This is a genomic window from Shewanella surugensis (assembly GCF_023284005.1).
GTDB classification, from domain to species: Bacteria; Pseudomonadota; Gammaproteobacteria; order Enterobacterales; family Shewanellaceae; genus Shewanella; species Shewanella surugensis.
The window spans coordinates 1-57,671 of sequence record NZ_JAKIKS010000022.1 but is presented as its reverse complement, the minus strand read 5'-3'; the positions used below and the strand labels follow the sequence as shown (position 1 = coordinate 57,671).

56 protein-coding genes and 1 pseudogene are annotated in these 57,671 nt (G+C 41.6%); 22 read left to right on the top strand and 35 right to left on the bottom strand.

Features of this window, described 5'->3' with window-relative positions; translation table 11 throughout:
* Positions 1-238: 238 nt before the first annotated feature.
* The 17 genes from L2764_RS07800 to fliE all read right to left on the bottom strand — a co-directional run bounded on the left by L2764_RS07800 (position 239) and on the right by fliE (position 16,773).
* Positions 239-1,072, bottom strand: a complete 834-nt coding sequence (locus L2764_RS07800) for a methyltransferase domain-containing protein (protein WP_248939655.1) — start codon at positions 1,070-1,072, stop codon at positions 239-241.
* 91 nt (positions 1,073-1,163) lie between these two features.
* Positions 1,164-2,291 carry a cupin domain-containing protein gene (locus L2764_RS07795; RefSeq protein WP_248939654.1) on the bottom strand — a complete coding sequence of 376 codons (1,128 nt, stop codon included), beginning with the start codon at positions 2,289-2,291 and terminating at the stop codon, positions 1,164-1,166.
* 767 nt (positions 2,292-3,058) lie between these two features.
* Complete coding sequence (flhB, locus tag L2764_RS07790) at positions 3,059-4,192, bottom strand: flagellar biosynthesis protein FlhB (RefSeq protein WP_248939653.1); 1,134 nt, start codon at positions 4,190-4,192, stop codon at positions 3,059-3,061.
* Between the two features lie 60 nt (positions 4,193-4,252).
* Positions 4,253-5,050 carry a flagellar biosynthetic protein FliR gene (gene fliR / locus L2764_RS07785; protein ID WP_248939652.1) on the bottom strand — a complete coding sequence of 266 codons (798 nt, stop codon included), beginning with the start codon at positions 5,048-5,050 and terminating at the stop codon, positions 4,253-4,255.
* 113 nt (positions 5,051-5,163) lie between these two features.
* Positions 5,164-5,433, bottom strand: a complete 270-nt coding sequence (gene fliQ, locus L2764_RS07780; protein ID WP_248939651.1) for a flagellar biosynthesis protein FliQ — start codon at positions 5,431-5,433, stop codon at positions 5,164-5,166.
* 36 nt (positions 5,434-5,469) lie between these two features.
* Positions 5,470-6,204: a flagellar type III secretion system pore protein FliP gene (fliP, locus tag L2764_RS07775; protein ID WP_248939661.1), complete on the bottom strand. Its 735-nt coding sequence runs from the start codon at positions 6,202-6,204 to the stop codon at positions 5,470-5,472.
* Positions 6,205-6,321: 117 nt separating this feature from the next.
* A complete protein-coding gene (gene fliO / locus L2764_RS07770; RefSeq protein WP_376708390.1) occupies positions 6,322-6,828 on the bottom strand; it encodes a flagellar biosynthetic protein FliO in 507 nt (168 codons plus the stop codon).
* Between the two features lie 15 nt (positions 6,829-6,843).
* Positions 6,844-7,227, bottom strand: coding sequence for a flagellar motor switch protein FliN (gene fliN, locus L2764_RS07765; protein WP_248939650.1), 384 nt, complete (start codon positions 7,225-7,227; stop codon positions 6,844-6,846).
* Positions 7,228-7,328: 101 nt separating this feature from the next.
* Positions 7,329-8,354, bottom strand: coding sequence for a flagellar motor switch protein FliM (gene fliM / locus L2764_RS07760; protein WP_248939659.1), 1,026 nt, complete (start codon positions 8,352-8,354; stop codon positions 7,329-7,331).
* Between the two features lie 91 nt (positions 8,355-8,445).
* Positions 8,446-8,991 carry a flagellar basal body-associated FliL family protein gene (locus tag L2764_RS07755; protein ID WP_248939649.1) on the bottom strand — a complete coding sequence of 182 codons (546 nt, stop codon included), beginning with the start codon at positions 8,989-8,991 and terminating at the stop codon, positions 8,446-8,448.
* An 89-nt stretch (positions 8,992-9,080) separates the two neighbouring features.
* Entirely contained in the window at positions 9,081-10,484 is a 1,404-nt protein-coding gene (locus L2764_RS07750) for a flagellar hook-length control protein FliK (RefSeq protein WP_248939648.1), read from the bottom strand.
* Between the two features lie 206 nt (positions 10,485-10,690).
* On the bottom strand, positions 10,691-11,131 hold the full coding sequence (gene fliJ / locus L2764_RS07745) for a flagellar export protein FliJ (protein ID WP_248939647.1): 441 nt from the start codon (positions 11,129-11,131) through the stop codon (positions 10,691-10,693).
* Between the two features lie 72 nt (positions 11,132-11,203).
* A complete protein-coding gene (gene fliI / locus L2764_RS07740; RefSeq protein WP_248939658.1) occupies positions 11,204-12,538 on the bottom strand; it encodes a flagellar protein export ATPase FliI in 1,335 nt (444 codons plus the stop codon).
* Between the two features lie 7 nt (positions 12,539-12,545).
* Positions 12,546-13,454, bottom strand: a complete 909-nt coding sequence (locus tag L2764_RS07735) for a flagellar assembly protein FliH (protein WP_248939646.1) — start codon at positions 13,452-13,454, stop codon at positions 12,546-12,548.
* Positions 13,455-13,605: 151 nt separating this feature from the next.
* Positions 13,606-14,646, bottom strand: coding sequence for a flagellar motor switch protein FliG (gene fliG / locus L2764_RS07730; protein ID WP_248939645.1), 1,041 nt, complete (start codon positions 14,644-14,646; stop codon positions 13,606-13,608).
* Positions 14,639-16,333, bottom strand: coding sequence for a flagellar basal-body MS-ring/collar protein FliF (fliF, locus tag L2764_RS07725; RefSeq protein WP_248939657.1), 1,695 nt, complete (start codon positions 16,331-16,333; stop codon positions 14,639-14,641). Before fliF ends, fliG begins: the two co-directional genes overlap by 8 nt.
* Before the next feature lie 80 nt (positions 16,334-16,413).
* Positions 16,414-16,773 (bottom strand): flagellar hook-basal body complex protein FliE, encoded by a 360-nt coding sequence (fliE, locus tag L2764_RS07720; protein ID WP_248939644.1) that lies wholly within the window; start codon positions 16,771-16,773, stop codon positions 16,414-16,416.
* A gap of 317 nt (positions 16,774-17,090) precedes the next feature.
* Here fliE and L2764_RS07715 point away from each other — a divergent pair, with 317 nt between their 5' ends.
* Together L2764_RS07715 and L2764_RS07710 are read left to right on the top strand one after the other, a co-directional pair.
* Positions 17,091-17,534 carry a hypothetical protein gene (locus L2764_RS07715; RefSeq protein ID WP_248939643.1) on the top strand — a complete coding sequence of 148 codons (444 nt, stop codon included), beginning with the start codon at positions 17,091-17,093 and terminating at the stop codon, positions 17,532-17,534.
* Positions 17,525-18,298, top strand: coding sequence for a Zn-ribbon-containing protein (locus L2764_RS07710; RefSeq protein WP_248939642.1), 774 nt, complete (start codon positions 17,525-17,527; stop codon positions 18,296-18,298). Before L2764_RS07715 ends, L2764_RS07710 begins: the two co-directional genes overlap by 10 nt.
* Before the next feature lie 30 nt (positions 18,299-18,328).
* Here the strand turns inward: L2764_RS07710 and syd are convergent, their stop codons facing one another.
* Positions 18,329-18,997 carry a SecY-interacting protein gene (syd, locus tag L2764_RS07705; RefSeq protein WP_248939641.1) on the bottom strand — a complete coding sequence of 223 codons (669 nt, stop codon included), beginning with the start codon at positions 18,995-18,997 and terminating at the stop codon, positions 18,329-18,331.
* A 59-nt stretch (positions 18,998-19,056) separates the two neighbouring features.
* On the opposite strand from syd, the gene queF reads away from it, so the two are divergent.
* From queF to L2764_RS07675, 6 genes are all read left to right on the top strand, one after another.
* Positions 19,057-19,917, top strand: a complete 861-nt coding sequence (gene queF / locus L2764_RS07700) for an NADPH-dependent 7-cyano-7-deazaguanine reductase QueF (protein ID WP_248939640.1) — start codon at positions 19,057-19,059, stop codon at positions 19,915-19,917.
* 1,232 nt (positions 19,918-21,149) lie between these two features.
* Complete coding sequence (locus L2764_RS07695) at positions 21,150-21,863, top strand: thermostable hemolysin (RefSeq protein WP_248939639.1); 714 nt, start codon at positions 21,150-21,152, stop codon at positions 21,861-21,863.
* Positions 21,864-21,872: 9 nt separating this feature from the next.
* Positions 21,873-23,336 (top strand): AMP-binding protein, encoded by a 1,464-nt coding sequence (locus tag L2764_RS07690; protein ID WP_248939638.1) that lies wholly within the window; start codon positions 21,873-21,875, stop codon positions 23,334-23,336.
* Positions 23,337-23,378: 42 nt separating this feature from the next.
* Positions 23,379-24,047: an iron-containing redox enzyme family protein gene (locus tag L2764_RS07685; RefSeq protein ID WP_248939637.1), complete on the top strand. Its 669-nt coding sequence runs from the start codon at positions 23,379-23,381 to the stop codon at positions 24,045-24,047.
* Between the two features lie 26 nt (positions 24,048-24,073).
* Positions 24,074-24,859, top strand: coding sequence for an SDR family oxidoreductase (locus L2764_RS07680; protein ID WP_248939636.1), 786 nt, complete (start codon positions 24,074-24,076; stop codon positions 24,857-24,859).
* A gap of 21 nt (positions 24,860-24,880) precedes the next feature.
* Positions 24,881-25,546 carry a tetratricopeptide repeat protein gene (locus L2764_RS07675; protein ID WP_248939635.1) on the top strand — a complete coding sequence of 222 codons (666 nt, stop codon included), beginning with the start codon at positions 24,881-24,883 and terminating at the stop codon, positions 25,544-25,546.
* 72 nt (positions 25,547-25,618) lie between these two features.
* Here the strand turns inward: L2764_RS07675 and L2764_RS07670 are convergent, their stop codons facing one another.
* Together L2764_RS07670 and L2764_RS07665 are read right to left on the bottom strand one after the other, a co-directional pair.
* Positions 25,619-26,212 (bottom strand): CHRD domain-containing protein, encoded by a 594-nt coding sequence (locus tag L2764_RS07670; protein ID WP_248939634.1) that lies wholly within the window; start codon positions 26,210-26,212, stop codon positions 25,619-25,621.
* A 64-nt stretch (positions 26,213-26,276) separates the two neighbouring features.
* Complete coding sequence (locus L2764_RS07665) at positions 26,277-26,960, bottom strand: outer membrane protein (RefSeq protein WP_248939633.1); 684 nt, start codon at positions 26,958-26,960, stop codon at positions 26,277-26,279.
* Positions 26,961-27,460: 500 nt separating this feature from the next.
* Here L2764_RS07665 and L2764_RS07660 point away from each other — a divergent pair, with 500 nt between their 5' ends.
* Complete coding sequence (locus L2764_RS07660; protein ID WP_248939632.1) at positions 27,461-28,696, top strand: GEVED domain-containing protein; 1,236 nt, start codon at positions 27,461-27,463, stop codon at positions 28,694-28,696.
* A gap of 145 nt (positions 28,697-28,841) precedes the next feature.
* Here L2764_RS07660 and L2764_RS07655 read toward each other — a convergent pair whose 3' ends face one another.
* The 3 genes from L2764_RS07655 to L2764_RS07645 form a co-directional block, all read right to left on the bottom strand.
* Entirely contained in the window at positions 28,842-30,830 is a 1,989-nt protein-coding gene (locus tag L2764_RS07655; protein WP_248939631.1) for an RICIN domain-containing protein, read from the bottom strand.
* A 300-nt stretch (positions 30,831-31,130) separates the two neighbouring features.
* On the bottom strand, positions 31,131-31,535 hold the full coding sequence (locus tag L2764_RS07650; RefSeq protein ID WP_248939630.1) for a LysR substrate-binding domain-containing protein: 405 nt from the start codon (positions 31,533-31,535) through the stop codon (positions 31,131-31,133).
* Between the two features lie 155 nt (positions 31,536-31,690).
* Complete coding sequence (locus tag L2764_RS07645; protein ID WP_248939629.1) at positions 31,691-32,020, bottom strand: LysR family transcriptional regulator; 330 nt, start codon at positions 32,018-32,020, stop codon at positions 31,691-31,693.
* A gap of 164 nt (positions 32,021-32,184) precedes the next feature.
* Here L2764_RS07645 and L2764_RS27980 point away from each other — a divergent pair, with 164 nt between their 5' ends.
* Both L2764_RS27980 and L2764_RS07635 read left to right on the top strand, forming a co-directional pair.
* Entirely contained in the window at positions 32,185-32,391 is a 207-nt protein-coding gene (locus L2764_RS27980) for a DUF2798 domain-containing protein (RefSeq protein ID WP_446539677.1), read from the top strand.
* Positions 32,392-32,642: 251 nt separating this feature from the next.
* Positions 32,643-33,860, top strand: coding sequence for an MFS transporter (locus L2764_RS07635; protein ID WP_248939628.1), 1,218 nt, complete (start codon positions 32,643-32,645; stop codon positions 33,858-33,860).
* Between the two features lie 70 nt (positions 33,861-33,930).
* Here L2764_RS07635 and L2764_RS07630 read toward each other — a convergent pair whose 3' ends face one another.
* Both L2764_RS07630 and L2764_RS07625 read right to left on the bottom strand, forming a co-directional pair.
* Positions 33,931-34,551, bottom strand: a complete 621-nt coding sequence (locus L2764_RS07630; RefSeq protein WP_248939627.1) for a hypothetical protein — start codon at positions 34,549-34,551, stop codon at positions 33,931-33,933.
* 577 nt (positions 34,552-35,128) lie between these two features.
* On the bottom strand, positions 35,129-35,479 hold the full coding sequence (locus L2764_RS07625) for a rhodanese-like domain-containing protein (RefSeq protein WP_248939626.1): 351 nt from the start codon (positions 35,477-35,479) through the stop codon (positions 35,129-35,131).
* A 454-nt stretch (positions 35,480-35,933) separates the two neighbouring features.
* On the opposite strand from L2764_RS07625, the gene L2764_RS07620 reads away from it, so the two are divergent.
* Entirely contained in the window at positions 35,934-36,389 is a 456-nt protein-coding gene (locus L2764_RS07620) for a hypothetical protein (RefSeq protein WP_248939625.1), read from the top strand.
* A 46-nt stretch (positions 36,390-36,435) separates the two neighbouring features.
* On the opposite strand, the gene yqfB is transcribed toward L2764_RS07620, so the two are convergent.
* The gene (gene yqfB / locus L2764_RS07615) at positions 36,436-36,762 is read right to left on the bottom strand and encodes a N(4)-acetylcytidine aminohydrolase (protein WP_248939624.1); all 327 of its coding nucleotides are present in this window, start codon (positions 36,760-36,762) and stop codon (positions 36,436-36,438) included.
* A 215-nt stretch (positions 36,763-36,977) separates the two neighbouring features.
* Here yqfB and L2764_RS07610 point away from each other — a divergent pair, with 215 nt between their 5' ends.
* Entirely contained in the window at positions 36,978-37,187 is a 210-nt protein-coding gene (locus tag L2764_RS07610; protein WP_248939623.1) for a DUF2986 domain-containing protein, read from the top strand.
* A 111-nt stretch (positions 37,188-37,298) separates the two neighbouring features.
* On the opposite strand, the gene L2764_RS07605 is transcribed toward L2764_RS07610, so the two are convergent.
* Both L2764_RS07605 and L2764_RS07600 read right to left on the bottom strand, forming a co-directional pair.
* The gene (locus L2764_RS07605) at positions 37,299-38,819 is read right to left on the bottom strand and encodes an MATE family efflux transporter (protein WP_248939622.1); all 1,521 of its coding nucleotides are present in this window, start codon (positions 38,817-38,819) and stop codon (positions 37,299-37,301) included.
* 35 nt (positions 38,820-38,854) lie between these two features.
* Positions 38,855-39,688, bottom strand: coding sequence for an ion transporter (locus L2764_RS07600; protein ID WP_248939621.1), 834 nt, complete (start codon positions 39,686-39,688; stop codon positions 38,855-38,857).
* A 200-nt stretch (positions 39,689-39,888) separates the two neighbouring features.
* Between L2764_RS07600 and L2764_RS07595 the strand changes: the two genes are divergently transcribed.
* The 5 genes from L2764_RS07595 (at position 39,889) to L2764_RS07575 (ending at position 44,930) form a co-directional block, all read left to right on the top strand.
* The gene (locus L2764_RS07595; RefSeq protein WP_248939620.1) at positions 39,889-40,383 is read left to right on the top strand and encodes a L,D-transpeptidase family protein; all 495 of its coding nucleotides are present in this window, start codon (positions 39,889-39,891) and stop codon (positions 40,381-40,383) included.
* 17 nt (positions 40,384-40,400) lie between these two features.
* Entirely contained in the window at positions 40,401-40,982 is a 582-nt protein-coding gene (locus tag L2764_RS07590; RefSeq protein ID WP_248939619.1) for a VOC family protein, read from the top strand.
* A 372-nt stretch (positions 40,983-41,354) separates the two neighbouring features.
* Positions 41,355-42,290, top strand: a complete 936-nt coding sequence (locus L2764_RS07585) for a TAXI family TRAP transporter solute-binding subunit (protein ID WP_248939618.1) — start codon at positions 41,355-41,357, stop codon at positions 42,288-42,290.
* A 175-nt stretch (positions 42,291-42,465) separates the two neighbouring features.
* Positions 42,466-44,358: a TRAP transporter permease gene (locus tag L2764_RS07580; protein WP_248939617.1), complete on the top strand. Its 1,893-nt coding sequence runs from the start codon at positions 42,466-42,468 to the stop codon at positions 44,356-44,358.
* Positions 44,359-44,606: 248 nt separating this feature from the next.
* Complete coding sequence (locus L2764_RS07575; protein WP_248939616.1) at positions 44,607-44,930, top strand: hypothetical protein; 324 nt, start codon at positions 44,607-44,609, stop codon at positions 44,928-44,930.
* Positions 44,931-45,063: 133 nt separating this feature from the next.
* On the opposite strand, the gene lolE is transcribed toward L2764_RS07575, so the two are convergent.
* The 3 genes from lolE to L2764_RS07560 form a co-directional block, all read right to left on the bottom strand.
* Positions 45,064-46,320 carry a lipoprotein-releasing ABC transporter permease subunit LolE gene (gene lolE / locus L2764_RS07570; RefSeq protein WP_248939615.1) on the bottom strand — a complete coding sequence of 419 codons (1,257 nt, stop codon included), beginning with the start codon at positions 46,318-46,320 and terminating at the stop codon, positions 45,064-45,066.
* Complete coding sequence (gene lolD / locus L2764_RS07565) at positions 46,317-47,051, bottom strand: lipoprotein-releasing ABC transporter ATP-binding protein LolD (RefSeq protein ID WP_248939614.1); 735 nt, start codon at positions 47,049-47,051, stop codon at positions 46,317-46,319. The genes lolE and lolD overlap by 4 nt, the downstream gene beginning before the upstream one ends.
* Positions 47,052-47,116: 65 nt before the next feature.
* Positions 47,117-48,349, bottom strand: coding sequence for a lipoprotein-releasing ABC transporter permease subunit (locus tag L2764_RS07560; protein WP_248939613.1), 1,233 nt, complete (start codon positions 48,347-48,349; stop codon positions 47,117-47,119).
* Between the two features lie 93 nt (positions 48,350-48,442).
* Between L2764_RS07560 and L2764_RS07555 the strand changes: the two genes are divergently transcribed.
* The 3 genes from L2764_RS07555 (at position 48,443) to L2764_RS07545 (ending at position 53,938) form a co-directional block, all read left to right on the top strand.
* Positions 48,443-49,090: a hypothetical protein gene (locus L2764_RS07555; RefSeq protein ID WP_248939612.1), complete on the top strand. Its 648-nt coding sequence runs from the start codon at positions 48,443-48,445 to the stop codon at positions 49,088-49,090.
* A gap of 427 nt (positions 49,091-49,517) precedes the next feature.
* The gene (gene mfd, locus L2764_RS07550; protein ID WP_248939611.1) at positions 49,518-52,991 is read left to right on the top strand and encodes a transcription-repair coupling factor; all 3,474 of its coding nucleotides are present in this window, start codon (positions 49,518-49,520) and stop codon (positions 52,989-52,991) included.
* Positions 52,992-52,993: 2 nt separating this feature from the next.
* Entirely contained in the window at positions 52,994-53,938 is a 945-nt protein-coding gene (locus L2764_RS07545; protein WP_248939610.1) for a peptidoglycan binding protein CsiV, read from the top strand.
* Positions 53,939-54,430: 492 nt separating this feature from the next.
* On the opposite strand, the pseudogene L2764_RS07540 reads toward L2764_RS07545, so the two are convergent.
* A pseudogene (locus L2764_RS07540) lies at positions 54,431-54,634 on the bottom strand (transposase); the annotation flags it as partial.
* A gap of 252 nt (positions 54,635-54,886) precedes the next feature.
* On the opposite strand from L2764_RS07540, the gene L2764_RS07535 reads away from it, so the two are divergent.
* Positions 54,887-55,441 (top strand): hypothetical protein, encoded by a 555-nt coding sequence (locus L2764_RS07535; RefSeq protein WP_248939609.1) that lies wholly within the window; start codon positions 54,887-54,889, stop codon positions 55,439-55,441.
* Positions 55,442-55,549: 108 nt separating this feature from the next.
* On the opposite strand, the gene L2764_RS07530 is transcribed toward L2764_RS07535, so the two are convergent.
* The 3 genes from L2764_RS07530 to L2764_RS07520 form a co-directional block, all read right to left on the bottom strand.
* On the bottom strand, positions 55,550-56,083 hold the full coding sequence (locus L2764_RS07530; protein ID WP_248939608.1) for a transposase: 534 nt from the start codon (positions 56,081-56,083) through the stop codon (positions 55,550-55,552).
* Positions 56,068-56,457 carry a transposase zinc-binding domain-containing protein gene (locus L2764_RS07525; RefSeq protein WP_248939607.1) on the bottom strand — a complete coding sequence of 130 codons (390 nt, stop codon included), beginning with the start codon at positions 56,455-56,457 and terminating at the stop codon, positions 56,068-56,070. The genes L2764_RS07530 and L2764_RS07525 overlap by 16 nt, the downstream gene beginning before the upstream one ends.
* 447 nt (positions 56,458-56,904) lie before the next feature.
* The gene (locus L2764_RS07520) at positions 56,905-57,552 is read right to left on the bottom strand and encodes an SDR family NAD(P)-dependent oxidoreductase (protein ID WP_312018345.1); all 648 of its coding nucleotides are present in this window, start codon (positions 57,550-57,552) and stop codon (positions 56,905-56,907) included.
* Positions 57,553-57,671 lie beyond the last annotated feature (119 nt).

The window sequence follows — 57,671 nt, the reverse complement described above, 5'->3', positions numbered from 1 at the left end:
TTCAAAGGCCAAGCCATTTTGGGGAATAAACACGTTAGCTCTACCGATGATAAAGCGTACTTCTATGCACTGAAAACCCTCGTTCAGCAAACAGAGCATGAGATGATTTCAGCGGTAAAGTGTTTCCATTTTGATTAAGGTTGGGTCATTATATTCAAGGGATTAAGGAGGCAAAAAAGCAATCCTGAGTCATAAAGGCATTTTTGCAACAAGCCCCTTTAAGAACTGACTGATGACCTTAGCCTACTGTCGCAATAATAAACCGACGCTTAAAAGGAAATAAGGTGCGGCCATCACCACACTGCGGATACGCATGTAACAGACGCTGCCGATAGGCACGCAGGAACAGCTTGGTTTCAACACGATTCAAATTGGCAACAATGGGTCGTAATCCCGCCGCATTCACCCATTTAAAAACGGGCTCTATACCTTCAAGTACCTGTAAATATTCAGTGTCCCAAATATCCAAATGTGTTGTTTTATCCGCCAGTAGATCAAAGTATTGCCGCTTATCCATAACCAAAGGCTGTGCCATTTGTTGTTGTAACTCAGGAGTACCTAATGGATCCCCTTCTGCTCCACCATTACTGAGCACATCAAGCATCAGTTGATACCAAGGAGCATCGAAACCGTCCGGCATCTGTACGGCGAGTTGGCCACCAGATCGGATAAATGAGACCAATTTAAGCAGTAACTGTCCATGAGGCAACAGATGTAACAGAGAATTGGTCAGCAAGAGGTCTAGCGGTTTCTCCGGACACCACTGGCTAATGTCTGCATTAACCCACTGCATATGCTCTGAACCGTCAGCCTCTGCAGCATTCAACATATCCGAGGATGAATCAACGCCCAAAAACAACGCCTGCGGCCAGCGTACCGACATTATTCTCGTGACATTGCCAAAGCCACAACCTAAGTCTGCAATATACTCTGGATCTTCCACGGTAACCTTGCTTAATAATTCAATAGCGGGTCGAGTCCGGTGCTCTGAGAACTTTTCATACAGCCCGGCTTCCCAATGCGCCGCAAGTTGCGAAGACGTGGATTGCGTTTGAACAAAAGGGGCATTCATTAAAACCTCCGAAACACCCTTTCCTGCTAGAGAAGGGGGCGTTATTTTTCACACTGATAGGTGCCGAGCTGCTGTTGTTTCTGTGCCACTTTCAGTGTTGCTTTATGGTCGATTTTTTTGTGCTGCTTTCAATGCTAATCGCCGCAAACCGCTCATTGATTAAAGTCATCTGATCCCATGCCTGTCTGCAGGTTTCCATGAGTTTTGGAAAATGCGCGGGTGAAAGGCGTTGCAGATAGGGCTTGCCTATATCACGGTGACCTTCATCGAATTCGGCATGTACTTCAAAATAGGAATCTTCTTGTACTGGTTTTTTGAAGATTGCCTGTGTTGCCTGCCCGAACAGAAAACCACTGGACTCCGCCACCAAATGAACCACAACGATTTTTTCGGCTTCATCGCCATTGATCATCTTGTTAATAAACCATTGTGATGAGGCTTCAAGTATCGGATCATACACGTTTCCTTGTAGATCATACTGAGATCTAAGCATCTCATCGTGGCCCAACTCTTCGCGTAAGTGCTCCTCATATAAAGACATTAATTCACGGTCTTGGCAATATGCCTGTCTGGTGTAGAGTATTCTCTGGAAGTACTTTGACCACACATAGACAGCCTCAAGAAAGTTTTTGCGTTTTTCGTCATTGTGCTCCAACTCTCCGCTTGCCACTAATTGAAACATGATGTTTTTTTTGTGCTGCGCCATCAGACGCTGATTTAGTCTCTCTAACGCTTCATATGCCTCGTTCTGATGTGCTAAAAAGTTAACCCGCGCCTCTAATTCATTTTCATATAAGCCTTCACCCTCAAATTGGATTGATAACCCGTGAAAATCTTGTCCCTGTTCAGTTCTAAAACCATGTTTTTTCCCCGGAGGGACACAGACGATGTCGCCTTCGATTAATAATCTTTCAACATTGCCTGTTGCATAGACAGATCCCTGGCAAACCAAAATCATGGAGCTTGTGGGGTGATCATGATTGTCTAAGATTTCCCCGTCACGCAATCTGACCCAGCTAAATGAATAACGGCCACTTTCTGGCATAAATGAATTCAATAATTCATTTCGGCGAAAATCTCGGTGCTCACCCAGATGATGAGATTTACCGTCTACTTCCACCGAAGCAATAGCGCGAATTTTCTCACGACTTATTACACCCACATCTTTTAGTGAAATTGAATCTGTGATTTGACTGTTTACTGCTGTTGGAAATGCCATCGTTTATTCCTTTTCAACCAGTGAAGTAGAGGGGCTTTAATGACCACAAATTTGTCCGTCTATCACAATGTTACATCTAAGTTATACAGACTCTGTCAAGCCTATTAAGCAAAGAAGATTTGCTCCTGCCGTTGTCACTATTTGCGCTGTAATATTTGCTCTTGAGTTTTAATTCCAATCACGTTTTTAACTACATTAATAATGTTACAGACTTTACTCTTACATTGCCCACAGCTATAAAATACAACCACCTGTTACTTAACAAGTAACAGGCATATGACTATCTTTTATGCATAGTAAGAAAGTATAGGTATTGAACTCAAAAAAAATATTACGCTTTATTACATGAGATTTTTACAAAAGAAACCTACCCGCGATAAATGCGGATTATCACGGGTAGGTTTAATTGAAAAGAGACAAAATTGATGAATTTTTTAGTCAAACACTTCCCAAAATAGGTGATATCTTAGAGAGTACAATTAATGACCACTTTCAGGTGTTAAAGCATGCACCTTGAAGAATGATGGGTATATAAGGATATCGTTAAGGACGAACAGTCCTCTTTACCCCACTCTATTATTACAGGAAGGAGTGGGAACTCACGATCTTAACTTGCTACAAGCAATAAACAACAATACGTTACAACGTTTCATCGAATGAGCAGACATCAAAAGTATCAGAAATATCAGAAATATCAGAAATATCAGAAATATCAATAAAGCATGGCGTTGCGGGCAAATGACTACACCTTCAACTCACTGATCAAGTTAATACTCCATCTCCTCTGGTATATTTTGCTTCAGCGGAATAGCCGTCGGTTTGCGGCCTTTACCTTTGTGGTATTCCCGCAACTGGAACACATACGCCAACACTTGCGCTACGGCGGTAAACAGGCCTTCGGGGATATCTTGGTTAATTTTAGTGCTGTGGTAAACCGCTCGGGCCAGAGGCGGGGCGGAGACGATGGTTATTTTATGATGGCGAGCAATTTCACGAATATTAAAGGCGACTTCATCCACGCCCTTGGCCACCACAAAAGGCGCTTTGGAGCGTGCGGCGTCATATTTAACCGCCACGGCATAATGATCGGGATTGACAATGATCACATCGGCATTGGGTACATCCTTCATCATCCGCTGCTGCGCCATTTCCCGCTGCATTTGCCGTATACGGCCTTTCACTTCAGGTTTCCCTTCCATATTTTTATGCTCATCTTTAAGCTCTTGTTTCGTCATCTTGAGCTTTTTATTGTGATCCCAGATTTGAAAAGGCACATCAATGATCACAATCAATAACGTTGAGGCGCACAACAAGATAAAAATCCAAGCCGTTAACTCTAAAGCATGATAGATATTGCCCGGTAAATGATCTTGAGATAACGCCAGAATTTCATCCAAATAAAGCCCTAATAAGGCATAAGCCATCGAGGCGACCACCGCAAACTTGGCCACGCCTTTTGTCAGCTCCACTAAAGCCTTAGTACCGAACATGCGCTTAAAGCCCGCAATCGGACTCATTTTACTGGGCTTGGGCATAAAAGCCGATACGGAAAAAGACAGCCCCCCAAGGGCAATATTACCCGCAAAGGCGATGACGGCTAAAAAAGCGATAAATCCAAATAACGGCAACACCAGTTCGCTGCCGATGTCGCGCCAAATCAGTAAGCTGGTATGATCATCAAAAATTTGTGCGCGGGTTAAGCTCATTAGCGACGAGGTAATGCGCTTCATTGCAATGGCGATATCTTGCCCTGTCATCATTAATCCAAGAGCGGCCGAAATCAGCACCGCCGACGTGCCGAGCTCTTGTGAGCGGGCAACTTGGCCTTCTTTTTTAGCCTTTTCTCGCTTATGGTCGGACGCCTGTTCGGTTTTTTCCTGACTGCTGTCATTGTCTGCCAACGACGTCTCCTATTGGGTCTTCTAAAAACACAGCTGCTTTAACTAATTTAAATCAACCTATCATATACCGCCATTGATATTACAGCTAAGCAATAACACATCGCACAACAGCAACTGGCTCTGCTGCCAGATCTCATCAAAATGCGCCATGATAGGCGAGAGTGTGAGCCACAAAATAAACAAGCCACTGACCATAGTCACCGGAAAGCCAATGGAGAAAATATTGAGCTGAGGCGAGGCTCGAGTCATCACACCAAAGGCCAGATTAATGGTCAACAGCGCGACAATCGCAGACAGTGACATGGTTAGCGCCGCCCCAAACATGTAGCCGACAAAATCAGCCAGCGCTTGATAACCCCTTAAATGTAATCCCTGCATTGAAACCGGGATCGTCTCAAAGCTGGCCACTAACATACGAATAAACACCAGATGACCATCAACACTGAGAAAAATGAGCGTGGTGAGTAACAGGAAAAAATTACTGATCATCGGGGTTTGTTGACCCGAGCTAGGATCCACCATAGAGGCAAAGCCTAAACTGGTTTGCATGCCAATAATTTGCCCTGCTAATACAAAAGTTTGCATCAGTAATACACTGACAAAGCCCATCGAGGCACCAATGATCACTTGTTGGACAATGACAAAGACCGCACTTAAGGATAGTAATTCCATTTTTTCCATTGGCGGCAAGACGGGTGCAATAGCAAAGGTGACGGCAACCGATAACAATAAACGGATCCGCTTCGGGGTCGTTGTCGCCCCAAACACCCCCATCACCATAAACAAGCTACTGACGCGAATGAAGGGCCACACATAACTGGCGATGCCTTGCATGACGGTATCGAGAAGAAAAAACATCGACTAATTTCCCCGCCTCTGCGTCACTTCAGCTTCATTGATAAAGATTGATCTTAAAAGAATACAGAAGAAGTTAGCACTTACCAACGTGAGTGTTATTGAGAGCATAAAAACTAACCTATCACCATCGGGATCATATTGACCATCTCATAGAAGAACTCCATCATCGTGCGGACCAATAAATGCCCCAGTAACATCAAAGCAAACAAGGTCGTCAGTAAACGCGGTAAAAAACTTAAGGTTTGCTCATTAATCGACGTTGCCGCCTGAAAGACCGCCACCACTAAACCCACTATTAATCCCGGCACAATAATCATCGATACCATGATAACAATGACGCTCAGGGCTTCACGAAAAACATCAATCAAAGACTCTGGGCTCATAGGGGCTTTCTTCTTATTGGCTTATTATCAAGCGTGCTACAAGCCAAAACTATTGGCTAATGTTCCCATCACCAAGCTCCAGCCATCCACCAGCACAAACAACATGATTTTAAAGGGTAAAGAAACAATCATCGGCGATAACATCATCATCCCCATGGCCATCAAAATACTGGCCACCACCAGATCTAATACCAAAAAAGGCACAAATAACATGAAGCCAATTTGAAAAGCCGTTTTTAATTCACTGGTAATAAAGGCGGGAATAATGACACTTAACGGCGCATCTTCAGGCTGCTTAATGTCGGGATAAGCGGATATTTCCATGAAGGTATCCAGATCGGTCATGCGTACTTGTGACAACATAAAGGCTTTTAGTGGCGCTTTCCCTCGTTCAAAAGCCGTATCGATGGCCATATCTTGTTCAATATAGGGCTGTACGGCATCATCATAAATTTTATCAAAAACCGGCGACATGATAAAAAAAGTCATGAATAAACTGATCCCGATCAACACCTGATTGGAAGGCGCTTGTTGCAATCCAATGGCTTGGCGCAAAATAGACAACACAATAATAATACGCGTAAATGAGGTCAGCATGATCACCATCGCTGGGATAAAACTGAGCGCCGTCATTAGCAGCAAAATTTGCATCGTCACCGAATACTGAGTCGAGCCATCAATGCCTGTACTCACGGTTACAGCAGGTAAAATACCATTATTCGCCAAGGCCAAAGAAGGGCAAAAACATAATACCAATAAAGCCCATCGCATCACCAAGGCGCTTATGGGAGTGTGAACGTACTGGGGGCTATTTTTTATTATTTTTCTATACATCATAAGGTTTTTCTCAACGCTGAGAGCAATATCTCAGCGTCGTTCTCTTTGCTATTAACTGGGCTTAGTGGATTTTGCTTGTCGCAAACGACTCGCAAAAGATTCAGCCTGTTGCTCTATGGGCGTGTCTAATTTATCAATCAAATTCACTTGATGCGGGGTGACACCCAATAAATATTGACGCCCTTCCACTTCAACAATCATCAGTTTTTCTTTTTGCCCCAAAGGAGACGTTGCAATGGTTTTAATCACACTATTACTGTTGGGAGCCAAATTAAAACGCTTCACTAAATAGGCTAAAAAGAAAATAATCAGTAACACCACCACTAAGCCGCCAAACATACTCGCCAAACTGGAAATGCTTGAGGGATCGGCTGCGGCTTTGTCAATGGCAGACGTTGTCGCTGGGCTTGAACTGGCTAAGGTATTCGCGGCATCCACTGCGCTTATTAATGTGCTATTGACATCTGTGTTCAGGACAGCCGGCGTTATGGCTGCTGTGTTCACGACTTCAGTGTTGACCTGACTGCTAGCACTGTTTGCTAAGAACATGATACTCATGGAACTTACTCCGGATTATTTCAGTTTTTTAATTCGCTCAGTTTGGCTGATCACATCGGTCAATCGAATGCCAAATTTATCATTGACGACCACCACTTCACCGTGGGCAATTAAGGTACCATTGACCATCACATCCAGTGGCTCACCCGCAATGCGATCTAATTCAACCACTGAGCCTTGGTTCAGTTGCAATAAATTACGGATGCTAATATAACTGCGTCCCACTTCCATTGAAATAGTAACAGGAATATCCATGATGGCATCTAACTTTGCCGCTTCATCATCGCTCAGCGTTTTCTTACCCGCAGAAAAATCATCTAATTCGACAGTTTCCGTATTATCGATGGCCTGCTCGGCCATGGCCGCTCCCCACTCATCCGTTACCGCTTCAGCCTTCATTCGCTACCGCCTTATCTTTATCTGTCACTCTGATGAGTGCACGCTTACTTTGTTTGTTTTCTATATTCAGTATGTTATGTCATCATGTGGTATCAGTGCGATTAAATATCTAACACCTCTCTCGCTCTACCATGACGCGTCACTAACTGTAATTCCGATTTGACTGTTTCGGGCCTGGGAATTTTCTCACAGATCTTTAGGGCTAAATTATCCCCCGAACGCCCCATTTTACAGCGATAGCTGGGTAAATCTTCCACTTTTAACACCACATGTTCGGGTAATTCAATCGGGATCACATCACCGACACTAAGCTCAAACACCTGCTTCAGACTCATTTTATGCTCAACCACAGTGGCATCCATTCCCACATCCACATCCATGATTTCATCGCGCAATGCTTGTGACCAACGCATATCCGTATCTTGCGTATCACTTTGCACCCCCGCATCCAGTAACTCTCGAATAGGTTCAATCATGGAATAAGGCATGGTGATATGAAAATCGCCTCCGCCGCCATCGACTTCAATATGAAAGGAACTGACCACCACCACTTCGGTTGGGCTGACAATATTCGCCATGGCCGGATTGACTTCCGAGTCAAGATACTCAAACTCGACATCCATCACAGGAGCCCAAGCTTCTTTATAATCTTCAAAAATAATTTTCAGTAAAAGTTGAACGATACGTCTCTCAGTAGGGGTAAATTCTCTGCCTTCTATTTTGGCATGAAAACGACCGTCGCCACCGAAGAAATTATCCACTAAAATAAACACCAATCTGGCTTCCATGGTGATCAACGCCGTGCCTTTTAAGGGACTAAAACGCACCATATTCAGGCTTGTTGGCACAAACAACGTATGGACATATTCGCCAAATTTTAGCATTTGCACGCCATTAATCGACACTTCTGCCGCGCGGCGCATCATATTGAACATGCTGATGCGTAAATGGCGAGCAAAACGTTCATTAACGATCTCAAGGGTGGGCATTCGCCCGCGCACAATGCGATCTTGCGAAGAAAAATCATATGCCTGCGCATCTTGACTGGCTTCATCAACCCGATCATCTTCTTCATCGACCCCATGTAATAAAGCATCGATTTCATCTTGGCTCAATAAATCAGTCACCATTATGCCTATACACTCTCAAATTAATGTCATTTTCCATTACTACTACCCACTGATTTTTATCCTTTAATGGTTCACGATGAACGCATCACTATTGTATGATAAAGCCAGTAAACAACAGTTTTTCTATTATTTTTTGCCCCGTCACCGGCTGTAAGGTATTTTGTAAATGCCGCAGGGCTAACTGACGCATTTCATCTTTACCCGATTGACTGCTTAAGCGCTGTAGATCACTGCTGCTAAAGGTGGTTAACAGCGCATCCTCTATTAAAGGAATATGCTTTCTCACCAACAAGTCATCCTCACTGCTGCGTACCATCAATTGCACTTTAATTTCCACTAAAACGACGTGGTTAATGCCAGATAAGTTGAACAAAAATGGTCTTGGCATCGCCACATAAAAAGCTTTTTTAGGCGACGTTTGACTTTGCCCATTGACTTCGGCCGTGCTGCGCGTATTCCCCCCCAACAATAACCCCGTCAGTAATGCCATTAGCACTATGGTACCTGTCACGCTAATGCCGATAACAAAAGACTTGGATTTAAAAAAAGCCATTTTACTCACCTGTACGTTGCCGTTTCGTGCCCCTGTCGTTGACGCCTTTTTTTCGAGCATTAAGAATTCTTCTGCCATCATCTTTCCTTAGAGGATCGCGATCTTTAATGTTAAAATAATAATGTAAAAGTAATCATGTAAAAATCAAGTAGTCTAAACAGATTAAAGGCTTATGCATAATAATCGATCCCTAATACTGAAGAGCCTGCTTCATCGCTCACCAAGGTATTCATTAAACGATCATTCATTAATCCATCGGTGTCCATTGCAAGCTGCCTATCCGATGTCGATTCTTCTTGTTGAGCGCCTTGTTGGTTCTGGTTTGGGCTCTCGTTTTGAGAGCCTTGATAAGAGACTTGTCCATCACTGAGTTGCATGCCTTGCTCGGCTAACATCTCTTTCAATCGAGGCAAGGCTTGCTCTATCAACTCACGCGTTTGGAGCTGCGTCACCTGAAATTGCACTTGAGTGGTATCACCTTGTACTTGAATTTTGACCATCATTTGCCCAAGCTCAGCGGGATCGAGTCTAATTTCTGCTTGTTGCACTCCTTGACTGACCATAGTCAGTAATTGCTGTTGCATAACGGGAGAGAAACGTTGGATCATGCTATGCATTGAAGAAAGGTTATCGCCCGCGGATCTCAGCGACATTTCCCCGGCTGAATTCGTTGCCGAAAGCGGCGTTAATCGTCCATTAACCGGCTCGGAAAAATGCATGTTTTCGCTAATGAATCCATTGTCGATCATAGCGCTTATATTATTGGCGACATGGGCATGGGAGCCAGCAGCTGAGTATGCCTGCACACTTTTATCACTCGTCACGCCTTTAGACCGTTCTTCGGATGCGGCCGTTAACGCCTGCTTAGCCTGACTCACTTCGGTCAGTTTGTCATTTCTATGTTCATTTTCTTCAGCCACTATGGCCGGTTCACTTTTGCCTAATACATCGCGCTTAGCATCCGATTGAATGCCTTCTCCCAGTGGCTGGCCAAATGTTGATTTAAGGGAGACGCTTGTTTTATCTATGCCAGACTTAAGCTCAGACGCTAACGTAGACTTAGCGTCGACATTCAGATCTGCAGCATGAGCACTCACTCCGGCTTCGCTTTCACGGTCTTTCAGTTGAGTGGCTAAGGTTAACTGAGACAGAAGGTGTTGCACTTGCTCATCCTCTGCCTGGCTCTTTTCTATGCGCTCTTTTATGCCCTTTTCGGTACTCTTTTCTCCTGTATGAAGAGGAGCACTCTCATGCGCGTTTTCTAACGCTGCGGCATCATTAGCCTCTGGTTGAGAAAAGGCTTTTTCTTGAATGCTAGACTGAGCATGAACATTCTTATTGTTAGCTTGAGCCTGTTGCGATGGTGAGCGAGTATTCACAACAGATGATAAACGAGAGGCAAAATCAGTGCGTTCTGAGGCGTTATTGTTCGGCTGCGTTCCACAAGAAGCTGATCCAGAAGTCATTGCTGAACGGTTTAATGGCCGTTCGTTTAACGTCGGGTTGACTGAATGCGCACGCTCTTTCCCACTGAGATTTAATTCCATTCGAGCATTATTCATCATTTGCGGCATAAGCCCCCCATTCAACACATTAACAGCATAATCAAACGTCAAATTATCGGCTAAAATCGCTGTGCATCATCCTATAACAACAAAAGCAAATCTAATGCCAACTGTGCCCGTTATTATCAAGCACAGTGTAAAGTCATCAATCACACTACAGTGACTTAAATTAACCCGATTAAAACACCTTTAAAACGCGAGCTAAGCCCTATTGTTTATAGACTTTTTCGATAAAATTGCTGCATGGCAAATTCATCCGTCATTTTTTGTTCTAAACGCATGGCCTGTTGCTGCGCCTTTTTCGCTTTATTGTTTAATAAAATCCCCACGGCCTGATGCTTTTGCTGACACGTCAGCCAATGGGTTTGTCGGTGTTGTTTCATCGAATGAGTTTCACTCACCGCTTCAAGCTGCCGCGCTATGGCCTCATCGATTTGCTTCACAAACTGATGAAACTGATGATAGCCACTGGCGCTAATACTTTTCCCTTGCTGACTTTCCATCTGCTTCATGTAATCGAGGCGATATTGTTGCAATGCGCCAAGCTGCTCTTGCTGTTTTTGCCATTCAAATTGAGCCGTTTTTAATTGTAAACTGGCCTGCTCTTCAGCCTCTTGGGCTAGCACTAAGGCTTTCTCTAACGGATCGGCTTTCATTGATACTTCCTTACATCATTCTGGACCAGACTCAAACCACAAAAACCAAACATTCAAAACTCAAAAAACACATCAAACTTTGCATTGCGTGCCTATCTGAGACAGCATCAATGCACTGCTCTCAAAATTAATCGCATCATGCATGGTTTGCCTTAAAAAGGCATTCATCGCAGGTTGTAACCGTATGGCATTATCCACACGAGGATCACTGCCTTGGCTATAAGCACCAATAGAAATGAGATCTTTGTTCTGTTGGTATAACGAATACACTTGCTTGACGCGGCGCATACACTCTAAATGCTCAGCATTGATGACCATCGGGGCAACGCGGCTAATGGAGGCTTCAATATCAATGGCAGGATAATGACCACTGTCGGCCAAGGTGCGAGATAAGACAATGTGTCCATCTAAAATGGCGCGTGAGGCATCGGCAATGGGATCTTGTAAATCATCCCCTTCAGTTAATACCGTATAAAAAGCCGTAATAGCACCTTGCTTATCACCACCATTACCTGCACGCTCAACCAGCTTGGGCAATTTGGCAAACACTGAGGGTGGGTAACCTTTGGTGGCGGGTGGCTCACCGATCGCTAAAGCCATCTCTCGTTGAGCTTGTGCATAGCGCGTTAAACTGTCCATTAATAACAGTACACTGTAACCTTGATCTCTAAAGTATTCGGCTATCCGTGTCGCGGTTTCACACGCACGCAGTCGCATTAACGGTGAAGTATCTGCAGGCGCCGCCACCACAACCGAGCGTGCCCGCCCTTGCTCACCCAAAATGTCTTCAATAAACTCTTTCACTTCTCGGCCACGTTCCCCCACCAATGCCACCACAATAATGTCGACATTCGCCCCCCGAGTCATCATGCCCAACAGCACACTCTTCCCTACGCCAGAGCCGGCAAATAATCCCATTCGCTGACCTTTGCCGACCGTTAGCATGGCATTAATCGCGCGAACGCCCACATCAAGAGGCTCACTGATCGCTCGCCGTGACAATGGATTAATCGCCGCCACATATGATGGCGCTTTACTGTGGGTATTTAATGGCCCTAAGCCGTCAATGGCTTTGCCACTCCCGTCGAGGACACGTCCTAACAATTCGAGACCCACATTTAAGCTTTCTTGCTCGCCCAGCGGCGTCACTCGCGCCCCAGGCAATACGCCGCGTAACTCTTCCACAGGCATCAAATATAACAAGCCTTCATTAAAGCCAATCACCTCTGCGGTTAATTCACCGTATAAGGTTTCAATACCGCATAAACTGCCTATCGGCGCACGGCAACCGCTTGCCTCTAATGTGAGTCCAACGACTCTGACTAATTGCCCACTGGCTTGAGGAATGAAAGACGGCACCTTAGCTTGATAGCGGTGTAATTTTTGCTGCAAAGCGGCAGTGCGCATTTGCCGGCTATTCAATGCTTTCACGCGGTGATATTTCACTGAAATCACGATCATGGATCTCATCATCGAGAACTGCTAATTGTTGTGCTTCCAGTTGTTGTTTGCTCTGTTCTTGCTGTTTTCTCTGTTCTTGCTGTTGTTGTTTGTTTTGTTCGAGCACGGCTTGCGTCTGTTGCCATTCACTGAATACGGCTTTTAAGCGACTCTCAAGGGTCAAATCTAACTGGCTCGGCTCGCAATGCATAATAAGACCCCCTTGCGTTAACGTGGGATCTTCTTCGAGGTGCCAGCCTTGCCGTTCTTGTTCGGTATGGCTATATAACAGGGCTATTACTTTAGCATCACTCGGATTCACGCGGATCGTAACCGTTTGCTTTTTAATCGGCAACGCATCGAGTCCGTGGCGTAATACATGGGCAATCTGCTCTGGTGCCAGCGTTAATTCATGCATGATCACGGCTTGAGAGAGTTTATCCACCAAGGAGATCAATTGTAATTCAATATCGGTATCGAGTAGCGCTAAAGGCTGGGTAAATTGTGTCAGTAAAGCTTCAAATTGATCAATGTGGGCTTGAGCCTGCTTCATGCCGTCTGCCAGGCCTTGATCTTGCCCTTGAGAGAAGCCTTCCTTGTGACCTTGTTCAAGGCCGGTCAATTGGCCCTTTTCGAATCCTTCACCAAAGCCTGCTGCTTTTCCATGTTCAAAGCCCGCCTGTTCCGCTTCTTGACGGATCCCTTCGATTTCACTCAATGTCGGCGGCAATACCCCTTCTTCCTCTTCGGCATCTTCGATTTCGGCCGCCATAATGACTTGCTGGCGACCAAACATGTCCAGCATGTCATCATCCACAGTATGGGTGACATCAGGAAGTTCCCAATGACTGAACTCACTATGAACGGATCCTTTATCTGACATCACTACCTCTACTGCTACTGCTTATTTCAGAACAATTTATTCCAAGCCTGTTTATTTCATAACGGCTTATGTCAAAGCCGCTTTTCTGGAACGAGCCAGATAAAATATAGCTGTTCATTTCGTTTGAGAAAACGATAAACCCGTTAAAAAATTATAAGAACTCGTCATGTCCACCTCCAGCCAACATCAATTCACCGCTGTCACTTAAACGACGTGCTATGGATAATATTTCCTTCTGTGCCACTTCGACTTCACTGATCCGAATAGGCCCCATAGCCTCTAAATCATCTCGCAACAGTTCAGCCGCTCTTTTAGACATATTATTGAGCATTTTATCCCGAAGTTGATCATCCGCCCCTTTCAATGCTTTTAACAAAACATCTTGCTGCACTTCTCTGAGCAAAACTTGGATCCCCATGTCATCAACAATATTTAAGTTTTCAAAAACAAACATAAGATCTTGAATTTGCTGCGCCATTTCTTCATCGGACTCACGCATGGTCCCCATGAGATGACTTTCAACGCCGGTATCGAGGTAATTCATAATACTGGCCGCCGCTTTTAATCCGCCCATTTTGGCAGCTTGCGCGCCCCCTTGACCCGCAAACTGTTTCTCCATGATGTCATTCAGTTCTTGCAGAGCCGCTGGCTGTACCTCTTCGAGATTAGCAATTCGCATCATCAGGTCAAGACGGGTATTTTCGGGAAATTGCGCAAAAATCTCGGCAGCTTGATCGGGTTCTAAATACGATAAAACAATGGTTTGAATTTGTGGATGCTCATTTTGAATAATGGTCGCCACTTGACGAGCATCCATCCATTTAAGCGAATCTAAACCTTTCGCACCGCTCCCCATAATGATCTGATCAATGAGATTGCCCGCCTTATCTTCGCCTAAAGCGGCGGTTAATGCCTTACGAACAAACTCTTCACTGTTAAAACCTATAGAGGAGTATTTCTGAATATCATCAAGAAATAATTTATGGACACCAATCACTTTCTCTTGACCAAAATCTTTCATGCTCGCCATGGCCATACCGACTTTTTGTACTTGTTTGGGTTCCAAGTGCTTTAAAATCGACGCCGCATCGGCCTCGCTCAGGCTCAACAGTAAAATAGCGGTTTTCTCTATACCGGTCAGCTCACTGAGATTCTCAGTCGTTTTTATCCCCGTCGTTACATCGTTACTCATCGTTTAATAACCAATTTTTGACCACTTGAGTCGATAATTCAGGCTCATTGGCCACAATCGCGCGGATGGCTTTTATCATGTCGTCATCCTTATGCAGGTTGGGAATTAAAATAGAACCATCATCGGCATAGCTGTATTCTGCTTCGGGTCGCTCTAACATGCCTAACGTATCCGCAGCGTATTGATCTTCAATTTCAGCGAGCTCATCCCCTTGGGGTTTATCCTCTAACAATAATGGCGCTTCAGGGTCAATAAGGCGTTTTAGCATGGGGCGCACCACGGCTAAAATCAGTACCAACACCACTAATGCGCCCAACAGTAATTTGACCGCTCGCCAAAACCAAGCCTGTTCCCATATCTGAACGTCTTTAGGCGCTGGCATTAACTGCTCAAGAAAAGGCACCGACACCACTTCAATAACATCGCCACGCTGGGCGCTGAACCCTATCGCACCTTCCAATAAACGACGGATATTGGCGATTTCCGCTTCACTTCTAGACACACGATTAATCGAACCATCTTCAAGTGGCTGATCCGTTTTGAAATCAATGGCCACAGATACACTCACACGGCTTAATGTGCCGACTTGCTGACGGGTGTGACTGATAGTGCTATCGAGTTCAAAATTACGCGTCGCTTCTTTATGCGTCGCGCCGCGATTGTTTAATGTGGCACTATATTGACTGGCTTCTTCTGGAATTTGCGCATCCATCGGCGGCTGATTCGACAGGGCACCGGGGATCCCGCCATTCCTCCCTGCCACAGTATTATTTTCCACTGTCATTTCACTGCGTAATGAAGGCTGCTGAGGGTTATAACGTTTGGCCGTTTTTTCAACAGCGGTGAAGTCCATACTGACATCCACTTGGGCGGTAAAGTTTTCAGGCCCAAGAATAGGCATTAAAATGGACTCAATTTTATGTCGGTATTCAGACTCTTTTTGTTGGACTAATTCTTGCTCTCGGCGCGCTCTTGCTGATGCCGCATCTTGGCTGCCTGAATTGAGTAAACGCCCATTGGCGTCGGTAACAGTGACCTTAGTCGGCTCTAAATCGTGCACCGCTGATGCCACTATATCCACGATAGCATCGATTTCTTCTTGCCCTAACTGGCGTCTGCGTGTATTCACCACCACAGTCGCACTCGGTTTAGCACGATTTCTGGCAAATACATTTTCTTTGGGCAGCGCTAAAATCACTTTCGCCTGCTCAACATTTTTAAGGGCTTCAATCGCTCGCGCCAAATTAAGTTCTTGGCTGTATTTCAGCCGTGCTCGCTCCATGCGTTGACTCACGCCAAAGCCACTGTCTTTATTTAAAAAGTCTTCATTTTTACTGCTATGGTCAATCCCCGCGCGACTCAGAAGCATTTTAACATCTTGATATTGACCTTCGGGGACTTTAACCAGATCGCCTTGAATTTTATATTGAATATTATTTTTATCTAATTCATCAAGTACTGCAATCATCTCCTCAGTCGTCATTTTAGCTAAAGGGCGAAATTCACTCTCTTGGGCCCAGATCATAATGGCCACAGCCAAGGCGAGACAAATGACTAAGGCTAAAATCATAGTCACTTGTTTTAATACATCGCCTCCACCTAGGCTGCCCAACAAACCGATTCTTTCTTCCTTTGGCTCACCGGATTGATTGCTCTTAGCTAAAGCGGGATCATTGCCTACTACTATTATATCGGTACTCACAATCGCTTATTATCCTCAACAATCATTCACTTCATGATCAAACGCTTAGTATCTTTAGGCAATGGCTAAACGGGCATACTCATGATTTCTTTATACGCATCGACCAATTTATTACGCACCTGCACTGTGGCTTCAAAGACTACACTGGCTTTTTCACGTGCAATCACTGTATCGCTTAATGTCACACTCGAATCGCCCATATCCAGTTTTTGTGACATTTGGCCCGCATTGGACTGTAAGCTATTCACATTACCGATGGCTTGAGACAGTAAATCACCGAAATCACTCCCTGCGGTATTTTGTACTTGCTGACTGATGGCGGGCATGATGCTGCCCTTTTCCATCTCATTAGTCCTATTTTTTGTCTCTAATTGCTCATTAATCGCCTGCATTTCTTGCAATAACGGATTGCTACTCAACTGCATCTTTTCTCCTTAGCACTGCTCTCACCCAGCCGAGGCTGATCACATGGGTCCATTAACACAAACATTTTTCAGCGCTTCGAAGTAAGTGTTCACTTCACAGATTATTGTATTCAAAAACCGCGACGAAAAATTGACGCTTGTTGCTCTATCATTGAAAAAGCAATATCTCGGCCACTTTTAAGAAATCTTTAGAAATATTTTCAAAAAATCACTCAATGACGTCACCTTAGCGAATAAAACACGCTAAGAATGAGCCTTAATAAATCTGCTCAAGCATGTTAATATTGTCCGCTTAAAAGCGTTTAACGAGATCTCACATGAGTCCGCTAGAAAATATTATTATGACCGCGCATCACATCGAAAGCCAAGGCAGACAACCGAGTTTAGCGCTCATTAAACGTCAGCTCGGCACCCAGTTTCCCATGCCTTTACTTATTCAAGGATTGCAGCAGTATAAAAGCCTGTCAGATCTTGAAAAACAGCAACTATCTCAACACGCAATGGCCTTAGATAAACAAAACCATGCCCATGCTGAAACTCCCCATTCGAGTACCACAGAACAACATGCCACCGAAGCTCATACTCAACAGCAGGTGCTGCAATTGACACAACAAATCACCCTGCTCAAGCAAACACTGGGGCAATTAACCCAGGAGCATCAAGCGCTGCAAGTACGAGTGACTCAACTTGAAGTCCGTCAAAAAAACCAAAGTAATAGCAATAGTGAAATGCCAACAGGAAACAACTCCCCATGCAAGTGATGGAACTCAGATTTGAATGCTTTGCCGACACCACCATTAGTGCAGCCGAAAAAGCCATTAATCATTTACTCGAGGCCCTACGCGCCAATGGCCAAATCTTGGGGAGAGAATTTGCCGTCGCGTTTAATGATGGGGAGTTTAAAGTCAGATTATTAATGCCTGAAAAAACCAGTCTCAGTCATAAATACCATAGCCCTTGGGTTAAACAGGCATTAGTCGCATTAACAGAGGCTAAGCTATTAGCACCAAGAGAAAAATATATAGGCCAAGATATTAACTCTGAAGTGAGCTACACCGAAGTGCCCAGTTGGCAGATCATTTACACCAGCTATGTGCACATGTGCTCGCCCCTTCGCAGTGGTGATACGCTACAACCAATCCCATTGTATCAAATACCCGCGACCTTTAATGGTGATCACAAACGGGTGATCCGCTGGCAAACTGAATGGCAAGCCTGCGATGAACTGCAAATGGCGGCAGGAACGAAAGCAGAATTTTCGGCTTTAAACGAGCTAACGTGTCACAAAAGCGATCTGTTTCGTCGTGGCTGGGACATACGCGGACGCATTGAATATTTAACTCAAATCCCGACGTATTATTACTTGTATCGAGTCGGTGGAAAGAGTCTTGAAGCCGAACTCAATCGTCCCTGCCCACGCTGTGGCAATACTGAGTGGCGAGTCGAGACTCCACTATTAGAGCTGTTTCATTTCAAATGTGATGATTGCCGCATCGTCTCGAATATCTCTTGGGACCATCTTTGATTCAATTTATCAAAAATAAGCAATCTATGATTAACGGCCACGTAAACTCTCACGTAAATGTTGATACATGCTTTTAAAGCGTTGCCAAATACCAGGATGATCGGCCGCCCCCTCCATTGCCTCTTCTAACTCGTGGTAAGTTTTAGCGGGGCTGACTCTTGGCGTCAGTTGGCTGATAAAATCATTCAAGCTATCGGCTAAACAGGTAGACTGCACTTCACCCGGTTTTTCTATCCACACACTGCCATCATCATTATTCACTGTGATCATGGTATCGTTTTCGTCAAACACGCCGATAAACCAGGTTAACGGCTGTTTTAACTTTTTCTTCATCATTAAATGACCAATGATATTTTGTTGTAAACATTCAAAGTCATTTTGGTTCCACACCTGTAAAATTTCCCCCTGCCCCCATGAAGAATCAAACATCAAAGGGCCGGAAAAATAATGCCCATAAAGCGCATCGATATCAGTATGCAAAGAAATTTTTAAAGCTTGATTCAGATTATCAAAGTTACCCGCTTCATCTCTTATCACACTAACCCATTGAACAGGTTCATCTTGAGTCAAATTAACCTCGTCAAGAATACAATCAGAATGCTCACCTTTGGCAAAAAAACGAGGACACTCATTTAATTGTTCTTGATATGCCTGATGGTAGGCGTTAAAAAAATTTGTTAATGCAGGTAAAGAAGACACTGAGGATAATTCCAAAATCAGTTATAATGATGGCCTATTTTGACACGGAAATTGTATTGATGACACAAGATCATGATCCTTATGGTGATGCTCATGAACTTTCAGAGCTCACGCTAGGTAAAGCCAGCGAATACGAATCTATATATAACCCTAAGCTATTGCAAGGTGTCCCAAGGACATTGAATCGAGACGCCATCGCATTAACGGCCGATAACTTGCCTTTTAAGGGCAGTGATATCTGGACGGGATATGAATTATCTTGGCTGAATCCGAAAGGAAAGCCCATGGTGGCAATTGCAGAGTTTTCTCTGCCTTTCAATACAGACAACCTTGTTGAGTCAAAATCGTTTAAACTCTATCTGAATAGCTTTAATCAAACTCATTTTGACAATATCAAAGAGGTACGTGAGACCTTAATCCGCGATCTCAGCGCTTGCGCCCAAGGTGAAGTGAGTGTCAATATCATCGAACCAAGACAATTTTCAAATCAACGCATTATCGATCTTCCCGGTACTTGCATTGACAATTTAGATATCGAAGTCGATAACTATGACTTTAATCCTGAGTATCTACAAAATAGTACCGATGATAAAATCATCGTCGCTGAAACACTCAATTCCAATCTCTTAAAATCAAATTGTTTAATCACCCATCAACCTGATTGGGGTAGCGTCATGATCCGTTATCAAGGCCCTAAAATCAATAAAGAGAAATTACTGCGTTATCTCATTTCATTTCGCCAACACAATGAGTTTCATGAACAATGTGTCGAACGGATCTTTGTCGATTTAAAACGCTTTTGCCAATGTGCCAAGTTGACAGTCTACGCCCGATATACGCGCCGTGGTGGCCTGGATATCAATCCATATCGCAGTGATTTTGAAACGCCATCAGATAACCACCGAGTCGCCAGACAGTAGTCATTCAATTCGCTGCCATCAATAGTCATTAAGAATTGATATTCAAATATGCAATAAACGAAGTCTAATACTTCGTTTATTGATTGATTATTTTTGTTCAGCCCGCTGGTTCTTTTTCTTCTATTATACTTTTCTATTTCACTCTATTATCTACTCCAGATCGCAGTGACTTACGAAATATTGACAAATTAGCCTGACAATATGAGATCTATCTCTAGTCTCCAATTTAATCATCTATGAACAATTTTACCTTTTCGCGACTGATCCCCATTCTACTCAATAGCGGGTGATGGGGATCAATTAACCTGAACTCAGATTAAGCCGCATCACTGAATAGCGCTATTTCCGTCCCGACCTGCATTATAATGCTTAGTAATAACAGTCTATTACGCTCGAAACTCCCCTTGATATCGACAAATATGTCAGCACTCACTAGGTAATCCATAATGGCAATAATTTAATAAATAAAAAGTAAGCCTGACACTCATTATCTCAAGCTCAGGTTAGTTAACGCTAATGAATATGTCATCAATAAATATTTTTATTTCATCTTATTCTTTAATATGAATAAAACATTAATTTTTTTTAACCTTAAAGAATCTTAGTAGTAGCCTTAATATGACATTCAAGATAATGAAGACTAAACCTTATGATTTAAAAATAATCACAAAAAAAATAAACGCAAATTATTCAATAACTTAATAATTTTAAAGGGTAAAATAACATCTAAAAACATAGTAAACAATACTGATATTGATTCTTATTAGTAACAGTATTACATATTTATTTAAAATAGCCAGTTCGTTTTATAAACAAAAAAATGAATTTTATTACTTACCATTACTTATATATCAAAATTTGTATATTTTTTTTAAGAGAATATTTGAACTTTACTTACTTAAAACTGACTGACTATATACATGAACAATAAAAAATTGACCTTTACTGACATGCAATAAAATATAAGTAGACGTTATTAATAGACTATTACTACCCCTAATTGATATTTTAGCGGCATCCATTATATTGACATTTAAAAAAGACACGCTATTAATTTATATTGTACTGCATGAACGGCAGTTAAAATACAAACATAGTTAACATGTCAATTGTATAATAATATTTATTACAAACAACATACATAACTCAATTTATTTATAATATAGAAAGACTGGACTTATAATTAAAACAACAAATAGACCATATTAAATTTAATATTCTAGGAGATATTTATGCTTCAAACTCATTTGAATCTGGACTATTCTAATGAAAAAGTGAAAAATCAATTTTTCAAAAAAAATCATATCGCAATACAGCAACACCAGTTCCATATTCATATCAATACGAATTCTCAAAGAGAGAAAATAGAATGCTATATCGCTAGGAAATTTCAACAAATACATCAAGCAAAAATCACTCATTTCATGCCCATTTTACTTGAAATGTCATTAAAAGAGCACCCTCAAGCGGTGGTCGGTTTAATGCCAGGATCCTCAGAAAAATTTTTTCTAGAACAATATCTTTCTGTTGCTGCTGAAACGCTTATCTCAACTGTCACACATCAACCCATTGAACGCCATTCCATTGTCGAGATTGGAAATTTAGCGATCACACACAATGGCTCTGGATTAATTTTATTTAGCCTTATGGCTAATATGCTTATCAATGCCCATTATCAGTGGATCATCTTTACCGCCACAGACGAAGTGAAACGCCTCCTAAGACGCTTAAATATAGAACTCATACCCATTGCAGATGCTCATCCCGAAATAAATCAAAATCATTGGGGGAGTTATTATAATAATAATCCCCAAGTGATTACTGCAGATTTGAAAAAAATCACCGCCAATAATGCTCAAATATTAAATCGTATCAAGAAAAAGTATCAAAATAATATCGATGAGATCTCTCGCCAATTTATTAAAAACCCATCCTCCTCTCGTTAGGTAAAAGCCATGACATCAATCACTCATAAATTACGTCAAATAGGGAAACAACTTCCCTTAGAGCAGCCCGCACTCATCAATGACAAAGAAAGTCTTTCTTATAATCAATTAGCGAATCGAATATCTAAAATAAGCTATTGGATCACATCATCGAAGATTAATGTTATTGGCCTACATATTCAAAACAGTATCGATTGGGTTGTGATTGATTTAGCTTGCCAAGAGGCTGGGATTATTTGTGTCCCATTACCCACTTTTTTTAGCCAAGAACAACTTATTCATAGCATTCAGAAAACTGGCATTGACATTCTATTCACCGAAAATGCGAATATTCAATCTCATTTTATTAATTCACATCAACAAATCTCCCCGATTGGATTAACAGCCACACTTTATACTTTATTATTAAATACCAATATTAATGTTTCTTTCCCTAAAGGCACGCAAAAAGTCACTTTTACATCAGGCTCTACAGGCACGCCAAAAGGCGTGTGCCTGAGTATGGAGCATCAGTGGCAAGTGGCAGACTCATTAGCCTCAACGACTCCACTATCACAAACAAGACATTTATGCTTACTGCCACTCAGTACATTACTTGAAAATATTGCCGGGGTTTATGCCCCTCTACTCAATAGCGGCAGCATATACCTTAGTGATGATAATACCCGTGGTATGGGACAGAGTTCTCAACTTGATGTGAACACTTTTTTAGCACATTTATATGATCAAGCCCCCAATAGCATTATCATTATTCCTCAATTATTGTCTGTTTTAATTCAAGCCTGCCAGCAAGGTTGGCAAGCCCCCTCCTCTTTGCATTTTATTGCCGTTGGAGGCGCAAAGATATCGGCAGATTTAATCACCCAAGCCCAAGCTTATGGGTTACCGGTTTACCAAGGGTATGGTTTATCTGAGTGTGGGTCGGTTATCTCATTAAATACACCCAATGCCAATCAGCCCTATAGTGTGGGGAAAACGCTATCTCATTGCAGAATTACCATTGAAAACAATGAAATTATTATCGAAGGTGCATGTCATTTAGGTTATTTACATCACCCTAGCACTTGGTACCCAAAGAAAATATTTACCGGAGATACGGGTTACTTTACCGATGGCTATTTGACCATCAATGGCCGATTAAAAAACACCTTAATTACCAGTTTTGGACGTAATATTAGCCCTGAATGGGTGGAGTCCGAACTCACTGTGTCGATAATAACGCAATGCATGGTTGTTGGTGATGGCCAACCTTATTTATCGGCATTAATCAGCACTGCAAAACACACTTCTCATTCACAAATACAAACTTGGATTAATCACGTCAATCAGAAAATGCCTGATTATGCGCAGATCCATTCATGGATCCGCATTAATGAATCCGCTTGGCGTCCACTCTCGACGCCCAATGGCAGATTACATCGCCCCAGCGTCAGCCAAAGATTTAAGCTTGAAATACAAAATTTTTATCGATAACGCATTCATTACTTAACACCACCAAATATAACGGGCTTCCTTATGAAATTTTTTGATCGCTTACAAAAAGAAACTCAACAAAGTCGTGACTACCTTTTCACGGCCCCCATCATTCACCGTGCGATGTCTGGGGATTTTACCTTAGAGGATTATGCAGCCTTCTTACTTCAAGCCTATCATCATGTCAAACACACCACGCCTTTATTAATGGCCACAGGATCTCATATCGATGGGTCAAGAGAATGGCTTAGAGATGCTGTAGCTGAATACATAGAAGAAGAACTCGGCCATCAAGAGTGGATTTTAAATGATATTACAGCTTGTGGATTCAATAAAGAAAAAGCGCGTAATAGCAAGCCAAACATGTCAACAGAACTTATGGTTGCATATACTTATGACTCGATTAATCGTGTCAGTCCACTTACTTTTTTTGGACTGGTACAGGTATTAGAAGGCACAAGCATTCAAATCGCCGATCAAGCGGCTCAGAAAATACAGCATCACTTAGCGTTACCCCAAAAAGCCTTTAGTTACTTGCATTCTCACGGGCAACTCGATCAGGAACATATCAAATTTTTTGAAAAACTGATGGATAAAATTGAAGATGAACAAGAGCAACAACAGATCATTCATGCCGCTCAACGTTTCTATCATTTGTATGGGGATATTTTACGCGAATTATCACCGGAACAAGCCAAGACAATTGCATAACTCTTTCCCATATTTAAGGTGATATCATGAAATTACAAGATAAATGCGTATTATTGACTGGCGCATCCGGAGGAATTGGTTACGCCATTGCTAAAGCGCTTGATATTGAAGGTTGCCAGTTATTACTTACTGGTCGCAATCAAGAGAAACTGCAAGGTTTACTCAATACATTGAGTGGAAATAAACATCAGATCTTATGCGCCGACTTGACGCTTACCCGTGATCGCCAGCAATTACTCACGAGGGCAAAACAACTCGACTGTGAAATAATCATTAATGGATTAGGTGTTAATCAGCTATCTTTATTAACACAAGCGACAGATAGCCAAATAGAAGAAATGATGGTAATTAACTTGCAGATCCCTATTCAACTTTGTCGAGGGTTTATACCATTGTTAAATCAAAAAAACGATCCGACCATTGTCAATATTGGCTCAATATTAGGCAGTATAGGCTATGCAGGATCAACGCTTTATTGCAGTAGTAAATTTGGCTTAAGAGGGTTTACTGAATCCTTAAGACGTGAATTAGCCGACACCAATATCCGAGTGATCTACTTTGCTCCACGAGCAACCAATACCGAACTGAACAACCAAAAAAATCAGGCCATGAATCAAGCCTTGGGTAATCAGGTTGACGAACCTAGCGTTGTAGCCAACACCTTAGTGCACTTGTTAAAGCAGAAGAGAGCAGTCACTTACTATCTAGGTTGGCCTGAAAAATTATTTGTACGCTTAAACAGTCTATTCCCTCGGCTAGTCGATAAAGCCCTATTAAAGCAATTACCCATTATTCGCCGTTTCACGGCTTAAACACAACCTTTCTGGAGCACTATGATGAAACGCTACTTTTATACAAAAACGATGGTAATGACCATCGCGACATTAACCCTCTTTTCAACAGCCACATTTGCTGCGCAAACCAGCCAACAAGCCATAAGTAATCTACAAAAAGAGTGGGCTGTCGATAACTATCAGCTTAAAGATGATGCTCAGGAAGCTGCCTTTACTCAACTCATGAAAAAAGCCGATGAAGATGTCGCAACATTTTCAGACGATGCCGGCATACATATTTGGCGAGGTATTATTTATTCAACTTATGCAGGAATCACTGGCGGAATAGGCGCTTTAAAATATGCAAAATCTGCAAAATCTGACTTTGAAAAAGCCCTATCACTCGATCCTCTCGCGCTAAAAGGTTCAGCTTACACTAGCTTAGGTATGCTTTACCTACGCGTACCTGGCTGGCCAATCGGTTTTGGTGATGATGATAAAGCACAAAGCTTGCTCAAAAAAGGGCTTAAAGCCAATCCCAATGGCATAGATGCAAATTATTTTTATGCCCAGTATTTGATGGAAGAAGATGAATATAAACAGGCAAATAATTATTTAGAAAAAGCACTACTCGCCCATGCTCGCCCTACCCGTCCACTGGCTGATAAAGGCAGAAGAGAAGATATTCAAAACTCGCTGGCTGACATAAAAAAAGAACTGGAATAAAACATTATTTCAGCGATATTGCTTGTCTTAAAATGACACTATCGACAAGCAATATCCTGCTGGTTGGGCTAGTTATTGACCTACAGGCTGTAAATAACCATTAATTTCCCCTTTCATATTCAGTTTAGTATGCAGGTTAAGGTTCATTGTCCCTGTTTTTAGCTCCTCAATGGCACTGGGCTCGACATGTTCCCACTCCCCTTTAATATAACCACTATTGCCCACAGGACAATCACCCGTTAAACCTTCTCTGCCTTGATTATCTTTAGTTTTAGGCCAATCTTTTACCATTCCTGGTTTTTCAGGCTGACCACAAATGGTCTGAACAATGGGATTACCTTGTGGATCTTTAGAATGAAAATGCGCCATCACTAAGCCTTCACCCGATAATCCACTGTAACTAATGTAAAAACGTAATGTTTCTTTTTTAATATCATAAGTGAGCACAGCAAAACCACTGGCATCTTTGGGCGTATTAGCCTCCACAGCTTTGCCATCCAATTTTTTTTCCAATAAAGATGACAAATCCACTTTGAAAGTTAAATAATTATTGTTACTCGCCCGTCCCTCCGCATTTCCACCTTTATGGCCATGGGCATACACTACGCTCATAGCACTGAGTAAAAGAGCAAAACTCGATAATAATAGTATTAATCTCTGTGTCATTGATTTCATAATTTCCCTTTCATTCGTTAATTTTTAATTTAATGATTTAAATTAATCTGTTTTTTTAAAAACGATAGCTCATATTGACACCAAAGCTATTAATTTGATAATACATAAAATCTTCATAGCCACTACCACCTTGTATTTCGTAACTTAGCTCAGTTGAATTAAGGTGTTTATATTCAAAGCTCAACTTCAATTTATGGTTAATGTCATAGCTAAAACCCATGGTCAATTGATATGCCATTACATAATCATCTTGGGAGACATAATTACTGATATCCATGTTCACACCAATCAAACCTAAACCCACCCCGATAAAAGGTTTAATCGGTAGCTGTTTTATTTTCCAGTCATAATATAGGTTGCCTAAATATGTTGTCGCACTGCTTTTGGTTGAATCTAACGAAGAAGTACCCGTTTGAGCCGTTTTCATATCATTATTATAATGATCAATACTGAATGCTACCCGCCACTCATGAGCTTGATAGCCTAAGGCTCCGCCGAAATTTAACCCAGGATCATAAGTCATTTGAAGCCCGCCACCAATCTCTCTAACTGTTACATCACCATTGTAATAAACATCTTGATTTGACTGAAAATTAGCACCTACAGACAGTTGCGCATACACGGCTTGCCCGGGCATTCTACCCGACTTTTTCTTGTGATGATCTGCTATAGCAAGCGTAGAAAATAGACTTGCTAAAAAATAGCTTGAGATTAACAACATTAGCTTTATATTTTTCATAATCATTCCCTATTACATTATTAATAAATAACGTCATCAAGTTAACTCCTTGGTTCTTACCTATGATTAAACAACATATACCAACAATTTTAAATAATATAAAAGATACTGAACAAAAGCATTAGCTATGAACGCTACCGACTATATTTTCAATTATTTAGCATTATAAATATCCTTTTAATATTCTTTAATCATTAAACATGTACATAACGACTAGTCATTAAGTACTAACGTCAACAATATTATTTTTAATACTTTTGTTTTTAATGAAAATATCACCTTACCGTGTTATTTAATATATTGTTCTATATTAATCTGATGACAGATCGCAAAATCAATTAAATATATTCATTTCAGACTCCTCTGAAATAGGCTCATCTGAATAGCCTAGTTAATTGGCATTTAAGAATGGACTCTGCTTAGGGCCGATCAAGTAATTTCGTGGTATTAGATGATCCAAAACACAATGACATATTCATCCACAAACGGAGAAAAATGGAATGCACTCACGTAAAATGATAACTTTATTGCTGTTACTCTTTTCCTTCATACTCAACATTCATGCTGTTAAGGGCACCACATTTGCCGCTATCGGCGACTATGGGGACAGTGGCTCAGCTCGCTCTGATGTCGCCAACTTGGTTGACAGTTGGAGCCCAGAGTTCATTATCACTTTAGGCGATAATGATTATGAATATAATTACAATGTCTCTGTCGTGCCTTACTATGGCGACTATATAAGCGATACCTGTACCCAGAACCGTTTTTATCCCTCATTTGGTAATCATGACTGGAATGGCACCAATGGCTATGATGATGTCTTTCCTTGCACCGATAGCAATTACCAATTCACTAAAGGTAATATTGAATTTTTCACCGTTAACAGTGATTCCCTCAGTAATAGCCAAATAACATGGCTACAAACAGAATTAGGTAATTCAACAGCCACTTGGAAAGTAGTTTTCTTCCATCATCCACCTTACTCCAGTGGCGGCCATGGCAACAACAGCTTTATGCAACTCGATTATGTCAACTGGGGAGCAGATTTAGTCCTCGGGGGTCACGATCATTCCTATGAACGTATAGAGCGCGATGGTATCCACTATTTCGTCAATGGATTGGGCGGGCGTGGCATATACGATTTTGACAATTGCTGTGTCTCTGGCAGTCAAAAGCGCTACAACAATAATTACGGGGCGATGCGCTTTGATGTAATGGGTAATGATATGCGCATACGTTTCATCAATCGTAGTAACAGTACTATTGACGATATCACTCTCACTAAAAACCCCGATAATACCGACCCTAATTATTGTGATGTCAGTGGAGGCACCGATTATGAATACATCAATAAAATCGCCATTGCCTCGTTTGAAAACCATTCCAATGGCAGCGGAACGAATGGCTATACAGACTTCACCGCGCAAACGATTTCCTTAAGCGCCAACAGCAATACGCCGATCACCTTAACCCCAGGGTTTGTACAAGGTGCTTATACTGAACATTGGAAAGTTTGGATCGATCTCAATCAAGATGGAGACTTCACTGATAATGGTGAAACAATCTTAAGTGACTTATCTGGCAGCACTGAATTAAACGATCAAATCACACTCTCATCCGCGATGACGGGCACCACTCGGATGCGTATTGCCATGAAATACAATAGCGAACCTACCTCGGCTTGCGGTTATATTGGTGATGGAGAAGTCGAAGATTATACGGTAACGATTAAATAAAGCTTGCCACTCACTCTCAAGTTCGAGCATTTAAAATCATATACGATAAAATCTACGACATGGCGCATAAATAAGATATCACTCATTTATGCGCCAATATTTCTATTTACTCATGAGAAAAGTTAAAATTACTTTACTCGCGAGACTACCAAGGTCCGTAGGGCGGCTCATAAATAAAATTAGCCTTCAAGGATTGATCCCCTTTATCCGTCGATATTTGGCAAGCACCACTACCACTACAAGCTCCGCTCCAACCGATAAACCGTGTATTGGCATAATTAGTCGATGCCGTTAATGAAATAATATCTAATGCAACTGGCAAATGAATCGAGCAGTTACCTGTATTGCAGATCGTTACCCCATTATGCTTGATATAGCCCACCTCACCTTGCGTAATAGATAGACCCACATGGAGCCAATCAATAACCTCATCAAAGGCCCTCAACTTTGAAGAAACAGCACATTGCTCACCTTGATCATTAATACCAATCACTTGATAATTAGGGTTATTTATAGATCTTACTTCACCATTCCACATCACCTCACTTTGCTCTGCTAATAAGTGATCATCATTATAAATACGATACAGAGTAGCGCATGTCTCTGCCTCCCACTCTAAATAAACTTTTCCTTCCCCTAGAGATAATAACAAGGAAATATTTTCAGGTAATTGATAGCCTATATATCCATGACCATCATTCGCAACAAAGTCATCATTGAGTTGATTTTCATCCCAATTGCCATCAGGACCTATATAACTGCCGCCCCCACCACCACCCCCTACAGAAAGCCCACCCGATACAGCGCCTGCACCACCACCTGAATATCCTCCACCTCCTCCACCAGCGCTAATTGTACTGATTAATTCCTCAGCAATCCCGTTACCACCTCCACCCACACCAAAAATACCATAATCGCCACCGCTTGGACCTGGATTAATACGCTGATACTCCTGCCATGTGGGCGCAGTATAATTTACGCAAATAGGGTGATAAGCATTGGTTTGATATTCTTGTCCATGAGGACAAAAACTCACCACCCATGTGCTCTTATTCTCAATGATAGTATCTTCATGGCAAGTATTAAGCGTAATATTTGCACCAACATTATTACTTTCACGCGCAATGCATCGCTCAGGTTCGCGTTTTAAATGAAACTGTTTGTTAAAATACACAAAGCGACTGTTATTATTATCGATAGAACACTTCGCCAATATGGCTGACTCAGTATTGTTACCGCTTTGCGAAAATCCTAAGCAATATTGATGATCCGCTGAACTTCTAATTTGCCCTGTAATTGAATCGTAACTCCACTCTTGATTTTCTTGAGAGCCAGTATCACATTTATCCCAATAGTGGATTGTTTGCCCTAGCTCGAACCCTGATTTACTCTTATGAATGCAAGCATTATGCCCTCCACCATAAAAATAACCTCGTAAAACTGGATACGCAGACGCACCACCGCGAGATCCAGAATCATGATCACTATTACGATGTTGATCAGCAGTCACATGCCCCCCTCGGCTGTATAAGCCTCCGCCACCTGCTATCCCAGAGCTTTTATCCGGTCCTTTATTATAAGTACCATCACCACCACGTCCAAATTGTCCACCATCACCACCAGAAAAATCCCCCACCCCTACACCCGCAGAACCATTTTCACCTAACACTCCATGCTTACCTCCTGCTCCCCCCCCCCCAGCCACAAGTAAAGGGTGCCAATCTTCTGTTACAGGATCTTGGTAAAAAATGCCACTGCCACTGCCTCCATGAGCAAAGTTACTCTCGTGATATGAAAGCCCTTGTCCGCCAACAATAAAACGCATTTTAGCACCGACAGGTATTAATTCTCCGATTATAAACTCTCGACCAACGGTTGCACCTACGCCACCATCACTATCACTAGCACCTTTAATATACCCCCCACTACCATCCCCACCTTTCACCTGAAAAAACACACGACTACCTTCAGGCATATCAAGAAAGTAATCATGAACGACACCATCAAACTCAAGCTGACCTTTAACATCTGGGAATCGATCCACTAATATTTCAGCCAAACTAAATAAAGGTAACAAGGCCCCCACACAGAATACGTAATAAATGTGTCTATAAAAAAAGTTAACAATATTCATGTTATGCCTTCATACAATATATTTACTAAACAATTACAGGTAGCATATCAATAACAATGAATACCATCATCCTTGTATTTGTAATGGAATATGTAGATAGTTCACTCTATATATAACGAAAACATACAAACCAAGTGGTTATATAAAAACAAAAACGAACCATGTAAATTACATTAAATTAGATTAATGATTTGAAAATGACAATCTTGTTGACTTCACTTCTTAATGAGTGTCATTTAATCATTAACATCGTTTGCCATTGTTCCCCTTGATGCTTTAATATCATCAGACTTAAAGAAATCATTCACTCTTATTAATAACAAGCCACACATCATTAATATAGACTTTCATATATTCCCGTAAACACTTAGCTTTAACACTCAATAACCGTCCACTTGGCCATACGGCAAACAGTTCACGTTCAGGTCCTCGCCATTGGGGTAATACATGATGCAACAAACCGTTATTGATTTGGGTATTCACTTGGCTCATCGGCAGTAAAACCATCCCTAAACCATCACAAACAAATTGGGTCATTAAACTGATATCATTGGTAATGATCTCTAACTTGGGATACAAGATTTTCTGTTGTGCTGACGCTTCATCCGTTAAATGCCAAACAAGCACACTCGGATTACCGATTAATTGATGTGAGTTCAACTCATCCAGAGTTTGAGGCAGTCCTTGCCGCTTAATATAATCCAATGAGGCTACAATAACCGTCGGCGCTGTTGATACAAATTCGAGTCACTTTGAGGCCCGATCCGCAAAGCCAGATCGGCTTGCGATGACACTAAGTCTTCTAATTGGTTATTTAACAGTATTTCAAATTAGATCTTAGGGTAGGCTTTAATAAAGCATTACCACATAGGCTGTAAGAAGCCAATAGAGATATTCGTGGGTGCCAGCACTTTTAATTTTCCGCTCATATCCGATCGATCGGCGCGCAAATTATGTTGGATGACTTCAAACTGCTCAATTAAATCGGCATAGGCCTGATAATACGTCTCACCTTCTTGAGTTAATACACATTGTCTCGCAGAGCGATTAATGAGCTGACAAGCCAGTCTTTGCTCCAATTTCTGTAGGCGTCTTGTTAAGGTCCCTGCAGACATATTCAATTTTTTAGCCGCATTCGCAAGACTGTGATAACGCACAATATGAACAAACAAAGCCATATCATCAAGCATGGAATTATGATCTCATTTTTGGAATTTAAGATTGATTATATCAGGCTACCTATGAAATTTTCATTTACCTATACTCTAACCACTAACGTAAATTCACTTTATTAAACAAATGGAATGCCCATGACACAACTATGGATAACGGCCGGTTTAAAAGTCACCCAACAATGAAACAACGTATTATTTTTGCCATTATCATGTCACTGTTACTCTCTACGCTCATGACCTTTTGGATTAGCTGGATAAATTTAGGCTGGTCAAATGAATTTGGTTTAACGCCTTCATTCTTGCTTGGCCTGTTGCTGCCGTTATTGCTTTTGTTGTTGGGCCCGAAATACATAAGCTATCCGTTAAATTATCGCAATAAACCATAATGTTCAAAACATTTGACGCTCAACATCCCAAGTTCTGGATAATTCAGGACACTATTGGTATTCAGTATTAATAGAATATCGTAACATAGACGATAATCAAGTCAATTTAAGATGATTTTTCAACGGCTTTGGTATATTTCACTAGAACCACGACGGATGATTGAATCATAGAAGCAGCATATAAAGAGAGTAAGCAAACCAAGTACCTTGCACTATTTGCACTTATTTTTGCAGGTGAGATTATTTTTTCCTTGCCTTTTCATGTTGCCCGATTTTTTAGACCCACCTTATTGGATGTGTTCTCTCTGTCCAATACTGATTTGGGTAATATCTATGCCGTTTACGGTATTACCGCTATGTTGGCATACTTTCCTGGCGGGGCAATAGCTGACTATATCTCGACCCGAAAACTCCTGACCCTCTCTCTTATTGCAACGGGGCTTGGTGGATTTTATTTAGCCCTAATCCCCAATAAAGGGATGTTAGCGTTACTTTACGGCTATTGGGGTATGACCTCTATTTTTCTTTTTTGGGCCGCCATGTTAAAAGCCACACGGGAATGGGGTGATGAGTCAACCCAAGGACGTGCATTTGGTCTACTCGATGGCGGTCGAGGATTTGTCGCGGCAGTTGTCGCTTCACTCGCTGTCTTTCTGTTAAGCCAACTTATTCCAAACGGCCTTGATCAAGCAAGCCCAGAGGAACAAACCAACGCCTTTAAACAAGTCATTTATTTCTATACAACCATGACTCTCCTAAGTGCAGGCTTCGTATGGTGGTTAATCCCTGACGTTAAAGCCACACAAGCAAGCTCAAAACGCCCTTCAATCTTGAATAATCTTAATATTTTTAAACAGCGCAGTGTTTGGTTACAAGCCGCGATTGTCGTCAGCGCATATTGTGGCTACAAAGGTATCGATTATTACAGTTTATACGCTGTCGATATACTCGATCTGGATCCATTAGATGCCGCCAGTTTCGCTTCTCTATCGGCTTATCTTAGGCCAGTGGCTGCCATCGGTGCAGGCTACCTTGCCGATCGCTATTTAGCCAGTCAAGTGATTGCTATTAGTTTTGGAATGATGGCAATCAGCTATCTTATACTGACGGTGATTTCTCCACAGTCACTCAATATCCAATTCATTTACTTAACCTTAAGCCTGACTTTTATCACTGTGTTTGCCGTTCGTGGGATCTACTTTGCCTTATTAGAGGAGAATAAAGTTTCAGCACATCAAACAGGGATCACCATAGGCTTAATATCCGTGATCGGTTTTACCCCTGATGTCTTCTTCGCACCCATAGCGGGTCACCTACTCGATAACTATTCGGGCATTGAAGGCTATCAGTATTTATTTTCACTACTCATGTGTTGTGCTTTGATCGGTATGCTGACGACACTCTATTTGAGAATGGCCATTAGAAGTGAAATCATAATAGAGTCGACAAACCTCCATACAAAGGCTTAATTTTCTGCTTCTATATTCTGAAAGTAGCAATAAGCATCTAAGATATAAGGATAAAACAATATAAGCATAATTAACTTAACATGTTGATCCCACTGTCATTAATGGTGATATCCGAAGAAGCAAGCGCAGCCTCATGATTCGCTAAATAAACACCTGCTTGGGTAATTTGCGTCTCCGCCGTATCAATACGCGTCACAATATCATCTATTGCAGTCGTTTTTGTTTCAATCTGAGTCACAGTCGTCCCGATTTTAGTCACGGTCGAAGCCAGTTCAGTCGCCACAGTCTTTATTGCCGTTGTTGTTGCGGTAATATCGGTATTAATCAGATCCAACTTCGCTTCAAGTGCCTCAAGCTTAGACAATGTTGCTTTAGTTTCTGTCGCTGCCACTTTGGTTAGCGAGCCAAATACTTTCGTTTGTTCCAAATACACTTTTGACGACTTACCTTCTACTCCAGTACGTGACAATGAAAAACTAACAAAATCCAAATCAATGCTAAATTTTGCAGCCGCATTCAGTTCAAATTTTAAACCAAGAGTGGCAGAAACTGACGCTGAAACTTTCACATCATTGTATTGCCCTATAGTAATTGCAGTATAACTCCCAAAGGTATAAACCAAGGTACACTCAGCAACAATTTTTAATCCCAAAAAATCACTGGTCGTGGTTCCGTCTATCTCTGTTGACATATAAAACACCTCATATTTTTATTATTAATCATTTAGCACGTATAAAAAATATTATTGAAAATAACAATTTCTCGATACCATATAGAGGCAAATCAATACATTCAACACTCCTAATATTAAAAGACAAAAGACCAAAAGATACAAGACCAAAGTCTAACGCAGGAAGCATTCCTCATTAGTTAAAATCGAAATAACCCATACAAGCAATTGTTTTATAATAAAATAAGGTGTATTAATCAGTTGGAATGCTTGCTTGAATTATAGACAACCAATACATTAAACTTTATTAATTTGTCACATTATTACTTTATTAAAACCTCCCCAGTTAACTTAACAACTGAAATTAGTTATTTTATTCGTATAAATAAAATAACTAATTTACTCACTTTTACTTAAAATAACAGAAATAAACAATCCCCCATTATATGAAAATAGTAAAATTAATATATTAATATTTCATTGAATAGTAACAAATAGTCTTTAACGACATTAATCATAAGAAATGATGACAAACATGGATAACTTCGCTATTCATGTTTATCAGTATAGGGTTATTAAGCTAAAAAATAAGTATCGTTTAATCAAAAGTGATTTTAATATCCTCAAATTTAGCGGCGATGGCATGCACGTTGGTATAACCCATTTTTTGCAACGATTGCGCGGCTAATGAGGCTCTCCCCCCTCCAGCACAATGAATTAAGATCAATGTGCTGGGATCTGTATACAGTTTAGGCATTTTCATTTCAATTAATCCCCTGGGAATATTCAGAGAATCATTCAATTTTGATTTTTCTGCTGCTTCGGCTTCTCTGACATCTAAAATCACTTTCGCTTCAGAACGTTCATATAAAGCCTGCGCTGAAGCAATATCGAGACAACTTATTTGCAGTTTCGCTTCATCTATCAACATATCGGCAGTTTTAATCATTTTTCATCCTTTATATTATTGCATTCATAACACTTACTTTATTAAAACATACCAACAACACAAATCCTATTAAGGCTCGCTAAAATTCAATAATTTAACGGAATACCTAAACCAAAAAATCTTGACACATGTCTAATATAAATCACATTAACTTAACTGTAACTCATTAATAAATAATAATTATTAAAACAGGGCTGCTACCAATCATCTTTGAACCTCTTCAACAAGATCGAGTACATCAAAATCCTGTTGTTAACAAGAAATCATTGACCCACATTATCACTGTGCTAAAAGTCATTGTAACCACTGACATCATAAACAAGTGATATTTCCCATCAATATCACTTCCACTTCCTAAGCTCTCAATTCACTTAAGCATTATCTCGCTTTCTACTCAGCTAAGCATGCGTTATGCTAGTTGTTAAAATTAGCCTTTTCGATGTAATTATCTGTAATGAACAAACTGATCTTTCTGGTACTATTCACACCCTTGTTATTTGCTTGCAGTAATAAACCTATTCGTCCACAGGATTTTTCTGGGCAAATTACTGACTCATTTATCACTTCTATTGCCGATGACGGTTTAAAGCTGTTTACTTATCGAGTCTCCCTTTCCTCAATAGAGGAAAATATGTCACCGGAAAAAGCGCGAAAAAATAACCCTGCTCAAATGAGCAAGAATAGAAATGAGCAGCTTCCCTCAAAAATGCAAAGAAAGCAGACAGAAAACTCTCTTGAATTACTCACGCAGCAAACAGAATTAGGTTTAAAAAAGACACTGGAAATGACCGATTTTTGCCGTAAAGGTTATATAGAACTGTATCGATTAATTGAAGATACTCGAGGCATGATCAGAGGCGAATGCCTTGAAGGAGCCAATACTCTCGACAAGCAAAAGTTTGGTTCTTAAACCTCACAGCCATTATCCCCAACCCGATAAAAAATAAAGGGTTCAGCTAGCGTGATTCAACCAAGCTGAACTCAATGAGAAAAAGCACGCTGATCCCTGGATAAATCTCCTGAATAAGTGCCTTTAATTGCGCTAATGTCATATTTTCTTGTTCGGCATGGCGCTGTTCAAGTGCATCAAAAGCAACTAATGTCACGCCACGGACGTGAATTTTACAAAATTCCCGGTCACTTTCAAAGGTATAAACATTTAATATTTGGCCTACTTTAACATGTGACTCAGACTCATCACGTAAGGTAATAGTCTTGCGTTTAGCCAAAATATCCGCTTCAAAACGCTCGAAAAATGAGATATTATTCATTGACTTTGTCATTATTGTTGCTCATTAAATAAAACAATCGCTAAGATACAATAATCGAAACCCAAAACGCAATAACAAACGATGATCTGCTCCCCTTCAATCCCCTTAAGGGTGAGATATTAAAAAACGCTTAAACCCAATCCAAATACAGCTGTGGCGAGAGTCTCGTCTTTCAGGTAAAATTAACGTAATTAGGTAAATCAATGTGGCGTCATACATAGAAGATTATGAACAGAAAACAAAAGATTATTAAAAAAACGGCAAAACGTGCGAAAGCAAGACTCAATAAACATACGCCGCCTACCATCAAAAAATATGTGTCTAAAGCCGAACGTACGGCTAATCAAGCATTAAAAGAAAAAGAAGCATTACTCAACCCAGTCGATGATGCTTCCCCAACGCCAACGGACGAAGAGAACACCAATGCTGAAAAATAAACAGCGTTAAAATATCATCACCCAAATGACCTGAAGAGATGAGATTCAGGTCACGGATCCCTTTCTTAACCTCTCATCTTAACCGCTTAGCCCTATAATTTATGATTTATTTTACTTGAAACGTGACTTATCATTGACGCGGATTAATTCAATGCTGGCATCACAGTCTTGCTCTTCGGTTAATTGCGCCATTTGTGCACAAGAGGAAGACAACGGGTTTTGGCTCGTCACACAAAAATCAGCTTCTTCTTGCGTGTTTATCTCTTCAACCTCAGTAACATCACCATGCTGCTGTAATTTAGCATCGTGAGCAGCATGCACTTTATCGACTAATCGATAAGCCATCCAAATGCCTACAATACCAAAAACTATCGAGCCCAAAGCTTGCCCAATGAGTACCCCCTGTATTCCCCCCCATTGAGCGCCAAAATAGACAAAAGGCACAGTGCCTAAGCTGGCTTTTCCTAAATTCAATACCGTTGAATATTTCGCTTTACCTAAGTTATTAAAAGAGGCATTGGCTACAAATAATGCCCCTGAAAAGACAAAAAATATCGCTATATATCGACAGAAAAAATCAATAATCTCGGCAGCATCGCCTTTCATATCAAACAAAATAATGATTTCTTGCTTCAATAAAAATAAAACAAGTGATACCACCACCACATACACAACACAAAATTGTAATGCCTTAGTCAATGCCTCTTTGACACGCATGAAAGATAACGCGCCGTAATTTTGTCCCACTATCGGCCCTATCGCACCTGATAAAGCGAAAATCATACCGAATGATACGGGAATTAATCGGCCTATCACCGCCCAACCCGCCACATAACCATCACCAAAATCGGCAATAGTATGGGTGATGACGCCATTACCGATAGGGGTGGCCACATTCGTTAACATGGCAGGTCCAGCAATGCTGAAAATAGGCTTAAGATCGGCGATAAAATCATGCCGACTAAAGCGACTCACTAATTGATGTTTAATAATAACCCCCTTTCCTGCGACCAACAGAACAGCAAGACGTGCCAGTACTGATGCAATCGCCGCGCCTTCGATATTCATCGCTAAAGCAAAGATAAAAATGGGATCTAAAACAGCGTTGACGCCCCCTCCCACCAAGGTCGATATCATCGAGAGTTTTGCATCCCCTACAGCACGTAATGCAGCCCCGAAAGACATGGCTAAACAAATAACAGGCAATGAAGGGACAAGAATATACAAGTAACTGGCTGCGAGTTCGGCCGTTCGTCCTTTCGCCCCAATGAGTGCCAGTAACTCAGGAATAAATAACATGACAATAAAAGCCACCAAAAGACTAATAATCACCGTCACAACGGCACTATTCACCAGTAATCGTTTAGCCTGATCCACTTTCTTCGCCCCAATAGAACGTGAGACTAAGGCACCAAGAGAAATCGATAAACCTATCCCTATCGCTGTGGTGAAAAAAGAGATGGTTCCGGCATAGCCCACCGCAGCTGCGAGCTCTAATTCTCCCAGTAAACTTAAGAAGAACATGTCCAATAAGTCAACGATAAATAAGGCTGAAATACCCACTGCAGCTGTTGAACTCATGACTAAAATATGCTTTAAAATAGGTCCTTCTACAAACTTGGCCGCTGCCATATTGTTCCTTTTATTCATTATTATTATTTTTATTTTCAAACAACATCTTGTAATTCGTTACCGCATTGATTACAAAAACCTGCATCGGTTTCATGCCCTAACTTTAAACAATTACTGCAGCGTCTTAGATCTCTATTTCTGCGCATTTCTTGTGAAATTTCAGCAGTAATAATCCCTGTTGGGATTGCGATAATAGAATAGCCTATTAACATTGTTAGCGCGGCGATGCCTTGCCCTAATTCAGTGACTGGAGTGATATCACCATAGCCCACTGTTGTAATCGTCACTATGGTCCAATAAATGGATTTAGGAATGGAAGTAAAGCCATTATAAGGGCCTTCAACGGCATACATTACAGACCCCAACACTACCACAATTAGACTTACGGAGAAGAAAAACATAATGACTTTACGAGAAGATTGCGTCAACGCTTGTAATAGTACATTTCCTTCACTGAGGTAACGCAGTAATTTGAGTACCCTAAAAACCCGAAATAATCTTAATATACGGATAACCATACTAAAATTGGCACCGGGGAAAAACAAAATTAAATAGCTAGGTAAGATGGATAAAAAATCGACAACCCCATAAAAACTCTTAGCATATTGCCAGCGATTTGTTGAACAATATAAGCGGATAATATACTCAACGGTGAACAATACAGTAAAGAACCATTCCAACTGTAAAATCATCCCACCATAGGCACTATGAATAGACACTATCGTATCGAGAAAAACTAAAGCGACGCTTAATATAATGCAAATGATTAAACAAATATCAAAATAACGCCCCTGTGGCGTATCAGTACCAAAAATGATCCGCCTTAAATACAGTCGAATACTCGACTCTTTATTTATCTCTTCTGACATACCGATATGCCCCCTTTTTAAAAGACAAACATACTAACAAAAAATAAAAGTGTGCAATGACTTTTTATCTTGCTAAATAACAAAAAAAATCAACTATGATTAATGGAGGAAATTTTCTTGCTCAAGTATTGAAACTCGTATTTTTACTCGGTTTGAGTATAATAAGATTAATGTTAGCACTCCCTTATCGGATATACTCTATGCCACTACGTTTTTATGCTTTTATTGGGTTATTCATCCTGTCATTATCGGCACAAGCCAGTTCCCCAAATAAAGCAGATTTAGTGGTCGTAACCAAATCAACCTTACAGCTTGCTGTCTTTAAAAAAGGAAGATTGCTGAAACAATTTCACATCGCATTGGGCGGTAACCCTATTGGCCCTAAGCGAAAAAAAGGCGACAAACGCACCCCAGAAGGTCGTTATCTACTCGATTATAAAAAGTCAGACAGTGCTTACTATCGTGCCATTCATATTTCATACCCTAATGATGACGATTTACGTCAATCACAGCTCAATGGTCAAGATCCTGGTGGACAAATAATGATCCACGGGCAAGATCCTAATTCATCAATTTCGGCACGCAAAAGACAAAAATTCAATTGGACCGATGGCTGTATCGCTCTCACCAATAAGGATATTGATGAGCTGTGGCAATTGCTTGATGCTGGCACGCCCATTGTCATCCACCCCTAATATAGAATATTTAATCAATGACTTCGATTATTCACTACGCAGAACTTGTGCAATCTTGGCCCTCATTCTCAAAAAAAATCCAGTCTTTTATGGACGAATTGGGATTCACTGCGCTTAAATTAAATTGCGATCATGCCGCAATCCGAATCAATCATCTCGATATTGCCGAGCAACTTAAAAACCATGCTCATGAATATGGACAGATTATTTCTGAGAATAATATCAATGGTCGCCCGATTTTAATCATCCAGCTCAACCAAGCTCTCATTATTGGCGACGTAAATGTGCATTATTTAGAGCTGCCTTTTCCAAACGACAAACATTACCCTGTCGAAGGCTGGGAACATATCGAGCTTGTTTTTCCTTCAACAGCCCCTGATTGCCAAACACTGAGTGATGAATTACAACAAGCCTTACCCGCTTTAGCGCCGATCATGGCAGGTCAAAGTGATATCAAGATAAAAATGAGTTCACCTAAAGGCGATAAGGAACGACTCGCCAATCCCACCCTTGCCTTTAAAAAAGACCATATTTGTATCAAGATCCACCCACATCATATTAAAGACATTATCGCTTCAGAAGCCGCTAAGCCTGAATAAGTCATCACTGAGACAAATCAGACATCTTCAACTCTGTTAAAACGAGTTGAAGATGAAAAAAACAACGATTACTGCACCAATAAAAAACATTTTAATTACAAGTAAACATCAATACATCGATCATTTGACTTCCACTTTAAAATTAACAAACGTATTATCCCTCATCGAAAACGGGTTATACCTTTATAATTTATCTTTAATTATCATTCGCTAATACTTCATACTCTTTCTTTCATCATTCCATTTATCACCCCCTTTTCTTTTTATTATCAAATCAATTCATCTTGAAGACATTGGGTTACAGATTGACTGAAATAAACAAAAAGCTTATACATTAAAGAATAATTAATAATACACCTTGGAGTCCTCCTCATGATTGCGCTGTCTAAACATATCGCTTTTGCATTACTGCTTGCCCTGTCTATTCCTGCAACCGCTGAGACTTATACCATAGGGACGGGTAATCAAAGTGGCACTTATTATCCCCTCGGTGGCATGCTAGCCAAGCTATGGTCAGAGAATATTCCCGACTTTGACATGCGAGCAGAAGTCACCTCGGCATCTGTTGAGAATATTGTTAAAGTGGCCTCAGGTCGTGAGCTTGCAGGGATCAGTATGGGCAATGTCATGGAACAAGCCATTGAGGGAACCAAACCTTTTCCAAGAAAAATGGATGTTGCGGTATTATTTGCGTTATATCCTAATTTAGTGCAATTTATTGTGCCTGCCAACTCTGATATCAACAGCATTGAAGATTTGAAAGGCAAACGTGTGTCTCTGGGTGCACCAGGTTCAGGAACCCGGATCAGTGCTATCAATATTTTAAGTATTTTAGGCATCGATAAAAACGATATGGACAGCCAAGCACTCAATTATAGCGCCACCACACGTGCCCTTGCCAATGGCCAAATCGATGCTGGAGTAATTGTCGGTAGCTTAGGTGTCGGCGCTATTACTGAGTTATCATTAACACGCAATGTACGCATCTTATCTTTCTCTGCCGCCGAACTGGCTAAAATATCCACCGCTAACCCTGCTTATTATACGTATTCGGCTCCCGCAGGTATTTATAATGATGTGGGTGCTTTTATGGTACCTGCGGTTTGGAACGTATTACTGGTCAATAAGAATCTTGATAATAAATTAGCTTATGAAATGACCAAGGTGACTTTTGAACATATCGATGAACTGCGTAAAGCCATCAGTGTGACGCAATCGACCACTGTCGATAATATGGATGAATTAGCGGGTGTTTCATTACATCCTGGCGCTCAAAAGTATTTCGACGAGCATAAAATCCAGCAGTGATCAATTAAACCGACGGCTTAATAGCCCAAGTTTAAATGACATGACTTAAGCTCACATATTGAATTCAAAAACCTGCTCACGCCTTATGGTGATATAGGGCTTATGATCTAATCGAGTTTTTCTTCATCTTATTCATTGATAAAACTCGACTCTTAATCCCATTTCGGAGAGAAGTATGTCCAAACATGCTCTAACAGGCCGCTACTTAACCGACAAGTTAATGCAGTTTGCCAGTCTTATCGCCATTTTGTTATCGGTATTTCAGATCTGGCAAGGGGTCACCGCCGATTTATCGGCCACCAGCTTCAGACCCGCTCACCTAAGTTGGGTCCTAATACTGGTCTTCTTAGTGTATCCCTCAATAAAATATGAGCATTCTCCTCGCTTTTATCCCTTAGGGCGTGTTGTCGACCTCATTTTAGTAGCTTTAGTCATCTGGAGTGGCTGGGATATCATTACTTTTGACTATGATGATATGAGCTTTTTATTTGATGGACTTAATTTACAAGATCGTATCGCCGGCGGCCTGTTAATATTATTACTGCTAGAGGCGACTCGCCGCACCGTCGGCATGGTCATGACTGGCATTGGGATTTTCTTCCTTGCTTATGCCATGTTTGGTGATTTACTGCCCTCTGTTGTCGCCAGTAAGAGCTTTTCATTAGAAGAAATTATTCGCTTTCATATCTTTTCAACCAATGGTGTTTTTGGTGCTCCCTTAGCCATAGCCGCTGGAGTGGTCTTTATTTTCGTTTTATTTGGTGCTTTCTTACAAGTCTGCGGCGCAGGGCAGTTTTTCATTGATTGCGCCTTTGCCATAGCCGGAAAATATCAAGGAGGCCCAGCAAAAGCGAGCGTACTGGCCTCAGCAGCATTGGGCTCTATTTCCGGCTCAGCCATTGCCAATACGGTTACAACGGGGGCACTGACTATCCCCATGATGAAAAAATTAGGTTATAAACCTGAAGAAGCTGCAGGTATTGAAGCCGCCGCCTCTACTGGTGGACAAATTATGCCACCAGTGATGGGGGCTGGTGCCTTTGTCATGGCCCAATTTACAGGCATCGCCTACAGCGATATTTTATTAGTCTCGATTGCGCCTGCCATTTTATATTTTGCCTGCACGTTACTCTATGTGCATTTAATGGCCTGTAAACTTAACCTTAAGGGGATGGATAGTATTGAGCAAATCCGCACTGTTCTGGCAAAAGGCTGGCACTTTTTAATCCCCTTAATCTTCATCACGACGTTACTCGTCCTCAGTTATTCTCCGGTTTGGGTGGGTATTGCAGGTTGCGCCGCAGTGATCATTTCAGCCATGTGCCGAAAAGTCACTCGCATCAAGCTCAGTACTTTCTTTTTAGGAATGAAACAAGGTGCATTGCAGGCATTACCGATTTCAGTGGCATGTGGCACGGCGGGTATTGTCGTCGGTGTCGTCGGCCAAACAGGGATTGGATTACAATTTACCCAGTTTTTGATGGTGCTTTCCGGTGGTTACTTATGGTCAGTGTTGGCACTCATCGCCATTGCCGCGGTAATCTTAGGCATGGGGCTCCCTGTGACTGCTGCCTATATTGTTTTATCCATTATGGCGGTGCCCTCATTAACCGATCTTGGCGTAGGGTTACTCACCGCGCATATGATTGTGTTTTGGCTATCTCAAACCTCTAATGTCACCCCGCCGATTGCACTTGCCGCTTTTGCCGGTGCCGCCATTGCAAAAGCTTCCCCCATGAAGTCAGCCATTCAAGCCTTTAAGCTCGCCCAAGGATTTTTCCTTATTCCAGCGATGATGGCTTTCTCAGGACTTATTTTTTATGGTGAGGTATCATTAACCGACTTTATCTTTGCCATCATAATGACACTCATACTGATCTTCGGCTTTGCAGCAAGTATTGAAGGTTTCTTTTTTCATCGACTCGTTATTTGGCAGCGCTTACTTTTATTGGGTGGCTGTTTAGCGGTTTTATTGACTCACGATACGACTCGGCTTATCGGTATGGGCGTTATTATCATACTGTTGATACAGAACTATTTTGCTCACAAAAAAATACAACCAACATAACTCTAATGGATCCCTTAAGATCCATTTTTAAAGCTGCATCAATAAGCCCCTAATAAAATACAATGGATTAACGATAATTTAAGATTAAATTAGTCCATTGCTTTTTATGAAAAAAATGACTAGAACAAAAAACTCATTCATAAAGTATTACAAACAAAGGAGCATCAAAAAGCCATATTCAGGATTCATTCAGCTTTAAAAGTGCAACCTAACTCTCAACCACCATAAGGTTAAATAGGTCAGATATCATGGTTAAGAGTAAAGTATTCACTGCAAAGAAAATGAATTATCGTCATCATTCATTGGCAGACTCGGCACTTTTAAAGCCCAGAAAAAAGACCTTATTAGCGCGAGCTAAACTTAGCCTAAAAATATCGTATTGGTTAAGTTATCTCACCCCTTTGCTATTGTTTATCGCCTTCTTCATTTCCTTATATGTCGCAGTATTGATTGGGGCTAAGCTCGCTTACTTTGCCCCCTTCCCCCTTAATGATGACTCAGCTTGGATGGGAAGCGTACAAAGCTCAGAAACGATTGTCCCTAAAATGATACCCAGCCCCTTTGAGAGTTAACTTTTGATATTTTAACTTGGATGCGACTTCAAGCGACTTAAAATCAACGGGAAATAGAACCCGCACTAACGACAATCAGCTTATCCCCCCAAACGTGCTCAGGATGCTTAGGGGCCGATAAGGGTGACTGAAGTTACCACCCCGCAAGTGCGCGAGCCGGTTGCGTTTTGCTGGCTTTCCAAGCGGGGTAAAGGGTTGCAATCAGGCTCATCAATAATGCCAGTGAAACCACCATCACCACATCACTCAGTTCTAATTTTGAGGGGAGAAAATCAATAAAGTACACATCGGCAGATAACAATTGAATCCCCAATAAATCTTCAATCCCTTTAGCTAGTTGACTTAAATTCAGTGCAATCAAACAGCCAAATAGCGCACCAATACCACATCCTAATAGCCCATTTAGCGCCCCTTGCACTACAAAAATGCCCATCACAGACAATTTTTTCATTCCCATAGTGAGTAGAATCGCAATCTCAGACTGTTTATCTCGCACGGCCATCACTAAGGTTGATACGATATTAAAGCAGGCGACCGCAATCACCAAAGCAAGCACCAGATACATTATCATTCTCACCATTTGGATATCAGAATATAAATTCCCTTGAGTACGCGTCCAATCATTGATATATAAATACTGCTTTTGACTATAACCTAACTCTCTGATTAAACGAGGTGCTTCAAAGACTTTCTCCACTTTGATCCGAACCCCTGTGACTTCATCACCTAAGCCTAAAAGCTGACTCGCATACGCCATCGGGATATAAGCTGTCGTTAAGTCGAGTTCTCCCCCAATAGAAAAAATACCTGACACCACAAAACGATGGCTTTTGGCTCGACTAATTTGTCCGTTTTGAGGTTTATTGCCTAACTCTGGTGTATATAAACTTAAGGACTGACCCACTTTTAGGTCCAAGGCCTTTGCAAGCCCCTTTCCTAACACAATATTATTACTGTTAGCTTGCGTTAGACTGTGCCAACTTTGTGCTGACATAAATTCAGCAATACTCGATACCTTCGACTCTAATTGGGGGTCAACACCAATCACTGACACCCCTTGAAAACCTCTTGGCTTTTGTACCAAACCCTGAATTTGTACAAACGGGGCTGCTGCGATAATACCGGGGATCGCGCTTGCCTCTTCGACGATATGTGGCCAATCACTGATCCCTGCATTCACGCCCGTTAACTCCCCATGGGGCACAACCGCCAATAATCTTTGTTCTAATTCACGTTCAAAGCCATTCATGGCCGATAAGACAATAATCAATACGGCAACACCGAGTGCAATGCCTGCCGTGGATGCAAATGAAATAAAGCTAATAAAACGATTAGATTGCCGAGCAAGATAAAATCGCCAACCAATCCATACGGCTAAACTTCTTCTCATGCGTCTTTACCTGTATGAATATGGGCTTGAGTATCCGGCGTACCTGTCGTTAACGGCATTAAATATCCATCTTTCATATGCAATTGCCTATCCATACGCGCAGCCAATTGCAGATCATGGGTCACTACCACAAAAGCGGTCCCTAATTGCAATGACAACTCTTTGATCAATTCGTAAACGGTATCACCGCTTTTGACATCTAAATTTCCTGTCGGCTCATCGGCTAACACTAACTTAGGTTTATTGATCAGCGCTCTGGCGATAGCCACTCTTTGACGCTCTCCTCCCGACATTTCAGCGGGAATATGCTCCAATCTATGCGCCAATCCCACTCGCGTTAATAACGCTTTGGCGTCTTCTATGACAAGTTTACGATTTCGCCCCGCAATAAATCCCGGCATCGCGACATTCTCGAGCGCTGAAAACTCAGGTAACAAATGATGAAATTGATAAATAAAACCCAAATCTTTATTGCGTATAATCGCTTGGCGTCCATTAGATAACGCATATAAATCTTCACCGTCCAGTGACACCTTGCCTTCACTCGGGCGATCAAGAGTCCCCATGATATGTAATAAAGTACTTTTACCCGAGCCTGAGCTCCCCACAATGGCCAGCTGCTCGCCTTTAAAGACTTGTAAGTCCACATTGTGCAACACTTTTGTCTCTAACCGACCTTCGGTATACACCTTACTCACCTGATTGACTTCTAATAATATTTCTTGCTTCATTAATGGACTCATTATTTGTCGCTCATCAGCGAGTTTCTTTTCACTTGATTGAAAGTAGAAATACTTTATTCATATCTCAATGCATTTGCAGGATCGACACTCGAGGCTCTCATTGCAGGATAAATCGTGGCCGCTAAACTCACCACTAAGGTACCCACAATAATGGTCATCAATTGATCCGTTTCTAATAACACGGGTAAACTTTGCCCTGCGCCCAAAATAGATAAGCCTAAAGCTTGGGTGATTTCATTTAAATAAGTGGTCAATAACACCCCCACCGCCAGCCCGCTGATCAAACCAATGACCGCATTGAGCGAGCCTTGAATCATGAAAATGCCCATGATATTACTTGTGGTTAAGCCTTGAGTTTTTAATACGGCCACATCGGTGGTTTTATCCACGACCATCATCACCAACGCCGATACAATATTAAAGGCTGCAACCGCAATGATCAGGCTTAACATCAGTGACATCATGTTTTTCTCCATTTTCACGGCACTGAATAAATCACCATAGGATTGTCGCCAATCGGTGGTTGAGACCTCAATACCTTGACTGGCAAATAAGGCTTTCACTTTGGGAGCCAGCTCAGCCGCACTAAAAGGATCGGTTAAATACAATCTCAATTGCTTCACCTCTCCCGGCGGTTGCCTCATCAAACGCTGCGCATCTTCATAATGGATATAAGCCAGACTGGCGTCCACTTGCGATCCCATTTCAAATACCCCCGCAAGGGTAAACTTTCGCTGACTCGGCATCGGCCCAAGAGGAGAATAAACCACACCATCACCACTTAATAAACGCACTTTATCTCCCGGAGAAACGTCAAGTAACCGTGCTAACTCGCCGCCCAAAAAAACGTTATATTGCTTCGATTTTAGCGCATCAAAGTTACCCGAGGACGTTCGCTTAGCAGCACTTAATAAATGATCTTCATATCCAGGATAAATGCCATAAACCTGAACCGCTCGAATATTATTCGCCGACTGCACCATCGCTTGGGTCGATACACTGGGCGTTGCCCCGATCACTCCTGGCAATGTTTTTAATTTCTCAATTTGCGCTTTCCAATCACTCAACGGAGCCTTAGCATGCACAGTAAGTTGAGGCACAGCGCCTAAAATACGTTGTTTTAATTGACCTTCTAGACCGTTCATCACAGAGCTTACGACAATCAGCGCAGCAACGCCCAGTAAGATCCCTGTGACAGAAAACACGGTGATAAATGAGGCAAAGCCATTGTTTTTTCTTGCTTTCCAATAACGAAAGCCAATGTATAAAGATAGTTTTAAATTCATGGACAATGTTGTACTTTTTCAGCACAGCCTTGCTAAATCATAGGGATAGGAACAATAATAGAGGGAATAGATATAAAAACAAGAGGCAATGCCTTGTTCATCGACTCAACGCCTTACTTTAGTGTCACTCACTCATTCCAAGTCTTTGTTGAAGCTTGGCCGCAAGAGACGCCTCTTCCCACAGAAACACAGCTCAACGCCCTTTTGCCTGTAGGGATGCAATTAATGAGCGATGTAAAAGCACTAGAAGCGGATTGCTTATTACAACTTAGACACTTGGATGATGATGCTAAAACTATAGTGGAGTACTTGAAACTGCAATCACGTAAAATCGATCTCGTATTACAGCATGTCCTTGCCCAAACACCGCACCCCGGCGAGGCGGTGAAAGGAGTCCGTTTTGGCGGCAGTGGCATCCATATATTAACGCCCACCCCCTTAACCCCCGATCAGCCATTCAAATTGACCTTGTATATGAAAGAAGAGTTCATTGCCATGATCTGTTTTGCTAAAGTCATCGATTCTACGCTGACCAATAAAATCAATATGCCAATAGAGACATTAGCACAAGCCTCTATTCATAATGATGATCCGCTATCACACAAAGAGCAAAACGAAGCACAGTACCTCACCGAATTACGCTTTAATGTCATTCAAGACAGCGACATTGAGCAACTGGTCAAAGCGAGCTTGAGCGTGCAACAAAAACAACTCAAATTGCGAAAGTTACACCCTTCGTAAACAAGTGACTTAAATGAGCAAACCCAAAGAGAGACATGGCAGCGCAATAACCAATGACTCGCCTCTCAGCTTAGGTCTAGCTTGGGTATATACCCAAGCTACTTGAAGATACCTGTTTTCAGAGTCCGTAAAAATGCGTAATTCAAGACGCATTATTGTAGGAATGCTTATTGCCTTTTAAGGTAATGCAACGCAGGGGTAGGTATTTTTACGGATTCCCAACGGCTGGTTTAAAAGCCTTTTATGCTGCGTTACTGAACATTAGCTTAGAATAACTAGGCACTCTGTTCAAAGTCTTGCCTACAAGACTTTTCATTCCAGCTGAACCCTGCATCTTCAAGAGTAGCTTGGGTATAGTATATTCAAGTGATTTGGGTATACTATGGCCATCTACTTCGTTGTCAATTGACTGGTTTATCTCGACTTCATGAAAGCATTCTCTATATTGACCCCACCAGGTGCCAAAACGGCCAATCAAGTGCAAACTCTGAGTACCTTAGCTGGCGCAGCACAGGCCATCACGATTGCGAATATCGCTCAGCGTTATACTGGACTCACCCTCGTCGTTACCCATGATACGCCCAGTGCATTAGCACTCGAAGCAGAGCTTAGCTATTTGTTTAAAGAGCAGGGTTTTCCTATTTGGTTATTTCCAGATAGAGAAACCTTGCCTTATGATGCTTTCTCGCCTCATCAAGATCTGGTCTCGCAACGACTTGCCACACTGTCACAACTGCCTCAGGCAAAACACGGACTCGTGATTGTCCCTATGGCAACGTTGATGGTACGTTTGCCCCCGCAACACTTTTTAAGTGGCAACGTATTAATGCTTAAAAAAGGCGATACCTATCGCTTAAGTGAAGTGAGGCAGCAGCTGGTTAATACTGGCTATCACTTGGTAGAACAAGTCTATGAACATGGTGAATTTGCCGTAAGAGGCGCCATTGTCGATATTTTCCCCATGGGTTCTGATAGGCCCTTTCGTATTGAATTGTTTGACGATGAAGTCGAGTCAATTCGTCACTTTGATCCTGAAACCCAGCGTTCAAGTGATGAAATTAAGGCTATTCGTTTATTGCCGGCCAAAGAGTTCCCTACCGATGACAGCGCCATTGAAGGGTTTAGACAACGTTATCGCCGCCACTTCGAGGTCTTAGTCAAAGAGCCCGGTTCTGTGTATCAAATGGTCAGCAAACGCACCCTACCCGCTGGCATAGAAAATTACCTGCCATTATTTTTTGATGATACCGCGAGCTTATTTGACTACTTACCCCGTCAAACACAACTGGTCAGCCTAGGCGATCTAGAACAAGCCGCCAAAAATCATTTAAAAGAAGTCCAAGTCCGCTATGAAGACAGGCGAGTCGATCCTCTGCGGCCGCTATTGCCGCCAAAAGATTTATACCTTTTAACGGAGCAAATTTTCTCTGCTTTTAAGCAAATGCCCCATTTACAACTTAAAACGGGGGATGTACCAGGCACCCATGTTAGCGCAAAAACAACGTCTCTCCCCGAGCTAACAGCCAATCATAAACTCAAACAACCGCTGAGTGCCCTGCAAGAATATGCTGCCACCAAAGCCCATTTATTATTTAGCGCCGAATCAGAAGGTCGCCGCCAAGCGATTATTGAACTGTTAAGTAAAATACAGATTAAACCGGTACTTTTTGATCATTTCGATGATTATTTAGCCGTGCCAGTCGCCGTTGCGTTAATTGTTTCCCCCTTGTCTCAAGGTTGTATTATTAGCCCACCGAAGGGCGCTGACTTTAGTTTAATTTGCGAAACGGAGCTTTTTGGTCATCGAATTTCTCAACATCGACGCAGAGAGAAACAAAAACAGATAAGCTCAGATGCATTAGTTAAAAATTTAGCAGAGCTGAAAGTCGGTCAACCTATTGTCCACCTCGATCATGGTGTGGCCCATTATCAAGGATTAGAAACCTTAGATACCGGTGGTCTGATTGCCGAATACCTAATACTTGAATATTCGGGGGGCGATAAACTCTACGTCCCTGTTGCTTCTTTACATCTGATCAGCCGCTACAGTGTCGGCCCAGATAAAGAAGCGACACTGAATAAACTGGGTAATGAGACATGGACCAAAGCTAAACGCAAAGCCATTGAAAAAATTCGCGATGTCGCTGCAGAGTTACTTGATATCTATGCTAAACGTCAAGCCCGTCCAGGCGATGCTTGCAAACTTGAAGCCGAAGAATACGCTCAATTTGTTAGCAGCTTTCCCTTTGAAGAAACGGTCGATCAAGAAACCGCTATTCAAGATGTGCTCGATGATATGTGCTCGCCTATCGCCATGGATAGACTCGTGTGTGGTGACGTCGGCTTTGGTAAAACTGAAGTGGCTATGCGCGCCGCCTTTGTCGCCATCAATGACGGTAAACAAGTGGCGATTTTGGTGCCAACCACCTTGCTCGCTCAGCAGCATTTTGAAAACTTTAGTGATCGTTTTGCCGATTGGCCCATTAAAGTGGAAGTATTATCGCGCTTTAAAACCCCGAAAGAGCAACAAATCGTCATGCAAGATTTAGCTTCGGGCAAAGTAGATGTGATCATAGGCACCCACAAACTACTTCAATCAGAGGCTAAATTTGAAAATTTAGGCTTACTTGTCATCGATGAAGAGCATCGATTCGGCGTCAGGCAAAAAGAAAAAATAAAAGCACTGCGCGCCAATGTGGATATTCTCACTCTCACAGCAACCCCTATTCCTCGCACCTTGAATATGGCCATGTCAGGCATGCGTGACTTATCGATTATTGCCACCCCGCCGGCGAAACGACTCGCCGTCAAAACCTTTATTCGTGAATATGATGATGCCACCATACGCGAGGCGTTATTACGTGAGATCCTCAGGGGCGGACAAGTTTACTTCTTGCATAATAGTGTTGAAACCATCGATCAGCGTGCGGCAGAAATTGCCGATTTACTGCCCGAAGCCCGGGTGGTGACAGCTCATGGACAAATGCGTGAACGTGAACTCGAAAAAGTGATGTCTGATTTCTATCATCAACGATTTAATGTTCTCGTGTGTACCACGATTATTGAAACCGGAATCGATGTTCCTTCAGCCAATACCATTGTGATGGAACGGGCCGATAAATTTGGTCTAGCCCAATTACATCAGCTGCGAGGCCGTGTGGGCCGCTCTCATCATCAAGCTTACGCTTATTTAATGACACCCCATACAAAACGCTTGACCAAAGATGCCCGCAAACGACTCGAAGCGATTAGCGCATTAGAAGATCTGGGCGCAGGCTTCATGCTCGCCACCCAAGATTTAGAAATTCGCGGCGCAGGCGAGCTATTAGGCGACGAGCAAAGTGGGCACATCTCTAAAATTGGCTTCAGTTTATACATGGAAATGCTTGACGATGCGGTCAAATCCCTTAAGCAAGGGAAAGAACCTTCACTTGAACATATGTTAAAACATCAAAGTGAAATCGAACTCAGGATCCCCGCATTATTACCTGATGATTATGTGGCTGATGTCAACATACGGTTATCGTTATATAAACGTATCGCCAATTGCAACAGTCAAAAAGCCCTTGATGAGTTAAAAGTCGAACTGATTGACCGTTTTGGTTTATTACCCGGTCCCGCTAAAAACCTGTTGGAGCTGAGCTTTTATAAGCATCAAGCCACTGAGTTTGGCATCAAGAAAATTGAGATGCATGCTAAAGGTGGCAGTCTCGAATTTAATGATGATCACAGCATCGATCCCCGCTTTATTATTGGTTTATTACAAGGGCAACCACAAATTTATCGAATGGATGGCCCAAGTAAGTTAAAATTCAATCTGCCGTCAGAGTCTTATCAAGACAGACTGGCACTGCTTAAATTGCTTTTAGAGCAATTATCCCAACATCGTCTTGGAGAATAAACGTGCGTCGACTCAGTCTTATTTTACTCAGCTTGCTTTCGGTGACCGTTCACGCCGAAGATGAACGTTGGTTTGAAGTTGAAATTTATATTTATCAACAAAATAGCCCTAGTGTTGAACAATGGCCAACACTAGTCGCCAAGCCCCATACTCAAAATACGGTAGACTTAATCGCCCCCGTCACCAGTACCGATATTCGATCTGTGAGAAACGGTTTAACCCGCTGTACCTCACAAGATTGGGCCACCAATAGCAATGACTGCAATGCACAATTGGCCACCAATGCCAATGTGAGCACACCGGCAAATTTACCCGTCGAAATTGCTGCATCCCAAACGGCAACGGCTTATATGGGTCAGGGACCCGTACTGCTCGCCAAAAGCCAAAGCCAGTTTGGCGATATTATGAAGAAAATTGCCCGGCGGCGGGGCAATACCAGCTTATTACATATGACATGGCAACAAGCCATGAAGCCCAGAAATCAGGCAACACCACTGCATATTTATGCCGGGCATGATTTTGAAGGAGCTTATGAATATGATGGTCAACCGATCAACATGGCCCAAGATAACGGTAACATTCCTCGCTTTGATTTTATGCAAGGCATGTATAATGACACCGCTAATGGCCCCGTTTGGCAACTGGATGGCACCTTAAATATTTATCTTAATCATTATTTGTATATTGAAGCGGCACTGAACTTGCGAGAAAAAGGCACTAAACAAGTGCTCATCACCAAAGATAGTTTAAGTGATACTGCTAAGGGTTATAACCTCGATAATAGCGCCACAGAAACAGAATCGACGCCCTATTTATATGCGATCCCGCTTAAACAAAATCGCCGCGTACGCAGTGGCGAAGTGCATTACTTTGACCACCCAAAAATGGGCATGATCATTCAAATTCGTAAAATGACCCAGCCCAGTACATTATCCTCTGGTTATTAGCTTATCAGGCAGAAAATCGCTGTTTTTGTATTAGTTAACTGACCTCCGGCAAAGCCGGAGGCTTATTTGGGTGACGCCCTAAAAGGGCTTAAGTCAGTGCCCAAGGCAGCCTTGATCCCTAGCAGTACTTTCGGACACTCGGCTAAGTGAGTCAAATCACTAACCGAGGTATAATATGATGATAAAGAAAATACGCAAGACCCACACAGATGAGTTGAACAAACAGCAAAAGATCAAGGCGAAAATATATCATAGAAAACCCCTCTGTCAGGATGAGATAGCCGAACTAATTCCATATTAGTTCCACAAAACGCACAAACAAATGGATTCACACCTGCTACTTCTCTAAAAAAATCTCTATATTTCAATCGACTAATGGCCCCTCCGCCAGCCGAAACGCACATAGTGCTATAATTATGCCGCGAGCAAGTGTTCCATAAAGACCTCATTCGGCGATTTATACCCGAGTGAGGCTCTCCCTCTTGTATTGAGGATGTTGTCCAGCTCAGGTGTCAGTTTGCCATTGCCTCTAAATGCATGACCATCATCATTTTCTGCTTCTTTTATCCAGCGGCCGAGTAGCTGAGGAGTAAGCTCTAAATTTCTAGCTGCTTCAGCAATACTGTAATTTTGCTCTCTTACCAGTGCAATGGCATCAAGCTTGAATTCTTTTGAATAGGATTTACGTGTTTTCATTTCAATCTCCAGTTAAATCAATTATGTCTTAACTGGGTTAGTCGTATCAATTAAACCACGTCACACCTTTGAAATCTATAATTGAAATGAGTGATGCTCTTCTACTTTGAACAAGAGATAATGGATCTTTATATGAATAAATTATGAAAGTTAATTAATTTAATTTATCATAGTTTTTATGTTTTTTGGTAGTCCGCTGAGTGACTAAAGTCTAATAATGTGGGAGGTAAATTCAATTAGGTAGATCATAGAATGACAAGTATCGGATCAATTTATAAGCCAGAACAGTTACAAAGTACTCCTTGTGAAATATCACAGGAAAAAATGATACAAATTAAGGCTAATCCATTAAAAAATTATGGAGTTATTGAGCGTTTATTTGATTCAATAAAAGATCGTTTTTGTGGAACTAATGAAGTGGAAGCTAAAGAAGCATTGCATACTTTAGCACTGGCTGATTATTTGTTTAGTAATCGAATGCCGTCAAGGGGGGCTGTTGGCGAATATCCAAACTTTGGTATTACACCTGAAAAAGTATGTTTGGCTTTTGATAAGTTACAAGAGCTGGCAGGTCAAAGCTTTAAAGCGGATTTCACTAAGGTTGAGCATGATACAAAACATTTTGGGGGGATGCTAACGACAAAATACAGTATTGGGTTAGATAATGGTAAGGAGGTGAGTTTTCGATTTGCGCCTGCTGAAAGTGCACCTGATGATGTAGTGATCCCTGATGATGAGGTAAATTTTTCCGATAAAAATGTCACTTTTCCCCCCACAATGACTGAAATTATTACAAATTATGCCTAGGGGACGTTGACAATTGGCCATGATTATCTGATTAATATACAATTTTTCTCTTTAAAGTTCATATGTCTCGTAGCCCCTCCGCCAGCCGAAACGCACATAGTGCTATAATTATGCCGCGAGCAAGTGTTCCATAAAGACCTCATTCGGCGATTCATACTCTCGCCGCTTACTGCTATATGACTGATAGTAATAACTAACATGCCCACCGCTAACACTGGTTATTTTTGACACACCGATTGGCGGTGAAGCTAAGTATTTAGTCAGGTATTTAAGTAAGCCTCGATAATTTTTCGTCGGGACTTTTTTATCATTTCCAGGGTGGACATAGAACCCTTTAGGATGCTTATCCCTGAGGCCTTTAATGATACCGTTTAGCTCTCCAACACGAGTCAACATGAATTCAAGTAGATGCGCTTGCCACTTCAATCTTAGCTTACTTAATGGTAAACGGTTGATTGGAACCCATTGATTTGTATCTGGGTTTAATCCTCCTTCAGCTAACAATATATGAAGATGAGGATTATAACTCCCATTACGACCATAGGTATGAATAAACACGATTTTAATCGTATCGCTGTGAAGTAACTCTTGAATAAGCGCCTCTAAGCATTCATGGCCCACACTCATTAACTCTGAATACAATGCCCCTTGCTGGGATAATTATAGAAAACACCTCTAAATTCACTCGGTAACGTTAACACCACCTGCCTATAGTTCACTCCAGGTAATAGCCGGCTGGCTATTTTTTCCATACTTTCACGTGAATAGCGTTTACCACATTGTAGGCAAGCTTTACCTTTGCAGCTAAAGTTCACTGTATGCAGCCCTTTACCACATGACAAACATTGATAAGTAGCAAACCCTAATGCTTCACTACCGCAATCCATCATCTTTTTAATTTCTGCATGGTAATACGGTTTATCGTATCTGCGGTGTTTTATTGTAAAGCTTATCCAATGAGTGGCGAAAATGGATTTAAACCGCAATAACTTATTTTTAATACCTTTAAGATTCATACCGCTAGATTAAAGTGTGTTGATAATTCAACCAACAGTGTAATGTCTTCAACAACAAAAGCCAAGAAAAAGCTTGAAACCTAGATATACCAAGCCTTCCAAGAAGAAATTCCTAGGTATAAAAATACAAAACAAGAACAGACAGGGCGATCAATACTAAAGAAACAAGTAATCCAATAGCACATTTTTTAGCAACAGAGTTCCATTTAACACACACTCCTCTTTATTATTTTTCTCCAACATCTACATCCTTTTACCTACATTATTTTTAATCTGCTAAAGACTCATTTTACTCCTATGTTTAATCGATATACTGACAAAAAACAATTTATATTGCAGCGTATCCTCTGCTTTGAGTTTACATCATTCACTACCGAAGATTAAACCTGCAGTTAATAACATTGATCATACGCAGTAGGAAAAACCATGACTTCGACCCTACTACTATTACTTGGGAAATGATCGTTCAAAAATATGTTCGACTCTTACTTTAAACTCTTGCTTTGTTTGTCTGTCGGTAAAAATATAAAATGCGCCCGCCTCTAGACCATCAAATAACACGTTAGCCGCCTCGACTGCTTCCATGCCTTGCTCCGTTTCTCTCTGGATAGCTTTAAGAAAGGCTTCAGATTCAAGTGCAACATATAAATCTTGCTGCTTGTGCGTTAAATGCCTATCCGAATGGGCCAAGTTTGATTTAACAAAGAAAGGGAAAAAAACCGCAGATTGAATCGATGCATCGATACGATGTAAATCTTTTTCTAATACTTCAGTAAAAGCTACAATCCCATGTTTAGCCATTTGATAACTGAATAAATGTGCCTCAGTCACCAAACCTAAATGTGATGAGACGGTAATGAAATACTGAGGTTTACTCTTATTACGGAGCATCAATGGAATAAAACCGCGGGCAATATTCACCGTCCCTTTAAGGTTAGTGTCTAACGTCCAGTTCACTTGCTCTGCTGGCACCTCCCAAACGGCCCCAAATGGACCTGAAACACCCGCACAATTAACAATAATATCAATTAGTTCATACTTTCCCTGCCATTCTTGTGCAAGCCTATCCACCACATTTTCATCACTGACATCTATCGTAATAATGTAACCGTCCGAGCAAGTACATCTTCAACCGTGTTCATCGATCCCTTATGTTAACCCCTGACTATGATATCAGGAGTTAATATGACTAAGCGTTCTCATGAAGAGTGGGT

Coding starts and splice junctions, on each gene's coding strand:
- L2764_RS27980 (WP_446539677.1), top strand. CDS start 32,185: ATGAAACAACGTATTATTTTTGCCATTATCATGTCACTGTTACTCTCT.
- L2764_RS07710 (WP_248939642.1), top strand. CDS start 17,525: ATGCAAGTGATGGAACTCAGATTTGAATGCTTTGCCGACACCACCATT.
- L2764_RS07735 (WP_248939646.1), bottom strand. CDS start 13,454: ATGTCAGATAAAGGATCCGTTCATAGTGAGTTCAGTCATTGGGAACTT.
- L2764_RS07535 (WP_248939609.1), top strand. CDS start 54,887: ATGACAAGTATCGGATCAATTTATAAGCCAGAACAGTTACAAAGTACT.
- L2764_RS07665 (WP_248939633.1), bottom strand. CDS start 26,960: ATGAAAAATATAAAGCTAATGTTGTTAATCTCAAGCTATTTTTTAGCA.
- L2764_RS07670 (WP_248939634.1), bottom strand. CDS start 26,212: ATGACACAGAGATTAATACTATTATTATCGAGTTTTGCTCTTTTACTC.
- L2764_RS07655 (WP_248939631.1), bottom strand. CDS start 30,830: ATGAATATTGTTAACTTTTTTTATAGACACATTTATTACGTATTCTGT.
- L2764_RS07690 (WP_248939638.1), top strand. CDS start 21,873: ATGACATCAATCACTCATAAATTACGTCAAATAGGGAAACAACTTCCC.
- L2764_RS07660 (WP_248939632.1), top strand. CDS start 27,461: ATGCACTCACGTAAAATGATAACTTTATTGCTGTTACTCTTTTCCTTC.
- L2764_RS07645 (WP_248939629.1), bottom strand. CDS start 32,020: ATGCTTGATGATATGGCTTTGTTTGTTCATATTGTGCGTTATCACAGT.
- fliJ (WP_248939647.1), bottom strand. CDS start 11,131: ATGAAAGCCGATCCGTTAGAGAAAGCCTTAGTGCTAGCCCAAGAGGCT.
- L2764_RS07695 (WP_248939639.1), top strand. CDS start 21,150: ATGCTTCAAACTCATTTGAATCTGGACTATTCTAATGAAAAAGTGAAA.
- L2764_RS07620 (WP_248939625.1), top strand. CDS start 35,934: ATGAACAAACTGATCTTTCTGGTACTATTCACACCCTTGTTATTTGCT.
- lolD (WP_248939614.1), bottom strand. CDS start 47,051: ATGAAGCAAGAAATATTATTAGAAGTCAATCAGGTGAGTAAGGTGTAT.
- L2764_RS07625 (WP_248939626.1), bottom strand. CDS start 35,479: ATGATTAAAACTGCCGATATGTTGATAGATGAAGCGAAACTGCAAATA.
- L2764_RS07795 (WP_248939654.1), bottom strand. CDS start 2,291: ATGGCATTTCCAACAGCAGTAAACAGTCAAATCACAGATTCAATTTCA.
- L2764_RS07750 (WP_248939648.1), bottom strand. CDS start 10,484: ATGCCGCAAATGATGAATAATGCTCGAATGGAATTAAATCTCAGTGGG.
- fliQ (WP_248939651.1), bottom strand. CDS start 5,433: ATGAGCCCAGAGTCTTTGATTGATGTTTTTCGTGAAGCCCTGAGCGTC.
- queF (WP_248939640.1), top strand. CDS start 19,057: ATGACACAAGATCATGATCCTTATGGTGATGCTCATGAACTTTCAGAG.
- L2764_RS07585 (WP_248939618.1), top strand. CDS start 41,355: ATGATTGCGCTGTCTAAACATATCGCTTTTGCATTACTGCTTGCCCTG.
- L2764_RS07800 (WP_248939655.1), bottom strand. CDS start 1,072: ATGAATGCCCCTTTTGTTCAAACGCAATCCACGTCTTCGCAACTTGCG.
- fliN (WP_248939650.1), bottom strand. CDS start 7,227: ATGAAGGCTGAAGCGGTAACGGATGAGTGGGGAGCGGCCATGGCCGAG.
- L2764_RS07595 (WP_248939620.1), top strand. CDS start 39,889: ATGCCACTACGTTTTTATGCTTTTATTGGGTTATTCATCCTGTCATTA.
- L2764_RS07600 (WP_248939621.1), bottom strand. CDS start 39,688: ATGTCAGAAGAGATAAATAAAGAGTCGAGTATTCGACTGTATTTAAGG.
- fliR (WP_248939652.1), bottom strand. CDS start 5,050: ATGTTTTTTCTTCTCGATACCGTCATGCAAGGCATCGCCAGTTATGTG.
- L2764_RS07580 (WP_248939617.1), top strand. CDS start 42,466: ATGTCCAAACATGCTCTAACAGGCCGCTACTTAACCGACAAGTTAATG.
- L2764_RS07590 (WP_248939619.1), top strand. CDS start 40,401: ATGACTTCGATTATTCACTACGCAGAACTTGTGCAATCTTGGCCCTCA.
- L2764_RS07630 (WP_248939627.1), bottom strand. CDS start 34,551: ATGTCAACAGAGATAGACGGAACCACGACCAGTGATTTTTTGGGATTA.
- L2764_RS07575 (WP_248939616.1), top strand. CDS start 44,607: ATGGTTAAGAGTAAAGTATTCACTGCAAAGAAAATGAATTATCGTCAT.
- L2764_RS07605 (WP_248939622.1), bottom strand. CDS start 38,819: ATGGCAGCGGCCAAGTTTGTAGAAGGACCTATTTTAAAGCATATTTTA.
- L2764_RS07610 (WP_248939623.1), top strand. CDS start 36,978: ATGAACAGAAAACAAAAGATTATTAAAAAAACGGCAAAACGTGCGAAA.
- L2764_RS07525 (WP_248939607.1), bottom strand. CDS start 56,457: ATGAATCTTAAAGGTATTAAAAATAAGTTATTGCGGTTTAAATCCATT.
- fliO (WP_376708390.1), bottom strand. CDS start 6,828: ATGAGTATCATGTTCTTAGCAAACAGTGCTAGCAGTCAGGTCAACACT.
- L2764_RS07715 (WP_248939643.1), top strand. CDS start 17,091: ATGAGTCCGCTAGAAAATATTATTATGACCGCGCATCACATCGAAAGC.
- mfd (WP_248939611.1), top strand. CDS start 49,518: ATGAAAGCATTCTCTATATTGACCCCACCAGGTGCCAAAACGGCCAAT.
- lolE (WP_248939615.1), bottom strand. CDS start 46,320: ATGAGAAGAAGTTTAGCCGTATGGATTGGTTGGCGATTTTATCTTGCT.
- L2764_RS07560 (WP_248939613.1), bottom strand. CDS start 48,349: ATGAATTTAAAACTATCTTTATACATTGGCTTTCGTTATTGGAAAGCA.
- fliE (WP_248939644.1), bottom strand. CDS start 16,773: ATGCAGTTGAGTAGCAATCCGTTATTGCAAGAAATGCAGGCGATTAAT.
- fliP (WP_248939661.1), bottom strand. CDS start 6,204: ATGCGATGGGCTTTATTGGTATTATGTTTTTGCCCTTCTTTGGCCTTG.
- L2764_RS07675 (WP_248939635.1), top strand. CDS start 24,881: ATGATGAAACGCTACTTTTATACAAAAACGATGGTAATGACCATCGCG.
- fliG (WP_248939645.1), bottom strand. CDS start 14,646: ATGAGTAACGATGTAACGACGGGGATAAAAACGACTGAGAATCTCAGT.
- fliI (WP_248939658.1), bottom strand. CDS start 12,538: ATGCGCACTGCCGCTTTGCAGCAAAAATTACACCGCTATCAAGCTAAG.
- L2764_RS07680 (WP_248939636.1), top strand. CDS start 24,074: ATGAAATTACAAGATAAATGCGTATTATTGACTGGCGCATCCGGAGGA.
- yqfB (WP_248939624.1), bottom strand. CDS start 36,762: ATGACAAAGTCAATGAATAATATCTCATTTTTCGAGCGTTTTGAAGCG.
- L2764_RS07755 (WP_248939649.1), bottom strand. CDS start 8,991: ATGATGGCAGAAGAATTCTTAATGCTCGAAAAAAAGGCGTCAACGACA.
- L2764_RS07685 (WP_248939637.1), top strand. CDS start 23,379: ATGAAATTTTTTGATCGCTTACAAAAAGAAACTCAACAAAGTCGTGAC.